The 57,671-nt window shown below is 41.6% G+C and carries 50 protein-coding genes (2 of these 50 only partly in view); 29 read left to right on the forward strand and 21 right to left on the reverse strand.

Annotation, left to right across the window (positions count from 1 at the left end):
* A protein-coding gene (recB, locus tag EES38_RS12030) for an exodeoxyribonuclease V subunit beta (protein WP_124937439.1) crosses the window boundary here: on the forward strand, positions 1 to 2,193 show its 3' portion. 1,437 nt of this gene lie to the left of the window's left edge; the window shows 2,193 of its 3,630 coding nt (coding positions 1,438–3,630); its start codon lies off the left edge, out of view; the stop codon is at positions 2,191 to 2,193.
* Positions 2,193 to 4,265: an exodeoxyribonuclease V subunit alpha gene (recD, locus tag EES38_RS12035; protein WP_124937505.1), complete on the forward strand. Its 2,073-nt coding sequence runs from the start codon at positions 2,193 to 2,195 to the stop codon at positions 4,263 to 4,265. Before recB ends, recD begins: the two co-directional genes overlap by 1 nt.
* 38 nt (positions 4,266 to 4,303) lie before the next feature.
* Here the strand turns inward: recD and EES38_RS12040 are convergent, their stop codons facing one another.
* Complete coding sequence (locus EES38_RS12040) at positions 4,304 to 4,483, reverse strand: hypothetical protein (RefSeq protein ID WP_124937440.1); 180 nt, start codon at positions 4,481 to 4,483, stop codon at positions 4,304 to 4,306.
* 371 nt (positions 4,484 to 4,854) lie between these two features.
* Positions 4,855 to 6,192 (reverse strand): amino-acid N-acetyltransferase, encoded by a 1,338-nt coding sequence (gene argA / locus EES38_RS12045; RefSeq protein ID WP_124937441.1) that lies wholly within the window; start codon positions 6,190 to 6,192, stop codon positions 4,855 to 4,857.
* A 228-nt stretch (positions 6,193 to 6,420) separates the two neighbouring features.
* On the opposite strand from argA, the gene mltA reads away from it, so the two are divergent.
* The 3 genes from mltA (at position 6,421) to csdE (ending at position 8,859) form a co-directional block, all read left to right on the forward strand.
* Positions 6,421 to 7,524: a murein transglycosylase A gene (gene mltA / locus EES38_RS12050; RefSeq protein ID WP_124937442.1), complete on the forward strand. Its 1,104-nt coding sequence runs from the start codon at positions 6,421 to 6,423 to the stop codon at positions 7,522 to 7,524.
* Between the two features lie 80 nt (positions 7,525 to 7,604).
* Positions 7,605 to 8,417 carry a tRNA cyclic N6-threonylcarbamoyladenosine(37) synthase TcdA gene (gene tcdA / locus EES38_RS12055; RefSeq protein ID WP_124937443.1) on the forward strand — a complete coding sequence of 271 codons (813 nt, stop codon included), beginning with the start codon at positions 7,605 to 7,607 and terminating at the stop codon, positions 8,415 to 8,417.
* A gap of 10 nt (positions 8,418 to 8,427) precedes the next feature.
* Positions 8,428 to 8,859: a cysteine desulfurase sulfur acceptor subunit CsdE gene (gene csdE / locus EES38_RS12060; protein ID WP_124937444.1), complete on the forward strand. Its 432-nt coding sequence runs from the start codon at positions 8,428 to 8,430 to the stop codon at positions 8,857 to 8,859.
* 36 nt (positions 8,860 to 8,895) lie between these two features.
* Here csdE and srmB read toward each other — a convergent pair whose 3' ends face one another.
* Positions 8,896 to 10,119, reverse strand: a complete 1,224-nt coding sequence (gene srmB, locus EES38_RS12065) for an ATP-dependent RNA helicase SrmB (protein WP_124937445.1) — start codon at positions 10,117 to 10,119, stop codon at positions 8,896 to 8,898.
* Between the two features lie 82 nt (positions 10,120 to 10,201).
* Positions 10,202 to 10,918 carry a tRNA1(Val) (adenine(37)-N6)-methyltransferase gene (locus tag EES38_RS12070; RefSeq protein WP_124937446.1) on the reverse strand — a complete coding sequence of 239 codons (717 nt, stop codon included), beginning with the start codon at positions 10,916 to 10,918 and terminating at the stop codon, positions 10,202 to 10,204.
* Positions 10,919 to 11,084: 166 nt separating this feature from the next.
* Between EES38_RS12070 and brnQ the strand changes: the two genes are divergently transcribed.
* From brnQ to vpsR, 4 genes are all read left to right on the forward strand, one after another.
* Complete coding sequence (gene brnQ, locus EES38_RS12075; protein ID WP_124937447.1) at positions 11,085 to 12,401, forward strand: branched-chain amino acid transport system II carrier protein; 1,317 nt, start codon at positions 11,085 to 11,087, stop codon at positions 12,399 to 12,401.
* A gap of 132 nt (positions 12,402 to 12,533) precedes the next feature.
* A protein-coding gene (gene prfB, locus EES38_RS12080) for a peptide chain release factor 2 (RefSeq protein ID WP_124937448.1) occupies positions 12,534 to 13,632 on the forward strand; the annotation gives its coding sequence in 2 pieces (ribosomal slippage) (positions 12,534 to 12,608 and positions 12,610 to 13,632; 1,098 coding nt in all).
* A gap of 28 nt (positions 13,633 to 13,660) precedes the next feature.
* Entirely contained in the window at positions 13,661 to 15,181 is a 1,521-nt protein-coding gene (gene lysS / locus EES38_RS12085; RefSeq protein WP_124937449.1) for a lysine--tRNA ligase, read from the forward strand.
* A gap of 257 nt (positions 15,182 to 15,438) precedes the next feature.
* Positions 15,439 to 16,773, forward strand: a complete 1,335-nt coding sequence (vpsR, locus tag EES38_RS12090; protein ID WP_124937450.1) for a cyclic-di-GMP-binding transcriptional regulator VpsR — start codon at positions 15,439 to 15,441, stop codon at positions 16,771 to 16,773.
* A 79-nt stretch (positions 16,774 to 16,852) separates the two neighbouring features.
* On the opposite strand, the gene EES38_RS12095 is transcribed toward vpsR, so the two are convergent.
* Positions 16,853 to 17,890 carry an NADP(H)-dependent aldo-keto reductase gene (locus EES38_RS12095; protein ID WP_124937451.1) on the reverse strand — a complete coding sequence of 346 codons (1,038 nt, stop codon included), beginning with the start codon at positions 17,888 to 17,890 and terminating at the stop codon, positions 16,853 to 16,855.
* 81 nt (positions 17,891 to 17,971) lie between these two features.
* Positions 17,972 to 18,637 carry a DNA mismatch repair endonuclease MutH gene (gene mutH, locus EES38_RS12100; RefSeq protein WP_124937452.1) on the reverse strand — a complete coding sequence of 222 codons (666 nt, stop codon included), beginning with the start codon at positions 18,635 to 18,637 and terminating at the stop codon, positions 17,972 to 17,974.
* Between the two features lie 609 nt (positions 18,638 to 19,246).
* Between mutH and rppH the strand changes: the two genes are divergently transcribed.
* From rppH to EES38_RS12125, 5 genes are read left to right on the forward strand one after another with little or no spacing between them, the layout of a single operon-like run.
* Positions 19,247 to 19,765, forward strand: coding sequence for an RNA pyrophosphohydrolase (gene rppH, locus EES38_RS12105; RefSeq protein WP_124937453.1), 519 nt, complete (start codon positions 19,247 to 19,249; stop codon positions 19,763 to 19,765).
* Positions 19,766 to 19,767: 2 nt separating this feature from the next.
* Complete coding sequence (gene ptsP / locus EES38_RS12110; protein WP_124937454.1) at positions 19,768 to 22,023, forward strand: phosphoenolpyruvate--protein phosphotransferase; 2,256 nt, start codon at positions 19,768 to 19,770, stop codon at positions 22,021 to 22,023.
* 15 nt (positions 22,024 to 22,038) lie between these two features.
* Positions 22,039 to 22,833 carry a sulfite exporter TauE/SafE family protein gene (locus EES38_RS12115; protein ID WP_124937506.1) on the forward strand — a complete coding sequence of 265 codons (795 nt, stop codon included), beginning with the start codon at positions 22,039 to 22,041 and terminating at the stop codon, positions 22,831 to 22,833.
* 33 nt (positions 22,834 to 22,866) lie between these two features.
* Positions 22,867 to 23,676: a prolipoprotein diacylglyceryl transferase gene (lgt, locus tag EES38_RS12120; protein WP_124937455.1), complete on the forward strand. Its 810-nt coding sequence runs from the start codon at positions 22,867 to 22,869 to the stop codon at positions 23,674 to 23,676.
* A 16-nt stretch (positions 23,677 to 23,692) separates the two neighbouring features.
* The gene (locus EES38_RS12125) at positions 23,693 to 24,544 is read left to right on the forward strand and encodes a thymidylate synthase (RefSeq protein WP_124937456.1); all 852 of its coding nucleotides are present in this window, start codon (positions 23,693 to 23,695) and stop codon (positions 24,542 to 24,544) included.
* Positions 24,545 to 24,624: 80 nt separating this feature from the next.
* On the opposite strand, the gene EES38_RS12130 is transcribed toward EES38_RS12125, so the two are convergent.
* Entirely contained in the window at positions 24,625 to 25,773 is a 1,149-nt protein-coding gene (locus EES38_RS12130; RefSeq protein ID WP_124937457.1) for a Na/Pi symporter, read from the reverse strand.
* A gap of 309 nt (positions 25,774 to 26,082) precedes the next feature.
* On the opposite strand from EES38_RS12130, the gene nhaR reads away from it, so the two are divergent.
* Positions 26,083 to 26,979, forward strand: a complete 897-nt coding sequence (gene nhaR, locus EES38_RS12135; RefSeq protein WP_124937458.1) for a transcriptional activator NhaR — start codon at positions 26,083 to 26,085, stop codon at positions 26,977 to 26,979.
* A 186-nt stretch (positions 26,980 to 27,165) separates the two neighbouring features.
* Positions 27,166 to 27,459, forward strand: coding sequence for an ArsR/SmtB family transcription factor (locus EES38_RS12140; protein WP_124937507.1), 294 nt, complete (start codon positions 27,166 to 27,168; stop codon positions 27,457 to 27,459).
* A 79-nt stretch (positions 27,460 to 27,538) separates the two neighbouring features.
* Here EES38_RS12140 and rpsT read toward each other — a convergent pair whose 3' ends face one another.
* Entirely contained in the window at positions 27,539 to 27,799 is a 261-nt protein-coding gene (gene rpsT, locus EES38_RS12145) for a 30S ribosomal protein S20 (protein ID WP_124937459.1), read from the reverse strand.
* A 253-nt stretch (positions 27,800 to 28,052) separates the two neighbouring features.
* On the opposite strand from rpsT, the gene murJ reads away from it, so the two are divergent.
* The 6 genes from murJ to ispH all read left to right on the forward strand — a co-directional run bounded on the left by murJ (position 28,053) and on the right by ispH (position 35,571).
* On the forward strand, positions 28,053 to 29,615 hold the full coding sequence (gene murJ / locus EES38_RS12150) for a murein biosynthesis integral membrane protein MurJ (protein ID WP_124937460.1): 1,563 nt from the start codon (positions 28,053 to 28,055) through the stop codon (positions 29,613 to 29,615).
* Between the two features lie 68 nt (positions 29,616 to 29,683).
* On the forward strand, positions 29,684 to 30,619 hold the full coding sequence (gene ribF / locus EES38_RS12155; RefSeq protein WP_124937461.1) for a bifunctional riboflavin kinase/FAD synthetase: 936 nt from the start codon (positions 29,684 to 29,686) through the stop codon (positions 30,617 to 30,619).
* A 51-nt stretch (positions 30,620 to 30,670) separates the two neighbouring features.
* Positions 30,671 to 33,517, forward strand: a complete 2,847-nt coding sequence (ileS, locus tag EES38_RS12160) for an isoleucine--tRNA ligase (RefSeq protein ID WP_124937462.1) — start codon at positions 30,671 to 30,673, stop codon at positions 33,515 to 33,517.
* A gap of 8 nt (positions 33,518 to 33,525) precedes the next feature.
* A complete protein-coding gene (gene lspA, locus EES38_RS12165) occupies positions 33,526 to 34,026 on the forward strand; it encodes a signal peptidase II (protein WP_124937463.1) in 501 nt (166 codons plus the stop codon).
* Between the two features lie 117 nt (positions 34,027 to 34,143).
* Positions 34,144 to 34,575 (forward strand): FKBP-type peptidyl-prolyl cis-trans isomerase, encoded by a 432-nt coding sequence (fkpB, locus tag EES38_RS12170; protein ID WP_124937464.1) that lies wholly within the window; start codon positions 34,144 to 34,146, stop codon positions 34,573 to 34,575.
* Between the two features lie 33 nt (positions 34,576 to 34,608).
* On the forward strand, positions 34,609 to 35,571 hold the full coding sequence (gene ispH, locus EES38_RS12175; RefSeq protein ID WP_166434253.1) for a 4-hydroxy-3-methylbut-2-enyl diphosphate reductase: 963 nt from the start codon (positions 34,609 to 34,611) through the stop codon (positions 35,569 to 35,571).
* A gap of 65 nt (positions 35,572 to 35,636) precedes the next feature.
* On the opposite strand, the gene EES38_RS12180 is transcribed toward ispH, so the two are convergent.
* On the reverse strand, positions 35,637 to 37,127 hold the full coding sequence (locus EES38_RS12180; protein ID WP_124937466.1) for a carbon starvation CstA family protein: 1,491 nt from the start codon (positions 37,125 to 37,127) through the stop codon (positions 35,637 to 35,639).
* 225 nt (positions 37,128 to 37,352) lie between these two features.
* On the opposite strand from EES38_RS12180, the gene EES38_RS12185 reads away from it, so the two are divergent.
* Positions 37,353 to 37,703 (forward strand): DUF2799 domain-containing protein, encoded by a 351-nt coding sequence (locus EES38_RS12185; protein ID WP_124937467.1) that lies wholly within the window; start codon positions 37,353 to 37,355, stop codon positions 37,701 to 37,703.
* Positions 37,704 to 37,727: 24 nt separating this feature from the next.
* On the opposite strand, the gene murQ is transcribed toward EES38_RS12185, so the two are convergent.
* Entirely contained in the window at positions 37,728 to 38,654 is a 927-nt protein-coding gene (gene murQ, locus EES38_RS12190; protein WP_124937468.1) for an N-acetylmuramic acid 6-phosphate etherase, read from the reverse strand.
* 12 nt (positions 38,655 to 38,666) lie between these two features.
* Positions 38,667 to 39,782 carry an anhydro-N-acetylmuramic acid kinase gene (locus EES38_RS12195; protein ID WP_124937469.1) on the reverse strand — a complete coding sequence of 372 codons (1,116 nt, stop codon included), beginning with the start codon at positions 39,780 to 39,782 and terminating at the stop codon, positions 38,667 to 38,669.
* Between the two features lie 157 nt (positions 39,783 to 39,939).
* Here EES38_RS12195 and nagZ point away from each other — a divergent pair, with 157 nt between their 5' ends.
* Positions 39,940 to 40,932, forward strand: coding sequence for a beta-N-acetylhexosaminidase (nagZ, locus tag EES38_RS12200; RefSeq protein WP_124937470.1), 993 nt, complete (start codon positions 39,940 to 39,942; stop codon positions 40,930 to 40,932).
* Here nagZ and btsR read toward each other — a convergent pair.
* Together btsR and EES38_RS12210 are read right to left on the reverse strand one after the other, a co-directional pair.
* Positions 40,929 to 41,648, reverse strand: a complete 720-nt coding sequence (gene btsR, locus EES38_RS12205) for a two-component system response regulator BtsR (protein WP_124937471.1) — start codon at positions 41,646 to 41,648, stop codon at positions 40,929 to 40,931. The two genes, nagZ and btsR, sit on opposite strands and share 4 nt — an antisense overlap.
* A gap of 11 nt (positions 41,649 to 41,659) precedes the next feature.
* Positions 41,660 to 43,330, reverse strand: coding sequence for a sensor histidine kinase (locus EES38_RS12210; RefSeq protein ID WP_124937472.1), 1,671 nt, complete (start codon positions 43,328 to 43,330; stop codon positions 41,660 to 41,662).
* Between the two features lie 247 nt (positions 43,331 to 43,577).
* Between EES38_RS12210 and EES38_RS12215 the strand changes: the two genes are divergently transcribed.
* Positions 43,578 to 44,648 carry a 3-deoxy-7-phosphoheptulonate synthase gene (locus tag EES38_RS12215; RefSeq protein ID WP_124937473.1) on the forward strand — a complete coding sequence of 357 codons (1,071 nt, stop codon included), beginning with the start codon at positions 43,578 to 43,580 and terminating at the stop codon, positions 44,646 to 44,648.
* Between the two features lie 14 nt (positions 44,649 to 44,662).
* Positions 44,663 to 45,790, forward strand: coding sequence for a bifunctional chorismate mutase/prephenate dehydrogenase (tyrA, locus tag EES38_RS12220; protein ID WP_124937474.1), 1,128 nt, complete (start codon positions 44,663 to 44,665; stop codon positions 45,788 to 45,790).
* Positions 45,791 to 45,827: 37 nt separating this feature from the next.
* On the opposite strand, the gene EES38_RS12225 is transcribed toward tyrA, so the two are convergent.
* Positions 45,828 to 46,202, reverse strand: coding sequence for a PilZ domain-containing protein (locus tag EES38_RS12225; RefSeq protein ID WP_124937475.1), 375 nt, complete (start codon positions 46,200 to 46,202; stop codon positions 45,828 to 45,830).
* 117 nt (positions 46,203 to 46,319) lie between these two features.
* Positions 46,320 to 47,987, reverse strand: a complete 1,668-nt coding sequence (ettA, locus tag EES38_RS12230; protein WP_124937476.1) for an energy-dependent translational throttle protein EttA — start codon at positions 47,985 to 47,987, stop codon at positions 46,320 to 46,322.
* Positions 47,988 to 48,243: 256 nt separating this feature from the next.
* On the opposite strand from ettA, the gene EES38_RS12235 reads away from it, so the two are divergent.
* Both EES38_RS12235 and trpR read left to right on the forward strand, forming a co-directional pair.
* A complete protein-coding gene (locus tag EES38_RS12235; protein WP_124937477.1) occupies positions 48,244 to 50,208 on the forward strand; it encodes a transglycosylase SLT domain-containing protein in 1,965 nt (654 codons plus the stop codon).
* Positions 50,209 to 50,266: 58 nt separating this feature from the next.
* A complete protein-coding gene (gene trpR / locus EES38_RS12240; protein ID WP_124937478.1) occupies positions 50,267 to 50,566 on the forward strand; it encodes a trp operon repressor in 300 nt (99 codons plus the stop codon).
* Here the strand turns inward: trpR and yjjX are convergent.
* From yjjX to bamD, 6 genes are all read right to left on the reverse strand, one after another.
* Positions 50,563 to 51,090, reverse strand: coding sequence for an inosine/xanthosine triphosphatase (gene yjjX, locus EES38_RS12245; RefSeq protein WP_124937479.1), 528 nt, complete (start codon positions 51,088 to 51,090; stop codon positions 50,563 to 50,565). The genes trpR and yjjX overlap by 4 nt on opposite strands.
* Position 51,091: 1 nt before the next feature.
* Complete coding sequence (locus EES38_RS12250) at positions 51,092 to 53,410, reverse strand: putative bifunctional diguanylate cyclase/phosphodiesterase (RefSeq protein ID WP_124937480.1); 2,319 nt, start codon at positions 53,408 to 53,410, stop codon at positions 51,092 to 51,094.
* Complete coding sequence (locus EES38_RS12255) at positions 53,394 to 54,407, reverse strand: polyamine ABC transporter substrate-binding protein (RefSeq protein WP_166434256.1); 1,014 nt, start codon at positions 54,405 to 54,407, stop codon at positions 53,394 to 53,396. The genes EES38_RS12250 and EES38_RS12255 overlap by 17 nt, the downstream gene beginning before the upstream one ends.
* A 240-nt stretch (positions 54,408 to 54,647) precedes the next feature.
* Positions 54,648 to 55,838 carry a prephenate dehydratase gene (gene pheA / locus EES38_RS12260; RefSeq protein WP_124937482.1) on the reverse strand — a complete coding sequence of 397 codons (1,191 nt, stop codon included), beginning with the start codon at positions 55,836 to 55,838 and terminating at the stop codon, positions 54,648 to 54,650.
* Between the two features lie 228 nt (positions 55,839 to 56,066).
* Complete coding sequence (gene hpf, locus EES38_RS12265; RefSeq protein WP_124937483.1) at positions 56,067 to 56,390, reverse strand: ribosome hibernation-promoting factor, HPF/YfiA family; 324 nt, start codon at positions 56,388 to 56,390, stop codon at positions 56,067 to 56,069.
* 323 nt (positions 56,391 to 56,713) lie between these two features.
* Entirely contained in the window at positions 56,714 to 57,439 is a 726-nt protein-coding gene (gene bamD, locus EES38_RS12270) for an outer membrane protein assembly factor BamD (RefSeq protein WP_124937484.1), read from the reverse strand.
* A gap of 147 nt (positions 57,440 to 57,586) precedes the next feature.
* Between bamD and rluD the strand changes: the two genes are divergently transcribed.
* Positions 57,587 to 57,671, forward strand: the beginning of a protein-coding gene (rluD, locus tag EES38_RS12275; protein WP_124937485.1) for a 23S rRNA pseudouridine(1911/1915/1917) synthase RluD. 890 nt of this gene lie beyond the right edge of the window; the window shows 85 of its 975 coding nt (coding positions 1–85); the start codon lies at positions 57,587 to 57,589; its stop codon lies beyond the right edge, outside the window.

Raw genomic sequence — 57,671 nt, forward strand, 5'->3', positions numbered from 1 at the left:
CCATTTATCCCTGTCAGTGCAGGAACAAACGCAGATAAAAACTACTGGAATATAAGTGGTCAAAAGCAGCCAGCTTTAACCTACTGGTGGCCTGAAGATACTGATGATGTATGGAATAAAGCCGATTATTATCAGGTAATGGCAAAAGCAACCGCTGGTCAAGTTCAAAGCATACTTGAAGCATCTCAACATTCAGACGCTTTCTTGGTTAAAGGTGGGAAAAAACAATCCATTGAGCCCGGTAATATTGCCGTGCTAGTCCGTACTGGTAGTGAAGGACGAATGGTACAGGATGCCCTAAATCAACAGGGCATAGCCAGTGTGTATCTATCTAATCGAGAAAGTGTATTTTCGACACGGATTGCCAGAGATATTTTACTTTTGATGGATGCGGTATTGGCTCACGATGATGAGCGTAAACTGAAATCATGCTTAGCATCTCCCATGTTCGCACTTGAAATTAGTTGGCTCGATAACCTGAGTGAAGATGAATGGTTATGGGAAGCGACTGTTGCTGAATTTCGACTCTATGCTCAATTATGGCAGGAGAGAGGAATCCAGCCAATGCTCAGAGCTGTGTTGCTAAAACGGCATATTTCTGAACGTTGGTTAACCGAAACGAATGGCGAGAGAGAGTTAACGGACTACCTACATATCAGTGAGTTGTTGCAACAAAGTAGTGCGGAGATAGAGAGTCAGACTGGGTTATTACGCTGGTTATCCCAATCGATTAGTGATGCTGAGCAAGGCGTAAATAATAATGATGAACAGATTCAACGTCTTGATTCAGAAAGAAACCTAGTGCAGATCGTCACGATTCATAAATCCAAAGGGTTAGAGTACGATATTGTGTTTCTACCTTTCATCATGAGTTATCGTCAGGCGAGTGAAGCCAAGTTCTATGATGAAACGAGTGATAAAACCGTCCTCGATTTATCGCAAGGTGAACAGTCACTGATCAACGCAGATAAAGAACGATTAGCCGAGGATTTACGCTTGCTTTATGTTGCAGTGACTCGAGCTGTTTTTACGTGTTACGTTGGGATAGCTCCACTTAAGCAAGGTCGATCAACCAAGGGGCCTACCGGTGCCCATTTGAGTGCGCTTGGATACCTGTTACAAAATGGGCACGAGGGCTCAGCAAGTGATTTATCCGCTGCTTTACAAAAGCATGCTGCTCTATCTGATTCGATTAAAATTGTGACTCCTCCAGATCTTGCAGACCATCGATATATTGAGCCTGAGTCGGATACGAAAGCGTTAAGGGCCAGTGAACTTGAACGTAAGATCGAGCGAGTCTGGAGGATGACAAGTTACTCTGCATTGGTTAAATCTCGTCAACATCATATCGATGCTGTTTTTGAGCTTCCAGGTTTTGATCTTGATTCGGCTGATGAGGCTGAGTTGGACAGTTTGCTTGAAAGCGAAAAGACCATTTTTACATTTCCCAAAGGGGCTCGCCCCGGAACGTTTTTGCACAGCGTATTTGAAAATATCGACTTTACTCAGCCAGCGCAGTCCGAAGAAAATCTAGCGGTGATCACTGAGTTGATGGACACGGAACAACTTGATCATGAATGGTTACCTGTTATTCAATCGATGATCGATTCAGTAATGTTGACGCCGCTTGATGGTCGAGATTTAAAACTAAGAGACAAATCATTGCAATTCCGGTTACACGAGCTTGAGTTTTTGTTGCCGATAGAGCTGTTACAAAGCGACGTGATAAACAGAACTCTAAAGCGGTATGATAAGTTGTCCGTTGATGCTCCTGAATTAGATTTTTATTCAGTTAAAGGCATGATTAAAGGATTCATAGACCTTGTATTTGAGCATCAAGGGAAGTATTACGTGCTGGACTGGAAATCTAATTTTCTTGGTGATACCCCTGCCGATTATCAGCCGTCGAAACTAGCTCAAGCAATGATCGAGCATCGATACGATTTTCAGTATCAGCTTTATACCGTTGCATTACATCGATTTTTAGCAACCCGAATTCCTAATTATGATTATGAAGAGCATTTTGGCGGTGTCTATTACCTCTTCTTGAGAGGTATAGAAGGTAAGGGCAATAATGGCGTATTTTTTACTCGGCCTGAAAAACAGTTTATTCAAGAGCTTGATGCCATTATAAACGGAGATACTGTGGCGGAACGAATAGCAAATAATGGTCAAATGGAGTTGGATTTATGATGGACAACATTTTAAGTTTGCTCAGTAAATTATGCGCTCATGGTATTATTCGACCTCTTGATTACCAGTTTGCATTGTTCGTTGCAAAACAAAGTGACTCTGACAATGCCTGTTATGAAGCGTGGCTCGCCGGGATTACTAGCTATCAATTAAGTCTTGGACATATTTGTTTTCCGGTATTGAGCGATGATAACCAACTCGTTAACCTGACAATGCCTTTTCCTCTGTCAACTGTTGGTATCGAAAGTGAACTTGTCAGTCTTGAGGAAGTGGATTGGTTGAGCGTAATCAGTCGCTCATCCGTTATTGGTTCCCCGTCGAGTAAAACTCCGCTTATTTTTGACGGAAAACGTCTTTATCTGCATCGTTATTGGTTTTATGAGTCCAACTTAGCAAATCGGCTTGTGGTATCAAATGATGTAATGCTGTCGCAGCGAAATGTGCAGAGATTGAATGAGAGTTTGGGGCGCTTATTTACTCGCTCGTATTCCCATATCTTTCAAGCAATTAAAGCGTTGCCAGAGCAAAGTGAGAATTATCTGCGTCGCATCTTGTGTGAAATGTTAGATGTGGTCGATGAAGCTGCTATCGAGTGGGGTCTAGTGTCTTCAGTTGTTGAGCAAGCCAAGACTGTGCGTGACTTAGCCATGTTAGATAGACTCATTCCTGAGTCCGCTACATTGAATTGGCAGAAAGTGGCTGCTGCGGTTGCGATAAGTCAGCCATTTTCGGTTATTTCCGGGGGCCCCGGGACTGGTAAAACGACGACTGTCGCTAAACTGCTTGCTGCACTGGTTGAAGCGTCTGTTGAACAAGAGTCACCACCGACGATAAAATTAGTTGCCCCCACAGGAAAAGCAGCGGCTCGTTTGACAGAGTCTATCGGTATGGCAATTGAGAACTTACCGATTGAGCCTAATATCCGTGAGCATATTCCAACTCAGGCTGGTACGATTCATCGCTTACTTGGTGCAATACCCAATCGTGCCAATTTTCGCCATGACAAGAGTAATCCACTGCATCTGGATATCTTAATTGTGGACGAGGCATCCATGGTTGATTTATCACTGATGTATAAACTTTTCGATGCTATTCCTTCGCATGCGAAGGTGATATTACTTGGCGATAAGGACCAGTTAGCTTCGGTTGAAGCAGGGGCCGTTTTGGGCGACATATGTTCTTTTCAGAAATACGGCTATAGTGCTTCACATGCTAAGTTAATCGAGCAGTTAACTGGGTTTCAGGCTAAGTTTCTCCAAGGCAAAGGCGCCTCTCCCGTAATCGCCAACAGTCTATGTATGTTGCAGAAGAGCTATCGTTTTAATTCTCGATCTGGGATAGGGCAGTTAGCTAAATCGGTCAATAAAGGTAATGGACAAGATATCGTCCAAGCACTAGAGAGTGATTATTCAGATGTCCACTTTTCCGAACTATCCGCATCAAGTTACCAATTTATTATCGATAAGCTGATAGAAGAGTATCAACCTTATCTTAGTATCATCAACGATGACGTAAGCACGGATACGGAGAATCAAGCGGCTTTAGCGTTAAGGGCGTTTTCTAAATGCCGTATGCTCTGCGCTGTTAGAGATGGCGACTTTGGTGTGTATGGGGTGAATGAGCGCGTGGAAAAACGGCTGAGAGCCAGAAAAAAAATTCGTATTACTGAAGACAGTTGGTATCCAGGAAGGCCAGTCATGATCATAAAAAACGATCATAACCTAGGCGTCTACAACGGTGACATTGGCTTATGTATGAATGATGAACAGGGGCGCCTCAAAGTGTATTTTGATCTACCGGATGGGACCGTGAAAGGGATATTACCCAGTCGGTTACCCCAACATGAAACAGCTTACGCAATGACCATACATAAGAGTCAGGGCAGTGAGTTCGATACCACTTTACTTATGCTACCTCCAGAATATTCACCCATCGTAACGCGTGAGCTTATCTATACAGGCATTACGCGAGCCAAGTCTAGTCTGTATCTTTTGGCAAATAAGACAGTATTTTTGAGAGGGGTAAAAACGCTAACGAGTCGAGCGAGTGGATTAGCCGATCTGTTATCTTGATTTGGTTACCAAACCATCCATGGTTTGCTCTAATACCATTAAAATAATGCGGATGAAAATGATATGGAGCGAATTTTATAGCGTTCCTGAGATTCTAAAATGAAGGATTTTACTTGTTCTGAAACAGGGAAAACACAGTGAACATCATGTCCTTCTAAGAATGCGTTGTCGCCCATATCCCAAAAACTTTGTAGAGAGTTACAGATAACTGTTTTCATATAATATTATGCTCTTATAACCAATTATTAGTCCTAAAAGCGCTCCCTGCTTACTTTATTAAGCCGAAGAAAAACCCAACACAGTTCACATAATTGAACATCTCCCTATCGAGCTGCGCGAATTTTACACAAATCTAAAAAAAATAAAAGTGTTTATTTTTTAGTCTTTTTATGTGTAAACGATTGCATTTCATAAAGAAAGCTAAACAGTATAGGTTATTAAGTAATTTATGCTCTATTTGCTGGTTATATGCGGTAATTTGCGTAAAAAAAGACGAAAATCATGAAGTGCTAATTTAAATTGGTATTTACTAAGAATGGAAGGGATATCACATTTTAAGTGAGGCAATTAAAATTGCCTCAATGCTGGATTATAAATCGACAACCAGTATTTTGGAGCGTCTTTGGTAGTTATACAGATTTTGCTTTTTCATCGGTAGAGCATTAACGCCCACTTCGACAAAACCTTGTTCTCTAAACCAGTGAACGCTGTGTGTCGTCAATACAAACAATTGCTTTATATTGAGCTTTTTTGCTTGGTTCTTCATATGTTTGAGTAAAAGCAGGCCTCTGTTGCCATCTCTATAATCACCATGAATGGCTACACATGCCATTTCCGCCATTCTTTCATCTGGGTATGGGTACAAAGCGGCACAGCCAATGATCAGGCCATCTTTATCGATGATGGTGAACTTATGGATTTCCTGCTCGAGCTGTTCTCTAGAACGTCTCACAAGAATACCGTCTTCTTCCAGAGGCCGAATCAATTCCAAAATGCCACCAATATCGTCAATATCGGCCTGGCGTATTTGTTCAGCGCTCGCCATGACAATCTGTGTTCCGATACCATCAAATGAAAACAGTTCTTGGATCAGTGCGCCATCTTCTTTATAACTAACTAAGTGACTTCTCGGTACACCGGCCCTGCAGGCTTTGCTAGAGGCACGTAAGAAACGGATCTTTCCTGTACTGTTATCATTATCTCCAGGATTCTCGATCTCATACTTATGCAATAACGTATCAACATCAGTGGGAAATAACTCTGCGATGGAGTTGCCTTTGTCATCAATGATACCTTGCTGAGAACAGAACCCGATCAGTTTATCGGCTTTCAGGCGTATCGCGACTTGTGTTGCTATTTCTTCTGAGAGCAGGTTAAAGCATTCACCTGTAATTGAGGCAGCAATAGGACCTAGTAACACGATGGAACCTTGTTCCAGCGAGCGATTGATGCCATCAATGTCGATACGCCGAATTCTGCCACTGTGGCAGTAATCAATACCATCCTCTACTCCTAAGGGCTGAGAAATGACAAAGTTACCACTTACTACGTTTAGCTGAGTACCAGCCATCGGCGTATTATTGAGGCTCATAGATAAGCGAGCTGTCACGGCGAGTTGAAGTTGACCTGCTGCTTGCATAACTAAGCTAATAGCATCGCCAGTTGTCACTCGGATACCTTTGTAATAAGGCGTTTCACAGTGATTGGCATCCAAAATCTCATTGATTTGAGGTCTTGCTCCATAGACGATAACGACTTTTATTCCTAAGCTATGAAGAAGTGCAATATCACTAATAATGTTGGGAAAGTTTTCGTCCGCGATTGCTTCGCCGCCCAGCATGACGACCATGGTTTTACCACGATGTGCATTCACATAGGGAGCAGACTGGCGAAATCCTTTTACTAGAGCAGTGCTACGTATTTTCACAATGGTATCGCTGTTGTTTATTTATGTTTTAATAATGACTTTTTATTCATAAATACTCAAGGTGTTTTTCTGGGTAATATGACAAAAAAAGAAACGTTGTTAGAGTAAATATGTTCATCATAATTCTGTTAGAATTTTATGATAATGTCAGAATATGTTGCTTTTAGATTGTAGTTTAAATTTGAATTTGCGATCCTCTGGCAACTTTTAAAGTACTTTGGATTTTCTGTGAAAAAACAACTCTTATGTTTAGGGATAATCAGTCTACTCGCTGGTTGTGTTAACCCGACGGATCGTGGTCAGCAATATAAAGATGGTCAGTTACCTCAAGTCTTAAATCAGTCTTATCAGGTAAAAACGAATTCGCCGCGTGACTTTTCAGAATTTGAGGAGCAAAGTCGTTTAGTTGTCGACAAGTCGAGCTCTATGGCCAGTATTTACGGTTCTCTATATAGCCAGTTAAATGAGTGGGCTTTACAGAGTGGTGACCCACAACAACTTGCAAAGTTTGGTGTCCAGGCTGCTCAGTTAGGTGGTGGAGACAAAAAGGGTAATGTTCTTTTTACCGGATACTTCTCACCCGTTATTGAGCTAAGACACACACCAGACTCAGTGTTCAAGTATCCAGTGTATGGTAAACCCAATTGCACAAAAGAATGCCCAACCCGGGCACAGATTTATGCTGGAGCATTGAATGGTAAAGGACTTGAGCTTGGCTATGCGAAGAGTTTAATCGATCCTTTTATTATGGAAGTTCAGGGCAGTGGATTTGTGCACTTTGGTGACGATGATACGTTGGAGTATTTCGCTTACGCAGGAAAAAACTTTAAAGCTTATGTCAGTATTGGCAAAGTTCTAATTGATAATGGCGAAGTGGCTAGAGAAAATATGTCATTGAAGGCCATAAAGCAGTGGGTCGACACTCATCCGGAAACTGAGGTCAGAGCGCTACTCGAACAAAACCCTTCGTACGTCTTTTTTGCACCGAAAAATGCAGCACCTGTAACGGGGTCTGCTGGAATTCCTTTGTTGCCTATGGCGTCTGTAGCCGGTGATAGCAAGTGGCTTCCTATGGGAACTCCAATACTCGCTGAAGTACCTCTTTTGAATGCTGATGGGACCTGGAGCGGAACTCATCAATTGAGATTATTAATTGTTCTAGACACTGGTGGAGCGGTTAAAGACAACCACCTTGATCTATACCACGGTATGGGACCAAGAGCCGGAGAGCAGGCCGGTCATTACAAACATTTTGGTCGGGTTTGGAAATTAGGTCTGGTGAATTCACCGACACAGTCTCCTTGGGTTAGTCCACCTGAAAAGCTAGAATAAGTGGCTAGACTTTTTATTAGAGAGTGCGTATAAATCGCACTCTTATCTTTTGTAGCAATATTCTCTATTGGATTTTTGTCATGCGTACTCCAGAAACTCCCGCATCCGATTCATACAACCAACGTTTTGGTGGCACTCGTCGACTATATGGTGTTGAGCCTGTCGAGATATTAAGGGCGTCACATGTTTGTATCATTGGTATTGGTGGTGTTGGATCTTGGGCTGTTGAGGCACTAGCAAGAACGGGTGTAGGTGAGTTGACGCTCATCGATATGGATGACGTCTGTGTTACCAATATCAATCGCCAAATTCATGCAATGAGTGGCACCGTTGGACAAAGTAAAATCGAAGTGATGGCTGAGCGGGTAAAACTCATCAACCCTGACTGTAAAGTTAATCTAATTGATGATTTTATTTCTGCGGATAATCAGCATGAGTATCTGACCAAAGAGTATGACTACGTATTAGATGCAATAGACAGTATAAAAGCAAAAGCATCCCTTTTGGCTTATTGCAGAAGTAATAAGATTAAGGTTATTACTGTAGGCGGAGCTGGTGGGCAGATCGATCCAACGCAGATTCAGGTCGCTGATTTAACCAAGACAATTCAGGATCCTTTGGCGAAAAAAGTCAAAGATCGCTTACGACGTTTCCACAATTTCCCCAAGAATCCTGCTCGTAAATTTGGTATTGATTGTGTTTTTTCGACTGAGCAACTGAAATACCCTCAAGCGGATGGCTCTGTATGTGCAGTAAAATCAACTGCCGAGGGGCCAAAGAGAATGGACTGTGCGAGTGGTTTTGGTGCGGCAACGATGGTAACAGCCAGCTTTGGCTTTGTCGCTGCTGCTCGTATCGTCGATAAAATTATCGCTAAATACAGTGCAAAGTAGTGGCAGAGAGATGAGTATATTTCCAGAAATCCCCTTTGGTAAGACAATTGATTCAGAGAATGTCATGCAGATAATGGCAGATAAAACCACTTGGGAAGACCGTTATCGACAACTGATCTTATGGGGTAAGCAGATACCTGCTCTTCCAGACGAGTTTCGTCGTGATGATGTCACCGTGAAAGGGTGTGAGAGCGTCGTTTGGCTAGTATCCGAACAGCATAATGATATTTGGCAATTTTATGCCGACTCAGACGCGCGCATTGTGAAAGGATTGATTGCTGTTGTACTAGCTGCGGTTAATGGTAAGACGACAGAGCAGGTTGTGGCGTTTGATATCAATTCCTACTTTGAGCAACTTCATTTACTTCAGCATCTTAGTCCTTCTCGAGGAAATGGTCTGAAAGCGATTGTCGATACTATTTATGAAGAGATTAAAAAATAAAGCTCCGTTAAGGAGCTTTATTTTTATAATGATCAATTATTTAGATTTTTTCTTAACCTTTGTTTTTTTCACTTTATCTTTGACCACTTTCTTTTTCTTTTTAAACACAGGCTTTTTGTGTTTAGGTCTGAGGCCGTCAATAAAGCGTTCTTTCACTTCTTCCTTAGTATAGCGTTGGACTCGATCCATCATGGGTTGGTCATGAGCTTCAACTAACGAAATAGCGATACCTTTTTTACCTGCTCGAGCTGTTCGACCAATACGGTGCACAAATACATCTGCAGTACGTGGTAAATCATAGTTTATAACGTGGCTGATATCTGGAATATCGAGTCCACGAGCAGCGACATCTGTTGCGAGCAATACGTTAACGGTTCCATCTCTAAAGCGACTGATGGCATTATTACGTCGCTCTTGTGGCATCTCACCCTGAATCCAGGCGCATTCGATTTGACTCGATTCTAGCTCTGAACGTAATGTTGCTAATATTTCTCTGGTTTTAACGAAAATAATCGCTTTTTCAGACTGTTCTGTCAGGATGTGCTTAAGCAGCGCATTTTTATGCGCCAGATCGTCTGCACGGTGATACCACTGGGTGATTTTTTTACGCTCACGACGTGGCGGTTCAGCCTCAACCTCTGCCGGATTATTCAATAGATCCGCAGTAAAGCCTTCTACACCTTTACCTTCAAGAGTTGCAGAAAAAAGTAGCGTCTGTTTGCGCCAGCGACATTCAGCTGAAAGGCGGTCTACCGTTGGGCCAAAACCCATATCGAGCATACGGTCAGCTTCATCAAGAACTAACCATTCAATGGCTCGGCAATCGAACTTTTCTGCTTCGATGTATTCCATCAATCGACCCGGTGTCGCGACAACAATATCCTGAGTTTGTGCCAGAATATCAGCATGCTCTTGATATTGAACACCGCCAGTAATTGTGACGATATTTAAATGGGTGTATTTCGCAAGAAGCCTAGCTTGATCTGCAACCTGTATCGCGAGTTCACGAGTTGGAGTTAACACTAGAATGCGTGCTGGACCAGGCTTCTTACGGGGAAAGTCTTGCAAGTATTGTAATGCAGGGAGAACAAACGCCGCTGTTTTTCCTGTCCCTGTGGGCGCAGATGCAAGTACATCTTTCCCGTCTAACGCTGCTGGAATAGCCTGTTCTTGAATATGAGTTGGCCTCTCATATCCGGCTTCTTCAACCGCTTGTAAAAGATTTGGATCGAGATCTAAGTCTGCAAAATGTCGTATCACAAGCAGTTCTCCGCAGTAATAAGGTCATAAATTAAGGGGCGGTATTATAGTGGGATCTTTTGTGATGATCACACTTTATTTACTACATCTTGAGATAAAACTCGCGAGTTAGCGCTATAAAGCCAGAAGAATAGTCGCCATCCACGCGTATTGTTAGAAATTCCTCTGTAGTTTGACACGAAGACTTTATGAGTTTCAACATTCTGCGCGTTGGCTGTTTCTTATCGGTCGGGCTAACATGACACACTTTCTGTAAAAACCAGCCTTGTGCTAAGGCTTGTTGAATAAATTGCTCACACTCTGCTACCGGCAGAATGAAACTGGCAATAGCGTCATCAGTAGAAAGCATCCAAGCCGACTTTAAAAGGTCGGCATAGGAGAGTGTATCCGTATGTCTTGCCATTGCACGGCTTAGATTTTCTGTTCTCTCTCCGGTCATAAAATAGGGCGGATTACAGATTATGGAAGAGAAGCATTTTGCTTCCGAAAAATCTTTGATATCAGCATGATATATAGTGATTCGCTCTGACCAGGTTGAGTGTTCAACATTTATTTTAGCGGCTTCAATTGCATCTTCATTTATATCGACAGCTGTTATTTTTAACTTGGGAAAACGCTGAGCCATCATCAAAGTAAGTAGTCCGGTTCCGGTACCAATGTCGAGTAGTTCGCCTCTCTCATTCGCATCGGCCCATGCACCAAGAAGAACCCCATCTGTACTTACTGGCATACCCGCAGAGCCACCAATGATCGAGAACTGTTTGAAGTTAAAATTTTTAGTTAAATACTTTTTAGTCATATGTTGGTTTTTTGTACTGGTAAAGCTTTCTTTACGTTTTATAAATAACTATTTTAACCCTAACTATTGAATATTTTATCCTGTCCATTCACTATTCGCCCCCTTAATAATGGGTGTCATTGACACTAAAGAATAAACACAACATTAAAGTATAAAAGGGTGTTCTGTGAAACAGACATTAAAAACATTCGATATTGTTGCTCTGGGCTTTATGCTATTCGCATTTTTCCTTGGGGCGGGTAATGTTATCTTTCCGCCTTTAGCGGGACAACTAGCTGGCGAACATTTATACCCAGCAATGGGTGGATTTTTGCTGACGGCTGTAGGCTTACCATTGGCTGGTATTATCGCTGTTGCGCTTGTTGGCGGAAGTTGGGCTAATTTGACCAAAGACTTGCCAGTAAGAATTTCCACATTAATGGCAGCGCTAATTTTTATTATTATTGGGCCTGCGTTTGCAGCACCTAGGACAGGACTGGTTGCTTACGAGATGGCGGTCAATCCGTTGCTTGGCAATACCAGTGCGACGCATTTAGCGCTCTTTTCTATTCTCTTTTTTGCGGTTGCTGGATTCTTTTCTTGGTATCAGGGAAAACTGATTGATCTGATTGGAAAAGTACTGACGCCTGCTCTTTTTGTCGGTCTGGTAATCGTTGCCGTTGGCGTATTCACTAATCCCCTCGGCGCGATGCAAACGCCCGTCGGTGAGTATATGACTCAGCCTCTGACAAAAGGGTTCCTGGAAGGTTACAACACCATGGACACGTTCGCTTCTCTGATGTTTGGTATGCTAATGGTGGATGCTCTAAAAAATAAAGGCATCACTGAAATGAAAGCGACCACGAAATATCTGATTTGCGCTGCCTTTATTGCTGCTGCTGGTCTTGCCTTTGTATACACATCGCTCTTCTATTTAGGTGCAACAAGTTCTGAGATCGCAGCCGGTGTCGATAATGGCGGGACTATTCTAAGTCTTTATATCCAAGAGCTATTTGGTGCTCAGGGACAACTGGTACTATCGATTATCGTACTTTTAGCGTGTTTGACGACGGCTATTGGTTTGATTTCAGCCTGTTCAGATTACTTTAGTTCACACACACCTTTAAGTTACAAAGGTTGGGTAATCATCAATAGTGCTCTGTGTGCTTTGATTGCTAATGTCGGGTTATCACAGTTAATTTCACTGTCGATTCCGGTACTTTTTGCCTTGTATCCCGTCGCGATTGCCTTGGTCGCTTTAACATTTATCAGAAAGTCTTTTTCTAATCGTCAGGCAACATACCGAGTTGTCCTTCTGACGGCATTGGTTTTCGCACTTATTGATGCGGCCAAAGTTGCTGGAATCGATGTTTCTGCATTTGCTGTACTGCCTTTATTTAATATTGGTATGGCATGGTTACTACCGACGGTAATTGCTTTAGTTGCTATGTACTTCGTACCCGGTACAAAAACGGTTGAGCAAACAGAGACACTGAACAGCTAACCATTTCTCTTCTCTCGTCTGCTCGGACGGGAGAAGAGCATTTCCCTACCAACTTCAAACTTTCCCTGTATCTTCGCTGCGTTTTTCAGTACAATTCCGCGGTTAAATTCTATGCTAAAAATTAGAGTCCACATGTTTGAAATCAATCCAATTAAAAACCGTCTTCAGGATGTGTCAGAGCGCACAGAAGTCCTGAGGGGGTATCTTTGACTATGACGCAAAGAAAGAGCGTCTAGAAGAAGTCAACGCCGAGTTAGAACAGCCTGACGTATGGAATGAACCTGAGCGTGCGCAAGCCTTGGGTAAAGAGCGTTCATCTCTTGAACTTGTTGTTGAGACAATCGATCAGCTTCATCAAGGTGTTGATGATGTTGAAGGGTTGCTTGAACTGGCGGTTGAAGCCGAAGATCAGGAAACATTCGATGAAATCGAGCCAGAGTTAGCGGAACTGGAAAGTAAGCTAGAGAAGCTTGAGTTTCGTCGCATGTTCTCAGGTGATCACGATTCCTCTGACTGCTACCTTGATCTCCAGGCTGGTTCTGGTGGTACTGAAGCTCAAGACTGGACATCGATGCTACTCCGTATGTATTTACGTTGGGCAGAAGATAAAGGGTTTAAAGCCGAGGTTATTGAGGTTTCTGAAGGTGAGGTTGCTGGATTAAAATCAGCAACGGTACGTTTGTCCGGTGAATACGCTTATGGGTGGTTGCGTACTGAAACGGGAGTTCACCGTTTAGTTCGTAAATCTCCATTTGATTCGGGCGGTCGACGTCATACTTCATTTGCTTCTGCGTTTGTTTATCCTGAAGTTGATGACAATATTGCGATTGATATTAACCCCGCTGATCTTAGAATCGACGTTTACCGCGCTTCTGGTGCGGGTGGTCAGCACGTAAACACCACTGAGTCAGCGGTACGTATTACCCACCTTCCGACCAACACGGTAGTGCAGTGTCAGAACGATCGTTCTCAGCATAAGAACAAAGATCAAGCGATGAAGCAGCTGCGTGCAAAACTGTTCGAGCTTGAACTGCATAAACAAAATGCTGAAAAGCAAGCTAACGAAGATGCTAAGTCTGATATCGGTTGGGGCAGTCAGATCCGTTCTTATGTCCTTGACGATTCTCGTATTAAAGATTTACGCACTGGGATTGAAAACCGCAATACTCAAGCCGTCCTTGATGGCGATCTAGATAAATTTATAGAAGCTAGCTTAAAATCAGGCCTCTAGCTTTCACCGAAAACAGGGTACATCCAAAATGACTGATGCTATTCAAAACGAACAAACTCAAGAAGAAAATAAGCTCATAGCTGAGCGCCGCAGTAAATTGGAGCATATCCGCAAAGACAGCAAGGCGAATGGTCACCCAAATGATTTTCGCCGTGATAGCTTAGCGGGAGATTTGCAGGCTCAATTCGGTGAAAAGACAAAAGAAGAATTAGAAGAGTTGAATCACGTTGTGGCGGTTGCTGGTCGAGTTATGGCTAAGCGCGGTCCTTTCCTCGTTCTTCAAGAAACTTCTGGCCGTATTCAAGCTTATGCAGCTAAAGACGTGCAGAAAGAACTGAAAGCAAAATATCAAGGTTTAGATATTGGCGATATCGTTGGTGTAAAAGGTGCTTTACATAAATCAGGTAAAGGCGACCTTTACGTTAACATGGAAGAATATGAGTTGTTGACGAAAGCACTTCGTCCATTGCCTGAAAAATTCCATGGTTTAACCGATCAGGAAATGCGTTACCGTCAGCGTTACGTTGATTTGATCGTGAATGAAGAATCACGTAATACATTTATCATTCGCTCTAAACTTGTTAGTGCCATTCGTCAGTTCATGACATCAAAAGGTTACCTAGAAGTGGAAACGCCAATGATGCATGTTATTCCTGGTGGCGCAACGGCTCGCCCATTCGTGACGCACCACAACGCGTTAGATATCGATATGTATTTGCGAGTGGCTCCTGAACTGTACCTAAAACGTTTGGTTGTGGGTGGTTTTGACCGTGTGTTCGAAATTAACCGTAACTTCCGTAATGAAGGTTTATCTGTTCGTCACAACCCTGAATTTACCATGATGGAATTTTATCAGGCGTATTCTGACTATAAAGATCTGATGGACCTTACTGAAGAACTGTTAAGCACAGTAGCACTGCAAGTTCTTGGCTCGACTTCAATGCCTTACGGCGAAGAAACCGTTGAGTTTGGTGGCAAATATGCACGTATGAGTATGCTGGAAGCGATCAAACACTATAATCCGGATCATGCTGATATTCAGGCTCTGGATTATGAAGGTGTCAAAGATCGCGACCATATGATGGCGATTGCAAAATCATTGAAAATGGAAACGGAAAGCTTCTGGACATGTGGTCAGCTTTTAGAAGAGATCTTCGGTGAAACGGCTGAACCAAACTTGATGCAGCCAACTTTCATTACAGGTTATCCAGCAGATATTTCGCCTCTGGCAAGACGTAATGATGAAAATCCATTTATTACTGATCGCTTTGAGTTCTTCATTGGTGGACGTGAAGTAGCAAATGGATTCTCCGAGTTAAACGACGCAGAAGATCAGGATTCTCGCTTTAAAGCTCAGGTTGAAGCTAAAGATGCTGGTGATGATGAAGCGATGTTCTACGATGCTGACTATATCACGGCTCTAGAACATGGTTTACCACCAACGGCTGGTCAGGGTATTGGTATTGACCGTCTAGCGATGTTATTTACAAATAGCCATACTATCCGTGATGTTATTTTATTCCCAGCAATGAGACCTGTTGCTAAATAACGGAAATTTAATAAAAAATTCAGATTAATATCAAAAGGCCCGAGAACTATTTCCTCGGGCCTTTTTCTTTCCTTCTTTGCAGCCTAACTTCAGAAATATCAAATTCCTGTTTTACACGTGTTGATTTACAGGTTAGTCTTAATATTGAGACAGTATATTTATCCAACAAGTTGTAAGGTAGCGTCTCAGAAATAAATCAATTCTAATAAGAATAATTCAAATAAATTTACTAACAAATTATAGATAAGGAAAAGTTCATGGGTAATCAGTTCCGAATGGACTCTGTTCCAGGTTCCTTAGTTGTCGTTGGCGGAACATACGAACCTTGGTTATCGGTACTAGAGCAAGTGGGATGGCGCTGTTCACAAGTTGCAGACTTGAGAAAGGCTGATGCGCTATTTTCAGAGCTTGGTCCTTCTATCGGTATCGTGGATCTTAGCAAAGACGAATTCAGTCTGAATGGTATTGCCAACTTGGTGAGCAGTCATCGTCAAGTTCGTTGGATAGCATTTATTCGTGAGTCGCAGTTAAGTACAGATACTATTTGCCAGTTCATTGTGAACTTTTGTATCGACTTCTTTACTGCGCCAATTCCAGATGCGCAGTTATTAAGCACCATTGGTCACCAACTTGGCATGTTGAAACTTGAGAAGAAAGTTTGGCCGAATTGGGGTATGAATGGCGATCTTGGCTTAATTGGTGAATCAGTACCAATGAAGCGTCTACGTGATCAAATTAAACGTATTGGTCCAACAGACGTAAGTATTCTCATCAACGGTGAGAATGGCAGTGGTAAAGAGCTCGTCGCAAAGGCTGTTCATCAGACTTCATCTCGTTCGCAAAAACCTTTTTTCTCGGTAAACTGTCGTGCAATGTCAGAGAAACGTTTCGAATCTGAGTTATTCGGTATGGGCGAAGAGGCGACGGATGCACCGTCCATTTTAGAACAAGCTGATGGTGGTACTGTCTTACTTAATGATATTCTCTCCATTACCAGAGATCAGCAGATCAACTTACTGCGATTTTTCCAAGAAGGAACGGTTGAAACCAGTAACGGTTTCAAACAGGTTGATGTAAGAATTCTTGCTGCGAACTCTACCGACATCGAGAAAGCACTGATTGACGGTGACTTCAATGAAGAGCTTTACCATTACATTAATGTACTGAGAATTAACGTTCCGAGTTTAAAAGAACGTATGGGTGATATTCCACTGATTGCGAATCATTACTTACAATTGTTCTCGAAAGAATATAACGCACAGGCTCGCGGTTTTACCGAAGAAGCTCTTAAATCTTTATCTCGCTATCAATGGCCGGGTAACATTCGTGAGCTAATGAACCAGATAAAACGTGTTGTACTGATGTCTGATTCGGTTATGTTGGCTGAAGATTCTCTGGACTTACCGAAACGTAGTGAAGGACGAATGAGCCTTAAAACGATACGTGAGCGTTCAGAAAAAGAAGCATTGATGTTGGTTCTTGAATCAAATGGTGGGCAAGTTTCTCAAGCAGCAAAAGAGCTGGGCATTTCTCGGGCAACCATGTACCGTCTTCTGAATAAACATAACTTGTTGACTGAAGAAGTCTACTAAAGATCTTTAGTGTTGACGGATAGAAATAAAAATAGCTTCGTGATGAAGCTATTTTTTTATCTTTACTGGCCAGTATTGTTTATGGGCATGGATTGGAGTATATGGTTGAGATATGATTAATTTTCTCATTGATTTCATCGGTTAAGACAATCTCTGTGCTTTTGATATTGCTTTCCAGCTGAGAAAGAGTCGTTGCACCAATAATCGTTGAGGCATTAAAAGGTTGTTGGTTTACAAAAGCCAGCGCCATTTGCGCCGGGTCCAAACCATATTCTTGGGCTAGATTAACGTATGCTTCAGTTGCCTTAATACCTTGTGGTGTAAAATAGCGTTTGAAGCGTTCAAAAAGAGTACAGCGAGCGCCTTCAGGTCGAGCGTCATTCAGGTATTTCCCACTTAGGATACCAAAGGCCATCGGTGAGTAAGCCAAAAGTTTTACACCTTCATAGTGGCTAATTTCAGACAGTCCGACTTCAAAACTTCTATTGAGTAAATTGTAGGGGTTTTGAATTGTCACAATGCGTGGTAAATCGTGCTTTTCAGCTAGCCTAAGATAGGTCATTAATCCCCAAGGGGTTTCGTTTGAGATACCTATATAACGAACTTTACCTGCTTTAACGATATCATTTAATGCCTCTAACGTTTCGATTAACGGCACTGTATCTGTTTTATCAATCGTTTCGTAATTGAGTTTACCGAAGCAGTTTGTCTCTCTTTGAGGCCAGTGGACTTGGTAAAGGTCTAGATAATCCGTTTTTAATCGGGACAAGCTATCATCGATGGCTTGATGAATATTGCGATGATCGAGAGCCATATTTTCTCGAATGTTATGCATGTTATTTCTTGGGCCTGCGACTTTAGATGCAAGGATGATTTTTTCGCGTTTGCCTGACTTTTCGAGCCAATTACCAATAAACTCTTCGGTTTTACCCTGAGTCTCTGCTTTTGGTGGAACGGGATACATTTCTGCAGTATCGATAAAGTTGATCCCATGATCTAGGGCATAGTCTAGCTGTTGGTTGGCATCGTTCTGGCTATTCTGTTCACCAAAAGTCATCGTTCCAAGGCATAGTTCACTGACTTCTAAATTGGAGTGGGGCAGTTTAACGTATTGCATTGCAAATCCTTTTATCGTTATTTTCAGATTCAGTGTCAGCTGTTTCCAGAGTGCTGTCCAGTCCTTAGTTCTAAGAATTCCTTACATGTAGTAGTTTTCCAGAATATAAGAGGTAAATTGAGTTCTAAGATAAAAACCTCGTGGCAGTGTTTTCATCGGTTTCCCTGTAGAGCTATAGGCTTCCGTTTTTACTCGACTGTTGGCTGCTTTGGGTCGCAGCTGTAAATACTGTCCGTGTTTGGCTGTAATTTGTTCGACACGTCCAAGAACAATAAATTCCATAAGCTCTTCCCAGTCATTTCTAAGCCATTGTTCTTCTTGTGACGAGGGGCTCCAAATCAAAGGAGAGCCAACCCGGCGCTCTTTGAGTGGAATTTCTCGTTCTCCTTCGACGGGTATCCATAACACTCGGGATAATTTATTTTTGACATGACTGGTATCCCAAGTTAATCCATGCACACCAGTTAATGGAGCGACAGAAACAAAGGTTGTTTCCAGAGGTTTCCCTGAGTAGCCAATAGGAATTGTTTTAAGTTCGATACCCAATTTATCAAAGTCTTGCTGTGGCCGGCTACCGCTTGGAGCGCCAAGATGCCATTCTATGAGTTGCCCAACCCACCCTTTATCGCGTAACAAGTTTTCGGGAACAGTGAGTTCGGCTTCTAGGGCTAGCTCTTCTAGTGTCAATCCGGCTATGGCACGAGCGCGCAACAGTAATTCTTCTTCACTTTGAGGTTCTGCTTTCATTATAGGCTTCGAGTGAAATAAATCGGATTTTAACAAATTGGGAAAAATATATCTCATTTGCAAAGATCTTTAGCTCGATCACTCTCTATTCACGGGTTATCCACAGAAAAGGCGATTGTTTAATGAAAAAACAATTATCTGTATGGGTATACAGTGTAAAGTTGAATGTTTATCCAATTGAAAAACGCGATTATTCCGGAAAAATATTAATAAGTGTGGATAAAGAAGGTATTGGTGGATCTTTAATCACTTTGTCTTTTGTGAGGATCTTTTGTTGATCTTTTGTGCTATTTTTACTTGTGTAGTTAATATAATTATATGATTTGTATTTAAAAATAGTATATTGATTAAATGATTAACTGTATTGAGTTGTGTTCGTTTACAATGGATATATGACTCATCTAATGCTTCTCAACAGGTTTATTCACAGAAAAGGTGTATAAAGTCGATTCTTGTCACAAAAAAATGTTGATAACTTTTAAAAAAGGATTAAAACCATAATTTTCGGTTCTAGCGCATAAAAATTGTCACAATAGCAAATCGAAATTTGCTCCTTGTGGGGATATGTGGAAAAATCATAATAACTTAAATTTTTTTAGAGGTTTGCCAGTGATCGATGGCGATGGTTACCGGCTTAATGTTGGTATAGTAATTTGCAATAACCATGGTCAGGTATTCTGGGCGAAACGATATGGACAGCACTCATGGCAGTTCCCCCAAGGAGGAATTGATGACGGTGAAACACCAGAACAAGCCATGTATAGAGAGTTGTACGAAGAGGTTGGGTTAACAAAGAAAGACGTCAAGATCGTAGCAACGAGCCGGCATTGGTTAAAATACAAATTACCGAAGCGGCTAGTTCGCTGGGACTCCCAACCTGTCTGTATTGGACAAAAACAGAAATGGTTTCTTCTACGCTTAGATTGTCAGGAATCTAAAATAAATATGCAGCGTGGAACGACCCCTGAATTTGATGGTTGGCGCTGGGTAAGTTACTGGTACCCGGTCAGGCAAGTAGTGTCATTCAAACGAGATGTTTATCGTCGAGCGATGAAGGAGTTTTCATCTTGTGCAATGCCTTTTAAGGAGCGCAAGACGAAAAGTAAACGGAGAATGAAAAGAGGGTAGGCATGCTGTCTCAGCTTCGGAGTATTGTCGAACAAGTTTCGAAAATTGATAACATTCAGCAAGCGTTGCGAGTGCTGGTTAAAGAAACCTGTCAGGCAATGTCGACTGAGTGCTGTACTATCTATCTCGCAAATGAAGAAAAACAACGATTAGAGTTAATGGCTACCCAAGGTCTTAAGTTCAAAGGAAATAAGATCCATATCGGGTATAACGAAGGTTTGGTTGGGTTAGTCAAGCGTTCAGCCGAACCTCTTAACTTAGCTGAGGCATCGACACACCCTAATTTTAAATACTTTAAACAGTTAGGTGAGGAAATTTATCACAGTTTCCTTGGCACTCCGATCATTTATCGAAAGCAGATTCTTGGTGTGTTGGTCGTGCAGCAACGCGATCCAAGACAGTTCGATGAAACCGAAGAATCATTTCTGGTCACACTGGCAGCTCAGCTTGCGGTTATTATGGCGTCAGCACAGACACAGGGTGTCTGGAGTGTGTCGAAGAAGCCTAAAAAACAAATTCTATACACCGGAGTCCCTGCTTCTTCTGGTGTCGCCATTGGTGAGTACTGGTGGGATAACAGTCAGCCACTGCTAGACGATGTGCTCCCTGCATCCAGCGTTAACCCAACCAAAGAGCAGGAATGGCTTGGCAAAGCCATTGATAGTGCTCTCGCTGATTTTCGGAAGATGCGGAAAAAGTTAGACAGCGATATCAATAAAGACACGCTGGCTATCTTTGATTTATTTACTCACTTACTCAATGATCCTTTGCTGAGGAATGACCTCAAAGAGCGTATTTTGGCTGGCGATCGAGCCGATTGGGCCGTTCGGCAAGTAGTAGAAAGTTATTCTGAACGCTTTGCCAGTATGTCGGATCCTTATCTTCGTGAACGCTCTCAAGATGTAAAGGAGCTGGGTCAGCGCTTATTGTTCTTTTTATATAACAGTGAAAATGAGCAATACGAGCTTGAAACCCCAATTATCCTGATTGTACGCGAACTGACCGCATCAATACTTGCGAGTATACCTAAAGACAAGCTTCTTGCTGTAGTTTCTCTCGAGGGCGCGGCAAACTCGCACGCGGCCATTTTGTCGAGAGCAATGGGGATTCCCGCCGTTATGGGCGTCACCTTAAATCTTGATGAGATTAGTGGTAAAAGAGGTATTGTCGACGGGTATAGCGGTGCAATTTATGTTGAACCCGATAGGGCTCTGGTCCAAGAGTATCAGTCGCTTGCAAGAGAAGAGCGTGAACTCTCTGATATGGCCAATAAAGGTTTACCAGAGCCTGCAATAACCGAAGATGATCATCGAATTCAAGTGATGCTGAATGCGGGGTTGAGTGCGGATACAAGTCTTGCTGTCGACCAGGGCGTCGATGGTGTGGGGTTATATCGAACAGAAATTTCGTTTCTTTTACAGCAAAGTTTCCCGTCTGAAGAAGATCAGTTGCAACGTTATCGGAAGGTATTACAAAGTTATCCGGGTAAGGAAGTCGTTATGCGTACTTTGGATATCGGCGGAGATAAACCGTTACCTTATTTACCGATTGAAGAAGATAACCCTTTCCTTGGTTGGCGAGGTATCCGGTTTACTTTAGATCATCCGGACATTTTTCTGATTCAGCTTCGGGCTATGATGAGAGCGAGTAGCTTATCGAAAAATTTATCGATTTTGCTTCCGATGATTTCCAGTGTTTCTGAGCTCGACGACGCCATTGCATTGATTCAACAAGCTTATCAAGAGGTAAGTGAGCTTGATGAAGAGATACCATTACCTAAGATTGGAATCATGGTAGAAGTGCCTTCAATGCTGTATTTGCTGCCTCTTATCGCGGAGCGGATCGACTTTGTTTCGGTTGGGACAAATGACTTAACACAATATTTATTGGCGGTTGATCGGAACAATGCTCGTGTTTCTGATGTCTATGAGTCATTACATCCTGCGGTACTTCAAGCAATGAAGCACATTATTGATGTGTGCGAGGAGAAGTCTCTGGATGTTTGTGTTTGTGGCGAGTTGGCTGGCGACCCCATTGGTGCACTTTTACTCGTTGGGATGGGATACCGAAAACTGAGTATGAACACCTCTAACGTGGCCAAAGTTAAGTATCTTCTGCGGCATTCTAGCGTCAAAGAACTAAAAAAACTGGTCGATCAGACGTTAACGCAATCCTATGGTCGCGATATTTATAGTATGATGGCGAACTATTTTGAGGAACACGATTTTGCTGGCTTCATTAGAGCGGGTAAAAAATAGCAGATGTAATCAATGATAACGATAGAGTTAATTGTCCAATTACTGTGTTTGGGCTGTATCGTCGGTGTACTTGCCGGCTTATTAGGTATTGGTGGCGGGCTTGTAGTGGTGCCCGCTTTGTTGTATCTGCTTCCCCAAGTTGGTATCGCACCAGAAAATGCTATGCAGTTTGCGTTAGGAACATCGTTGGCGACGATCATTCTTACCTCAGGTTCTTCTGCCTTCAACCATTTCAAATTAGGTAATGTTGAAACGTTTGCGGTGAAATACTTAATGCCGGGAGTCGTTATCGGTGGACTTTGTGGATCTTCGTTAGCTGATTGGATTCCCGGATCTTACTTACCTAAAGTCTTCGGCATTATTGTTTTTCTTCTTTCTATTCAGATGTTTCTTTCGATTAAAACGAAAGCAAGCCATCCTATGCCCGGTGCTACCGTCACTACGATTAGCGGTATCTTTATTGGTACGATAGCCAGTCTCGCGGGTATCGGGGGCGGAGCGCTATCAGTACCGTTTCTCAACCGGCATGGTGTAGAAATGAGAAAGGCTGTTGGTTCATCGTCTGTTTGTGGATGTTTTATTGCTATCTCTGGCATGATCGGCTTTATATGGCATGGTTCGGATTTAGACAATTTACCTGAATATAGTCTTGGGTATATTTATTTACCTGCGCTCTTATTTGTTTCATGTACTTCAATATTAACGACACGTATTGGGGCGAAGCTTGCGACTACGTTACCCACCCCCATTTTAAAGAGAGTCTTTTCTGTATTCCTGATGTTTGTTTCCATAAATATGTTACTCCGTTAGGCCTGACTCAGAATAACAAAAGGTTTTATTTCTATGACCCAAGGATATCTCCACTTTCCTAATATAGACCCAGTGCTGTTCGCGATCGGTCCCATTTCCATTCGATGGTATGGGTTGATGTATTTATTAGGATTTTTGTTCGCAACCTGGCTTGCGAATAGACGAGCGGATAAACCAAACAGTGGCTGGACAAGACAACAAGTCTCTGATTTGTTATTTGCTGGTTTTGTCGGAGTCGTCATCGGTGGCCGTCTCGGCTACGTGCTCTTCTATGGCTTTGAGTATTTGATGCAAGACCCGCTATATTTATTCAAAATATGGACTGGTGGAATGTCTTTCCATGGCGGATTACTTGGCGTGATCACTGCGATGTTTTGGTATGCGAGAAAAAATGGCCGAACATTTTTTGGTGTTGCCGACTTCGTTGCTCCTCTCGTACCATTTGGATTAGGTTTGGGAAGGCTTGGAAACTTCATGAACGGTGAATTATGGGGAAGGGTAACTGACGTTCCTTGGGCAATGATTTTCCCAGAAGCAGGACCATTACCGAGACACCCATCGCAGCTCTATGAATTGGCATTAGAAGGTATTGTTCTTTTCTTCATCTTGAACGCCTTTATCCGAAAACCGAGACCTGCGGGTTCGGTTTCAGGACTTTTCTTGATTGGTTACGGAATCGCTAGAATTATCGTAGAGTGTTTCCGCGAGCCTGATATTCAGCTTGGTTTCTTTGCTGGCGGGATTACGATGGGACAAATATTATCGATCCCAATGCTATTAGCTGGTGTGGCTCTGCTAATATGGGCGTATAAATGTAACCAGAGTGCAACACAAAAGATTTAAGTGAGGAAGTAGAGTAGTGAAACAGTATTTAGAACTTTGCCAGCGTATTGTCGATGAAGGACAATGGATTGAGAATGAAAGGACTGGTAAACGCTGTTTAACCGTCATTAATGCTGATCTAACTTATAATGTTGCAGAGAATCAGTTCCCTCTCGTTACAACGAGGAAAAGTTTTTGGAAGTCAGCTGTAGCTGAATTACTTGGCTACATTCGAGGTTATGACAGTGCTGAAGACTTTCGTAACTTAGGGACTAAAACCTGGGATGCGAATTCAAACGACAATCAGGCATGGCTCAATAATCCCTATCGTAAAGGGACTGACGATATGGGCAGAGTTTATGGAGTACAAGGACGTCAATGGGCCAAACCTGATGGTGGCCATATTGATCAACTTAGAAAAATTGTTGATGATCTTACCCGTGGAGTTGATGATCGTGGAGAAATCCTGAATTTCTACAATCCGGGTGAATTTCATATGGGATGTTTACGTCCATGTATGTACAGTCATCACTTTTCATTGCTTGGTGATACGTTGTATCTAAATAGTACTCAGCGTTCTTGTGATGTGCCGTTAGGACTTAATTTCAACATGGTACAAGTCTATGTATTCCTTGCGTTGATGGCTCAGATTACGGGTAAGAAACCGGGTCTGGCTTATCACAAGATTGTGAATGCGCATATCTATGAAGATCAGCTTGCTTTGATGAAAGATGTCCAGTTAAAAAGAGAGCCTAAACCAGCACCTCAGTTTTCTATCAATCCGGACATAAAGTCTCTGGAAGATTTGGAAACATGGGTAACACTGGATGACTTTGAGGTAACTGGATACGAGTTTCATGATCCGATCCGCTACCCATTCTCCGTGTAGTGACTAACTCTCAAAATAAAAAAAGCCCTCAGTTTAAAATATGAGGGCTTTTTTATGTCTTATTGTCAATCAGAGCTTGATTAAACCGTTAATGCTAAAATCACACCTGGTAAAATCAGGAACACGCTTAGCAGGTAGATAAATACTACGGCTTTATTTTTCACTGCCATCTCTGAAATCAGTTCCGCACCTTTGAGTGGTAAGTTTCTTAGGAAAGGAACACCATATATTAGTACTGTTGCCAATATATTAAACGATAGGTGTACCAGAGCGATTTGTAGTGCGAACACCGCAAACTCACCGGAAACGGCTGTGGCAGCAAGTAGAGCTGTAATACAAGTACCTATATTGGCACCCAAAGTGAACGGGTATACTTCTTTTACTTTTAATACGCCAGAGCCAACTAGTGGAACCATAAGGCTGGTTGTCGTTGACGATGATTGAACTAATACAGTAACAATTGTTCCTGAAGCAATACCATGTAAAGGCCCACGACCAATTGCACTTTTAAGGATATGTTTAGCTCGACCTACCATCAGGCTCTTCATGAGCTTACCCATAACGGTGATTGCAACGAATATGATAGCAATCCCCATAATGATTAAAGCAACGCCACCCAGAGTATCACCAAATGTCGCAAAAGGTTCTTTTATCGCGCTTATGACAGGCTTGGTTATCGGCTTGATAAAGTTAATACCTTTAATACTCATATCGCCAGTCGCCAAAAATGGAGAAACTAACCAATGAGATACTTTTTCTAAAATACCAAAGATCATTTCTAGTGGTAAGAAGATTAAAACAGCGAGTACGTTGAAGAAATCATGAATCGTTGCGCTGGCAAAAGCGCGTTTAAACTCTTCTTTATTGCGGATGTGTCCCAAGCTAACCAAAGTGTTTGTGACAGTAGTGCCAATGTTGGCTCCCATGATCATTGGAATCGCTGTTTCGACAGGCAGACCGCCAGCAACAAGCCCGACAATAATTGATGTCACGGTGCTGGAAGATTGGATCAATGCTGTTGCAACAAGACCAATCATTAAGCCTGCGATAGGGTGGGACGCAAATTCAAATAAAACTTTGGCTTGGTCTCCCGTCGCCAATTTAAATCCGCTTCCTACCATTGCTACAGCAAGCAACAAAAGATAAAGCATGAATGCCAAGTTGGCCCAGCGCAGAGTTCTTTTTGTCGCAGAAACTGGTGCCGTGGTCGCAGTCGCTTGGTTCATCATTGAGTTCTCTCCAGGGTCTGTTATGACCTTTAGTTTAATTACGACGCGATAGTAGATGGTTAATGTTTCAGTAATATTACAGAGTGTAATAATTGCCTATGTAAATGCATTGGTGAACTGTAATTTTGTTAAGTAACTGATTTTATTTGGTTTTTATGTGGTGTTCTGGTGTTGTTTTTGGGAGAGTAGTGGCAGTTGTCACATATTGATCATCTTATTGTCATGTTATACTTCGGAAATTCCGATAGAATTTAGCTAAATACATATATATTACGAATTTTAATGGCTTATTGCTGTAGGAGAAGTGAGATGTCACACCTAAATTATAATCATCTGTATTACTTTTGGATGGTTTGCAAAAATGAATCTGTGACCAAAGCTGCTGATGCTCTTTTTCTGACCCCGCAAACGGTTACTGGACAAATTAAATCTTTGGAAGAGCGCTTAGGCGGTAAACTAACAAAACGTAGCGGGCGAAGTATTGAGCCTACGGAGCTGGGACAGTTAGTCTACAAATATGCGGATCGGATGTTTGGTTTAAGTTATGAAATGCTTGATATAGTTAACTACAGTCAACGCTCTAATCTGTTATTTGATGTGGGTGTGGCTGACGCATTATCTAAAACTTTGGTAAGTCAGATACTGTCTCACGCCATTCCTGAGTCAAGCAAAATACATCTGCGCTGTTTTGAGTCTACTCATGAAATGCTACTTGAGCAGTTGTCTTTGCATAAGTTAGATATGATTTTATCCGATTGTCCTATTGATTCTACACGTAGTCCTGGTCTTTTTAGTAAGAAGTTAGGTGAGAGTGTAATGAGCTTTTTCACTTATGGGGGGCACACATATGACTCAGACATTACGACGTTTCTTTCTTCAAAAAAACTATTGATACCAGGAAGCCGAACAGCCATGGGGAGAAATATCATTCATTGGTTTGATCAGCAAGGTATCCAACCTGATATCTTAGGTGAGTTCGATGATGTTGCCCTAATGTTGGCTTTTGCTCAATCCCATAAGGACGCTATTTTTATTGCACCGACATCCTTCTTTACGGAACATAAATCGTCAGATGAGCTCAATGTCGTTGGTCAGATACCTTCTATAAAAGAGGAGTACTACGTTATTTTTGCTGAGCGAATGATTCAGCATCCATCGGTGAAAAATTTATGTAACGCTGACTTAAGAAAATTGTTTCACTGTTAAATTTAAGAACATCGTTTTTTACATAGTGAAAAACCGAGACTTTAACCGAAAGAATCAAAACTGAGACGGTAAATATTCAATTTTATATTGAGTATCTGCTTCTTTTTTTTGAGAATGTGTGAACTTTAAAAATGCACATATGTATAGCATATAAAGTTATGCTCATATGTTTGGGGAATTCAGATGATTGACCTGCAAAAGATGGAGACTAACTCAGGGAAAGCGGTCGTTTTATTAAAAGCGATGGCGAATGAAAGACGCTTACAGATTCTTTGTTTGCTGTTAGGAACTGAGTTATCAGTAGGGGCTCTGAGCGATAAACTATCATTAAGTCAATCAGCTTTGTCACAGCATTTAGCGTGGCTGAGAAGAGATGAACTGGTAACGACTCGCAAAGAAGCTCAGACAGTTTATTACTCACTCAAGAGTGACGAAGTGAAACGAATGATTGAGTTGCTACACGATATCTACTGTTCTTAAATTTTTGAGAAAATCCAGATATAAAAAAACCGGCAATAGCCGGTTTTTTTTATCACTTCTGTGATTCATCAAAGCAAAATTAAAGAGCTTTGATTGCAGCAGAGAAACGAGACTTATGACGTGCTGCTTTATTCTTGTGAATAAGGCCTTTAGTCGCCATACGGTCAAGGATAGGTGTTACTACTGCGAATGCTGCAGTTGCAGCTTCTTTGTCGCCAGCTTCGATAGCTGCAACAGTTTTCTTCATATAAGTGCGCATCATAGAACGACGGCTAGCATTGTGCTGACGACGTTTCTCAGCTTGGATAGCGCGCTTCTTAGCAGATTTACTATTTGCCAAGGGTCTTACTCCCAAAAAACATTAGTTCAGTGACATTTTAAGGGCAGGGAATATCCACTATTTGCGCTTAAATGTCAAATGATTTGTGCAAAAACCCGTCGGCGCAAAACATTCTTTGGCGTCGAAAGGCCTTCACGGTTAAGATGGCGGGATTCTAACAGTATTTTTTTTTGAATGCTAATACTTATCTAGCGTTAATCGAACATTTGTAGGTTAAATTTGGACGCTAGCATTTTTATGAGTTGAGGTTTAGGTGAGTAAGCGTCTAATTAAGTCAGGCATGATCGTTAGTGCTATGACGTTGGTGTCACGTGTTTTGGGGTTAGTTCGAGATGTCGTGGTCGCAAATTTAATGGGAGCCGGCGCGAGTGCCGACGTTTTTTTCTTTGCCAATAAAATTCCCAATTTTTTAAGAAGGCTTTTTGCCGAAGGCGCTTTTTCTCAAGCTTTTGTTCCTGTTTTAACGGAAAGTCATGCTCAGGGTGATATGGATAAAACCCGAGAGTTAGTTGCAAAGGCGTCAGGGACTCTCGGCGCTATCGTAACGTTGGTGACGATACTTGGTATTATTGGTTCTGGTGTAGTGACTGCTATTTTTGGTGCAGGATGGTTTATGGACTGGTTAAATGATGGGCCTGCAGCCCCAAAATTTGAACTTGCCAGTTTACTACTCAAAATAACGTTTCCTTATTTATGGTTTATCACCTTTGTTGCGTTGTCTGGAGCAATATTAAATACATTAGGTAAATTTGCCGTCTCTTCTTTTACTCCTGTATTTCTTAACGTCGCAATAATTGCTTGTGCTGTATTCCTGTCTCCGAAATTAGCTCAACCTGAGATTGGTCTGGCTATTGGTGTCTTTTTGGGAGGCTTGATCCAGTTTGTTTTCCAAATTCCGTTTCTAAAGCAAGCGGGTCTCTTGGTAAAACCTAAATGGGGGTGGAGGGATCCGGGTGTCGTAAAAATTAGAACGTTAATGATCCCCGCATTATTTGGTGTGTCGGTTAGTCAGATAAATCTACTTTTGGATACGTTTATTGCCAGTTTCCTGCAGACAGGATCTATAAGCTGGCTTTACTATTCAGATCGCTTGCTTGAGTTCCCTTTAGGCTTATTTGGTATCGCCATTGCTACCGTTATCCTTCCAGCATTATCTCGTAAACACGTTGATGCTCAGACGGAAGGCTTTTCTCACACAATGGATTGGGGCGTGAGAATGGTCTGTTTACTTGGTCTTCCTGCCATGTTTGGTCTGATGATTCTGGCAAAGCCAATGATCATGGTTCTCTTTATGCGTGGAGAGTTTTCACCTTCTGATGTTGAGCAATCTTCACTTTCACTATTAGCGTACGCGTCTGGTTTACTTAGCTTTATGTTGATCAAAGTCTTAGCTCCAGGTTACTACTCAAGGCAAGATACCAAAACACCAGTAAAATTTGGTATTGTAGCGATGGTCACTAATATGGTGTTTAACGCTATATTTGCTTGGTTTTACGGATATATTGGTTTAGCAATGGCGACCTCATTATCCGCTCTCATTAATATGTCCATGCTGTATCAAGGTCTGCATAAAGCAGGGGTCTACAAAATGAGTGGTAAAACAATCTTCTTTATTGCCCGATTATTGATTGCAGCTATAGGAATGGTCGCGGTGATTTGGTACCTTCTTCATGATATGCAAACTTGGTTGGATTGGGATTTGTTACACAGAGCCTATGCGCTGGCCACTATGATCGGCGCAGGTGTTGTGACTTATCTTGTCATTCTGGTTCTTTTAGGAATTCGACCAAAAGACTTAAAAGCGGCGACAGACTAAAGCGGTTTAGTATATAATCCGTCGGTTTTTAGCTAGAGATAAACGGTAGTAGGTAAATAGCAGACTTCATGGAATTGATCCGAGGCATACATAATATCAGCAGTAGTCATCACGGATGTGTGATGACAATTGGTAACTTTGATGGTGTTCACTTAGGTCATCAGGCGGTACTGAAGCAGGTTTCTTTAAAAGCCAAAGAGCTTGGACTACCTTCTGTCGTTATGACGTTTGAACCTCAGCCGATGGAATTATTTGCGCAAGATAAAGCGCCGGCTCGTTTAACTCGTTTGAGAGATAAATACGTTCAGTTGAATAAACTGGATATTGATCGGTTATTGTGTGTCAACTTTAATCGACAGTTTGCCAATTTAGATGCAGAGACTTTTATCAGCGACTTGTTGGTAAGGCGTTTGGGTGTTAAGTTTCTCGTCATTGGCGATGATTTTTGTTTTGGTAAAGGCAGAAAAGGCGGCTTTGCAATGCTTCAAGAAGCAGGTGAAAAGTATGGCTTTGATGTTGTGAATACCAAAAGTTTTTGCGTTGAATCGTCACGAGTAAGCAGTACTGCTATCCGTGAAGCTTTAGCTCATAATCAATTAAGCGCGGCCAGCGAAATGCTCGGTCGTGACTATAGTATCAGTGGTCGAGTCTCTCACGGACGTAAGTTGGGAAGAACTATCGGTTTCCCAACGGCTAATATTCCTTTGAAACGGTGTGTATCTCCCGTTTCAGGCGTATTTGTTGTTCAGGCTTTGGGTTTGGGGGATACACCTGTTGGTGGCGTCGCCAATATAGGTCAACGCCCGACAGTGAATGGTGTCAGGCAACAGTTAGAGGTTCACTTGTTTGATTTTTCAGGGAACCTATACGGACGCCAGCTTGAAGTCGTTCTCTTACACAAGTTAAGAGATGAGGTAAAATTCGAATCATTTGATGCACTAAAGAAACAAATCGAATTGGATGCTGAAGCAGCAAGGGTGTGGTTGCTTCAGTTTAATCGCTAATTTGATTAGCATAATGTCTAACTTCGCCCAACATAACGGAATTAAGAATCGATGAGTGAGTATAAAGATACCCTGAACTTACCTGAAACAGGGTTTCCAATGCGCGGCGATCTGGCTAAACGTGAGCCAGGTATGCTTGACCGCTGGTATGCCGAAGATCTTTACGGTGAGATCCGTAAAGCGAAAAAAGGTAAAAAATCATTTATTTTGCACGATGGCCCTCCATACGCCAACGGCGATATTCATATTGGTCACGCACTAAACAAGATTCTTAAAGACATTATTATTAAATCCAAAACGCTTTCAGGCTTTGATGCACCTTATGTTCCTGGTTGGGATTGCCATGGCTTGCCAATCGAATTGATGGTCGAAAAGAAAGTCGGTAAACCAGGTCAAAAAGTGACTGCGGCTGAATTCAGAGAAAAATGCCGAGAATATGCAGCAAGTCAGGTTGAAGGTCAGAAAGAGAGCTTCAAACGTCTTGGTATCCTTGGCGAATGGGATAAGCCTTATCGCACGATGGACTTTGCTACAGAAGCAAACATTATTCGCGCATTGGGTAAAATTGCATCCAATGGACACTTACTGAAAGGCTTCAAGCCAGTTCACTGGTGTACGGATTGTGGTTCGGCTCTTGCTGAAGCTGAAGTGGAATACAAAGATAAGAAATCACCATCAATCGACGTTAAGTTTAAAGCGAATGATGCTGATGCTGTGTTATCTAAATTCCGTTTTGATGGTTCTCAAGGCGAGGGTGAACTCTCTGTTGTTATTTGGACAACAACCCCTTGGACATTACCAGCAAACCGCGCAGTATGTCTGCATGAAGACTTAGAATACGTTGTTGTTCAAGTCCGAGGTGAACATCCAGAGCGTTTAATTGTTGCGACTGAGCTTGCTAAGTCTGTTATGGAACGTGCTGGCATTGCTGACTACGAGTTCTTGGGCTATGCAAAAGGTTCTGAGCTTGAACTTTTACAGTTCTGTCATCCTTTCTACGATTTTACTGTTCCTGCGATCTTAGGTGATCACGTAACCACTGACTCTGGTACTGGTGTAGTTCACACCGCTCCTGGACATGGTCAAGAAGACTTTGTGGTTGGTCAAAAATACAACCTCGAAGTGGCTAACCCTGTTGGTTCAAATGGTGTTTATCTTCCTGATACTGAGCTATTTGCAGGGCAGCATGTATTTAAAGCAAACGCATCCGTTGTCGAAGTCCTAAAAGAAAAGAACGCATTGCTCCATTTCGTTGAATACGAGCACAGTTACCCACATTGCTGGCGTCATAAAACACCGATTATTTTCCGTGCAACACCACAATGGTTTGTATCTATGGAGCAAGCGGGACTTCGTTCTAAAGCTCTTGAAGCGATTAAAGGTGTTCAATGGATGCCTGAGTGGGGTCAAAGCCGTATCGAGGGTATGGTCGAGGGACGTCCTGAGTGGTGTATTTCTCGTCAGAGAACTTGGGGTGTGCCAATCGCTCTGTTTGTTCATAAAGAGACAGCAGAACTACACCCAAATACAGTTGAGCTTATTGAGCAGGTTGCAAAACTTGTTGAAGAAAAAGGTATTCAAGCATGGTGGGATGTAGAAACAGAAGCTTTGCTAGGTATTGAAGATGCTCAGAAATACGAAAAAGTACTAGATACGCTTGATGTGTGGTTTGACTCTGGTGTGACTCACTATGCGGTTGTCGATAATCGTGAAGAGTTTCATGGTAATGAACCTGATATGTATTTGGAAGGTTCCGATCAGCACCGAGGCTGGTTCCAGTCGTCATTAATTTCATCCATTGCGATGAAAGGTAAGGCACCTTATAAGCAGGTTCTGACTCACGGTTTCGTTGTTGATGGACAAGGACGTAAAATGTCTAAGTCAATTGGTAACGTTGTTGCACCGAAAGATGTAACGAAGAAGCTTGGTGCAGATATCTTACGTCTGTGGGTTGCATCAACTGACTATACTGGTGAAGTTGCCGTATCAGATGAAATTTTGAAACGTAGTGCTGATTCTTATCGCCGTATTCGTAATACATCACGCTTCTTACTTGCGAACTTAAATGGCTTTAATCCAGCGACCGATATTGTTCCTGCGGATGAAATGGTTGCGTTGGATCGTTGGGCTGTTGGACAGGCTTTAGCTGCACAGCAAGAAATTATTAAAGCTTATGATGAATACAACACTCATGCTGTTGTTCAGCGTTTAATGCATTTCTGTTCAATTGAGATGGGTTCGTTCTATCTTGATGTGATAAAAGATCGCCAATATACGGCTAAACACGGCGGACACGCTCAACGCAGCTGTCAGACTGCACTGTATTTCATTGTTGAAGCATTAGTGCGTTGGATGGCTCCTATTATGTCATTCACTGCCGATGAGATATGGAATGCGATGCCAGAGTTGGACGCTTCAGGTGAAAAACGTGGTAAGTTTGTCTTTGCAAGTGAATGGTATGAAGGCTTGTTTGCTGTTGATACTGATGCGGTCTTCAATAATGCATTTTGGAAAGAGATTCAGCATGTTCGTGGCTCTGTGAATAAGCTACTTGAAGCCGCTCGAAACGATAAAACCATCGGTGGCTCCTTGCAGGCTGAAGTAACGTTGTATGCTGATGACGCTTTAGCGGCTAAGCTTAATAGCCTTGAAGATGAACTTCGCTTTGTTCTATTAACGTCTAAAGCGCAAGTTAAGTCTTTGAATGAGAAAACAGAAACTGCTCAGGAAACCGAGATGGCTGGTTTGTTTGTTGATGTTAAAGCGACAGAGAATCAGAAATGTGAGCGTTGCTGGCACCATACTCCTGACGTAGGCACAATCGCCGGACATGAAACTATTTGTGGTCGTTGTGTGTCTAACGTTGAAGGTGAAGGTGAAGTTCGTAAATTCGCTTAAGAGGTTTCATGTCTAAGCTTTCGATTAAGCAATCTGGGCTGCGCTGGTTATGGCTAGCGCTGCTTATTTTTATTGCAGATATTGGTATTAAGTTAGTTGTTATGAATACGATGGGGTATGGATGGGAGAATCGCCTTGAAGTATTGCCGTTTTTTAATCTGACTTATGTCCACAATCCTGGTGCCGCATTCAGCTTTCTGAGTAATCAATCTGGTTGGCAACGTTGGTTATTTACGGGGATCGCCTTCTTAGTAGTATTACTTTTGGCTTACTGGATGCGCAAATTGCCCGCAGAAGAAAAATGGCATAATTGTTCGTACGCTCTGATTATCGGTGGTGCTGTTGGTAACGTATTCGACAGAATTGTTCATGGTTTCGTGATTGATTATCTGGATTTTTATATTGGCAATACTCACTACCCGGCCTTCAATTTAGCGGACAGTGCAATTTGTATTGGGGCCGTTATGCTCGTATTTGATGGCTTTCGAAAAAAAGAAGTACAGGCTTGATTCGTTATATTGAGTAATACCCATAAGCGCTGTCTGTTGATTCAGATGGCGCTTTTGTTATAAAAAGAATCAGCGTCGTTTGAAGATAACGCGCACTCAACGTGAAAGAGAAATAAAATGAGTCAGATAAACAGTAGCTCCACAGTGACATTGCATTTTACCATTAAGCTCAAAGATGGTTCTGTTGCCGATTCAACTTATAATCAGTCAAAGCCAGCCACGTTTGTGATGGGAGATGGCAGCTTAAGTCCCAATTTTGAGCAACATCTTGTTGGGTTGAATGCTGGTGAGAAGCGTTCTGTTGAACTGACCGCTGAAGATGCGTTTGGTCTCCCTAATCCTGATAATATCCATCATTTGGATAAGTCGAAATTTGCTGGTGCGGATAGCGTTGAAGTCGGTACTATTATGGCTTTTTCTGGTCCGGATGGTATGGAGATCCCTGGAATCATTACTGCTATTGAGGGCGAATCAGTCACTGTTGACTTTAACCATCCTCTCGCCGGGCAAGATGTTATTTTTGACGTTGAAATAGTATCTGTAGATTAGTGATAGTAATTTTTTAATGAAAGAACACATTTGATGAGCAATACAATGAAGATTTTATTAGCAAATCCAAGAGGTTTTTGTGCTGGTGTCGATCGAGCCATTAGTATTGTAGACCGCGCTTTAGAAATGTATCAGCCTCCAATTTATGTTCGCCATGAAGTGGTTCATAACCGTTTTGTTGTGGAAGGGCTAAAGCAGAGGGGCGCTATTTTCGTTGAAGAGCTCAGCGAAGTTCCAGATGATAACATTGTGATATTTTCGGCACATGGTGTATCTCAAGCTGTACGTAACGAGGCTAAAGAGCGCGCGTTAACGGTATTTGACGCGACATGCCCGCTAGTGACAAAAGTTCATATGGAAGTTGCCCGTGCCAGTCGCAGACATATGGAAGTGGTCTTAATTGGTCACGCAGGACACCCTGAAGTGGAAGGCACAATGGGGCAGTATGCAAGTGACCAGGGTGGAATGTATTTGGTTGAGACACCAAATGACGTGGATGCACTAAAGTCAAAAGTAAAAGATCCGTCTAATCTTCACTATGTGAGTCAAACGACGTTGTCTGTAGATGAAACTGCGGATGTTATCGATCGATTACGTGAAGTTTTTCCTGAGATTCAGGGGCCTAGAAAAGATGATATCTGCTATGCAACACAAAACCGACAAGATGCGGTAAGAATCTTAGCTGAACAGGTCGATTTAATGATCGTGGTCGGCTCTAAAAACTCCTCTAATTCTACTAGATTAAAGGAGTTAGCTGAAAAGTTAGGTACGCCTGGTTATCTTACCGATTGCCCTGAAGATATTGACCAAAACTGGTTTGCTGATGCCAAATTAGTTGGTGTTACCGCGGGAGCCTCTGCTCCTGAAGAATTGGTGAATCAAATCATCGATCAAATCAAAGCATTCGGTGCAACAGAAGTCGAAGAAGTCTTGGGACGTGAAGAAAATATGTTCTTTGAAGTTCCTAAAGAATTACAGATAAAGCAGGTTAGTTAATTTGTTTTTAGTGCATTTAAAAGCCTCCCAAGTTTGGGAGGCTTTTTATTTTAAGTAAGTTTAATTTAGGCTGTTTTGGTTTTGTCGGCTGCTTTTGGCTCGTCAACTTCCGTTAAATCGACACCTTTGTTTCCTTTTGCTGCTTTAAGAACATAAGCAAATACAGCGATGGCACCAACAAATCCAAGAATGGTCGATACCTGCATTGGCAGACCAAATCCTAATGTACTGTTATTCAGAATAAAGCTGATACAGACTGTTGTCATGAATAGAGCAGGGATTGTGCTAACCCAATGCAATTTATTGTGGCGTACCAGATAAGCTGAAGCTGTCCAAAGCATCACAACAGCCGTTGTCTGATTTGCGAAGCCGAAGTAACGCCAGATAATACCGAAGTCAACTTGAGTTAGTGCACCGCCCACGACAAATAGTGGAAGCGCCATCATTAAACGGCTACGTAGAGTTTTTTGCTCCATATTGAAGTATTCAGCTAAGATCAAACGGCTTGAACGGAACGCTGTATCACCAGATGTTATTGGTAAAATGACAACGCCAAGGAAAGCGAGGATACCACCGAAAACGCCTAGCAGACCGAAAGATGAACTGTAGACAACGTTTCCTGGACCGCCATTCTTAACGGCCTCAGACAGTCCGTCTAATGTACCAAAGAAGGAAAGAGCGATCATACACCAGATAAGAGCGATAACACCTTCACCAATCATGGCACCGTAGAAAACAAAACGACCGTTCTTTTCATTTTCCATACAGCGAGCCATTAAAGGACTTTGAGTTGCATGAAATCCTGATATCGCACCACATGCGATAGTTATGAATAACGCAGGCCATAGAGGCATATCATTAGGGTTAAGATTGGAGAACATATCGGTCACTTTAAAATCAGACATGACGGAATGTTGATCGGATACGCCGATAGCGATGAGTAATCCTACAGACATGAATATCAACAGTGCGCCGAAAAGGGGATAGAAACGACCAATGATTTTATCCACGGGTACGATAGTCGCGAGAATGTAGTAGGCAAAAATGGCGACAACCATTACAGTGCCACTAATATGAAAACCGGTTTGATTATTAATCAGGTTAGTGATCATTCCTGCTGGTGCTGAAACGAAGACCACACCTACTAACAATAACAAGACGATGGCAAAGATGTTCATAAAATGTTTGGCGCCATTGCCAAGGTATTTACCAGTAATAGTAGGAACAGATGCACCGCCGTTACGAATCGACAGCATGCCCGAAAAGTAATCATGAACAGCCCCGGCAAATATGCAGCCAATAACAATCCATAACATGGCAGCTGGGCCATACAGCGCGCCCATGATAGGACCGAAAATTGGACCAACGCCTGCGATATTAAGAAGTTGAACTAAGTAAACTTTGGGTGTCGACATCGGTACATAGTCAACGCCATCTTGTTGTGTGTAGGCTGGTGTTTGGCGGTTTTCCTTAATACCAAAGATACGCTCGATGAAGGCGCCATAAATAAAATAGCCCCCTATCAGTGCTGCAACGCATGTTAAAAACCAAATCATAGTAGGATCCTTTTGTTTCGTTACGTTATATTTCTAATAAGTCACTATGAAGAGTATCGCTTGCTATGCACAATTGCAGTCGTTGAATGAGTCAGTGGTCGAATAGTCGTTTTAGTGGCGATGTGACGACTTAAGCGGTTTTCAGAACTCAGTAGATTAGTACTGGCATTGATGGTGCTATTGGTGGCATAGTTGTAACTATCAGAATATAAAGAGTAATGTCTTATGAAAAAATGGTTGGTGGTGTTGGGATTCTTATTTTTAGCCGGGTGTTCATCAACAGACCAAGATTTGGCTAAGGAAGGGGATTGGTATCAAATTGGTTACAACGATGGTATTGCTGGATTGAATCAGCGTTCTAACCGTTCTCTGGCTGAGCTTGGACTCGTTAACCAATCTGAATACGATGAAGGCTATATGGACGGTGTCGATAAGTATTGCAATCCTAACTTCGCTTATCAAATTGGCCTCAATGGACAGTACTATGAGGGCGTTTGTGACGGCCTAAAAAGCGGTAATCGCTTCCGTATGGAATGGAAACGAGGCTGGGAACAATATAACCGCGGGCGAATGTAAATTAAGATAAAAGAGAGGAGAGCATTAGCTCTCCTTTGAATCCAGAACGGCTTTTCGCAAAAAACCATCAGAGTTAAACAGTTGCTTTTCGGCTTCTTGACTTGTTAAACCCGCCAGTTCCATCAATATAGCGACTTTCGCATTATTATTGCTTTGTTCCAATAGAGACTCCGCTCTGGTTTTGGAGCAATCGGTCGCTTGCATAACAATTCTTATTGCTCTGGCGACAAGCTTTTTATTCGTTGCCTTAACATCAACCATGAGGTTCTCATAGCTTTTACCGAGTCGAATCATACTCGCAGTGGTGAGCATATTAAGTACGAGTTTCTGCGCTGTTCCCGACTTCAAACGAGTTGACCCTGTTAGCGCTTCAGGGCCCACAATTGGAGAAATTGCGATTGATGCGGATAAAGCGATTGGAGAGTTAGGATTGCAGCTGACAGAGACGGTTGTTGCTCCGATTCGATTGGCATAATCAATGGCACCAATAACGTAAGGGGTTCGGCCACTCGCTGCTATGCCAACAACGACATCGTCTGCTGTTAGATTAATTGCGAGAAGATCTTGCTCGCCGAGTTCCGATGAGTCTTCAGCCCCCTCCTGGGCGGTAAACATCGCTTCTTTTCCACCTGCGATTAACCCGATAACCATTTTATCTGAGACGCCAAACGTAGGTGGGCATTCGGATGCGTCAAGTACGCCTAAGCGTCCACTGGTTCCAGCACCGCAATAAATCAGACGACCATTGTTGTTAAAGCTCTGCGTAATTGCATCAACGGCCTGTGCGATATTAGGCAACACTTTTTCCACCGCAAAAGGTACGGTTTTATCTTGCTGGTTTAGGCGTTCGACAATTTCAAATGAGGATAGAAGGTCGATATCCATTGTCTCTGGATTTCGTCCTTCTGAGACTAATTGTGATAAAGCGTTTAATAATGAATCATTAGCCATAATGGTCCTCGATCATTCAGGTAAGTAAATACAGCCTAAGGTCGTTGCTGATTTTGCTCCGGTGACTGCCGGTAAATTCGCTGGTAAATGATGAACTCTACAATAAGCCAACCAGGCAAATGCCATCGCTTCCATAAAGTCCTCATCAATACCATATTCATTGGTTGTTTGGACAGACCAAGAGTCTAAGCTTTGTTTCAACTGACTCATTATGACCGGGTTGTGAACCCCGCCACCACAAACCAGCAGTGTCGCTTTTTTATCAGATTGGAACGGCGAGAGAGCGTTTATGATCGAAGTAACGGTCAGTTCAACTAAGGTCCTTTGCACGTCTTCAATGCGTATTGCACTGTCAATCTTTTGTAGCTTTGATTGTAACCAGGTGAGATTAAAATACTCTCGACCAGTACTTTTGGGGGCAGGTTTAGAAAAGTAGTCATCGGTTAACATCTCAGATAGTAACGTGGTCGATACTTTACCTTCTCTTGCGAGCATCCCATCTTTATCGAATGGCATCCCTGTATGTAACTCACACCACTCATCAAGAATTCCATTGCCAGGCCCCGTATCAAACCCTGTCGTTGTCCCATCAGTATCAATTACAGATACATTCGCAATCCCACCAATATTCAAGATTACTAAAGTTGATTCTTGAGCAGAAAACAAAAATTGATGAAAGGCGGGCACAAGAGGTGCTCCCTGACCACCAAGAGCCATATCTTTACGTCTAAAATCACTGACCGTCTGAATTCCAGTTTTTGCTGCAATGATATTGGCATCTCCGATTTGCATGGTAAACGGGAAACGGCCATCTGGGCTATGGTATATGGTTTGCCCATGACATCCTATGGCCGTAATATCGTGCGTAGAATATTCTGAACGAGCAATCAGTTGATTGACAGCATCTGCGTATAAATGGCCGAGTTGATGGTCTAATTCACCGAGTTGCTGGAGGGCAGTTTTGTGGTTGGATGCGAGTAACTTCAATTGCTTAGCTATTGATTCAGGCATACTCATAAAGTGACTGCCTTTGAATTCGATACGATTTTGGTCAATGTTGACTAAAGCGATATCTATTCCGTCCAGACTGGTTCCGGACATCACGCCAACATAAAGTTCACCCGACATTGTTATTATCCCTGTGGTAAGAGAAAACCATTGTAATCAATATATAATCTGAATAATCTCACTATATTATAGAGACTGCAAGACAGTCCAAACTTAACAAAATACTATGGCTAACAGATGAACGGTACTCACCATCAACTGAGCTTGAGGAGTTATCATGGGACCACTTTGGCTTGATGTCGCAAGTTACGAAATTTCTGCAGAGGAAAAAGAAATTTTGCAGCACCCAACTGTGGGTGGCGTCATCTTATTTGCGCGCAACTACCACGGCAATGCGCAGTTGTGCGCGTTAACAACGGAAATTAGAAAAGCAGCCAAAAGACCAATCTTAATTGGTGTTGATCAGGAGGGTGGGCGTGTTCAACGATTTCGTCAGGGTTTTACACCTATCCCAGCTGCAAAACACTACGCCATGTTTGGCGAAAGTGAAGAAATAGCGTCACAGTCAGGCTGGACGATGGCTGCCGAATTGATCGCTCATGATATTGACTTGAGTTTTGCCCCAGTCTTAGATATTGGCTTCGAATGTCGAGCAATCGGCGATCGATCTTTTGGTGAGGATATAAGTCAGGCGATTCGATATAGCAAGGCTTATCTTGAAGGAATGAAAAAAGCAGGTATGGCGACAACTGGGAAGCACTTTCCTGGTCATGGCGGCGTTCTGGAGGATTCTCACAAAGAGCTTCCTACTGATGCAAGGGATACTATTTTTGAGCAGGATATGAAAATATTTAAATCGCATATCGAGAATCAATTACTCGATGCAATGATGCCAGCTCATGTTGTGTATTCTCACTATGATTCACAGCCCGCGAGTGGTTCTGAATACTGGCTAAAAACAGTATTACGCAAGACTTTGGGCTTTAAGGGGATCGTATTTTCTGACGATTTAAGTATGGAAGGTGCTGCTGTAATGGGAAATGTGGTCGAGCGTTCCCATCAGGCGTTGGCTGCCGGATGCGATATGATCTTGGTTTGTAACCGTCCTGAAGCTGCGATTGAAGTCTTGGATAATTTGCCTATCTTAGATGTCCCTAGCGCAACTCATTTATTGAAAAAGAAACGTTTCACATTTGATGAATTGCAGAGTTCTCGGGAATGGAAAGAAGCGAATAGCGCTATTCTTTCTCTTATCGAAAAGAGCTCTTAACCAGATATACCAATCGTTTCTTTTATTGTCTTTAAATAACGCCGGCTCACGGGCACGCTGTTGTTACCGTGAGTCACTATTTCTGCCAATCCGTTGTCGAGTAATTTTATTTCTTTTATTGCTTTGGCGCTGACCAAGTATTGTCGGTGGCAGCGAATGAGAGAGGTTTTATCTTCTAATTGCTTTAATGTCAGTTGACTGGTGGCTGTCTGACTTGTCGTTTTTATATGCACGCCTGAAATGTCACTGAATGCAAATTCAATATCGACGGTCGGAATGACTAATATTCTGTTAAGACCTACACATGGTATTTGTTCGAGCGACTTTGGTACAATCGCGGCTGTATTTTGTTGTAGGTTGGTTCTTTTGAGCAGTTTTTTGATCGTCTTTGAGAAACGTTCTTCCTGAATTGGTTTTAGCAGATAGTCGAATGCATTATCCTCAAACGCCTGAATCGCATATTGGTCATAGGCCGTCACGAAAATGACAAATGGCATAGAGTCCGGGTCAAGCATCGACAGTAATTCCATTCCAGAAATCTGGGGCATATGGATATCGAGAAAAACGACATCGGGTTTTAATTGATTAATCTTTTTGAGCCCTTCAATTGCATTACTTGCCTCACCAATCACATTTAGCTCTTGGTAATCTTCTATAAGAGAAATTAATTCTTCTCTGGCTAACAACTCATCATCTATTACTAATGTGCTAAGCATGGGACTCTCTACTATTGGCTGAAGGGAAGTAAAAACGTCATTCTTGTATATTGACCAGGCTGAAAATCAACAAGTAATTTAGATCGCTCGCCAAAATAGTGAATGAGTCGCTGACTGACTATTTGCATTCCCAGACCTGAATTCTCTTTTTCTGGTTTCGAGTAGGTTCCGGCATTATCTTCAACAATAATTTTGTGTCCTAGCGATGTGACTTTACTGTAGATCTTTATTTGACCATCACTGAGTAAGTTAGCGGTACCGTGTTTAATCGCGTTTTCAACCAATGGCTGAAGGGTAAAGCTGGGTAAAGTAATATCGGATAATTCGTCTGGTATATCAATTGATACAGTCAGACGGTCACTAAAGCGGGCTTGCTCAATAGTTAGATAAGAATTTACATGCTCCAATTCCTCTTTCAGTGTCACCGTTTCAACATTCTGCTTGAGGTTGCTACGAAAAAATTGCGATAAGTGTTGAACTAAGCTTCTTGCCTCGCGGGGATCTTTACGAATCACAGCACTGATCGTATTTAATGCGTTGAAAAGGAAGTGGGGATTAATTTGAGCTTGCAGCAGTTTGATCTCAGCCTTTGATAATAGAATTTTCTTCTCTTGATACTCGCCGTATAAAATTTGGCTCGATAACAGTTCGGCAATGCCTTCAGCCATCGCAATATTGATCGAAGAAAAGAGTTTTCTTTTCCTTTCGTAGAGTTTAATGGTACCGATTACTCGGTCTCCCGCTCTCAACGGTATAATGAGTACTGAGCCAAGTTTACATTCAGAAGAGATTGAGCATTGATAGGATTTTTCTTTGCCATCAAGGTAGATAATTCTATTTTCATCCAAGGATTGAATGGTACTTTTTGATGAAATAGGGCAATTAGGTAAGTGGTGGTCATCACCAATCCCGATAAACGCGAGAATTTTTTCCCTATCAGTAATGGCAACGGCGCCAACGTTAGTTTCTTCGTAGATGATTCGAGCAACCTTATCTGCATTCTCGTTAGTGAATGCTTCGGACAATATTCCAACAGTACGTTCGGCAATTCTTAATGCTCTGCGGGAAAATGTAGCTGAATATTGGTCAAAGATGGTTTTTCTATCCTGCAGAATACTCATGAAGAGGGCGGCACCAACAGAATTTGCAATGATCATTGGAGCTGCGATGGTTGATACCAAGCTGAATGCTTTGTCATAAGGTTCAGCAATTAAGAGGATCAATAGCATTTGGGTGATTTCGGCAATAAGAGTTATGGCAAAAACAACCCATGAGTTGAATAGTAGTGCTTTCTGTCCTCGCAGTACGAAGTAAAGGTGGAAAAGCCCACCAATGAGACCTTCGGCTGTAGTCGATACTGCACAAGCGACATCGGTAAATCCTCCCAGACTATATCGATGCAATCCTCCTGTTAACCCCACAGCAACTCCAACAATGGGTCCCCCAAACAGTCCGCCCATCACTGCCCCGATGGCTCTGGTATTGGCGATGGCATCATCAACTTGTAAGCCGAAATACGTTCCTAAAATACAAAACAGCGAAAAGAGTGAGTAGGTTGCTAGCTTGACATCCAATCGAGGTGAAATATTGAGTATGGGCAAAAATATAGGTGTTTTACTCAGCATGTAAGCCAATACTAAATAGACACACATTTGCTGGAGAAGAGATAAGACGATATCCATATTACTGACTCTTGAGTTACTGCAGGTACTTTACGGTATATGCAATCGATAAGACAAGAAACAAATCAGTAACTTGTTATCTTCATCTGAATAAAACGTATTGTATTTGTAGTGTAAATATTATTTTACATTTAATGTTTTTATTTCTTTACGGTTGATTTAATTTATTTCGATGTTATCTTGTGCTCAACAGTAATTTTGATACCTTTTAATATTGGGTGTAAATAATTTTATACATAGGTGCGTTATGACAAAGAATGAACTGAGCGACATTAATATCATTGATCAACAGGTACTAATAACACCCAATGAATTAAAAGAGAAAATTCCGTTGAGTGACAAAGCACATGACTTTGTCAAAGAAGCTCGTAAAACGATCGCTGATATTATTCACAAAAGAGATCACCGTTTGTTAGTGGTTTGTGGTCCTTGTTCAATCCACGATCTTGATGCAGCGCGCGAGTACGCAAAAAAATTCAAGCAGCTTTCAGAAGAACTTAAAGACCAAATTTACCTTGTTATGCGGGTTTACTTCGAGAAGCCACGTACTACGGTTGGCTGGAAAGGTCTAATCAATGATCCTCACATGGATGGAACATTTGATATTGAGCATGGACTTCATTTAGGTAGACAACTTTTGGTTGAGTTAGCTGAGATGGAAATACCTTTAGCAACGGAAGCCTTGGACCCAATTAGTCCACAATACCTCTCTGATACGTTTAGTTGGGCGGCTATCGGTGCGCGTACGACTGAATCACAAACACACCGTGAAATGGCGAGTGGCTTGTCTATGCCAATTGGCTTTAAGAACGGTACGGATGGAAGTCTATCGACCGCAATCAATGCAATGCAAGCCGCTTCGTCTAGCCATCGTTTCATGGGAATTAATACCGAAGGTCAAGTTGCGCTGCTTACAACACAAGGTAATCGAAACGGGCACGTGATTTTACGTGGCGGTAAACAGACCAACTATGACTCAGTTTCTGTTGCTGAATGCGAAGAAGAAATGCACAATGCCAAGCTTGAGCCTTCTTTAATGATTGATTGTAGCCACGCTAACTCTCGTAAAGATTACCGTCGTCAACCACTGGTTGCCGAAGATGCCATTCATCAAATTCGCCAAGGTAATAAATCCATTATTGGCTTGATGATTGAGAGTCATATCAATGCTGGTAACCAGTCTGCTGATCAACCATTATCTGAGATGAAATATGGTGTATCGATAACTGACGCTTGTATTGACTGGGAAACGACGGATACGTTGTTACGTCATGCTCATAAAGAACTCATTCCATTTTTAGAAGATCGTATTAAATAATAAAGGGATTATTAATGGCTGTTGAACTCAACGAACTCAGAAATCAAATAGATGATGTTGATAAGCAAATGGTTGAATTGCTTGCTAGACGTCTCGCTTTAGTTGAGAAGGTTGGAGAAGTGAAAAGTAAACATGGTTTACCTATTTATGCTCCAGACCGAGAAGCAGCCATGTTGGCTTCTCGCCGTGAAGAAGCTGAAAGAAGAGGTGTTCCACCGCAGTTAATCGAAGATATTTTGCGCCGTACGATGCGTGAATCTTATAGTAGCGAGAAAGATGCAGGATTTAAGTGTCTAAAACCTGAACTTCGATCCGTTGTTATTGTGGGAGGAAAAGGACAATTGGGTAGCCTTTTCGCCAGAATGTTTAGGCTCTCAGGGTATAACGTGAAGATTCTGGGCAGTCAGGACTGGGCACATGCCAATGAAATGTTATCGGACGCGGGACTTGTCGTTGTTACAGTACCAATTCATTTGACCTTGGAGGTAATATCTAAGCTCAAAGGATTACCGAGTGACTGCATTTTATGCGACTTAACATCGATAAAAGCCAAACCACTAGCTGAAATGATGAAAGTGCACTCGGGACCGGTCGTAGGGCTTCATCCGATGTTTGGGCCTGATGTGCCTAGCTTAGCAAAACAGGTTATCGTGCATTGCAACGGAAGAGGTAAAGAGCATTACCAATGGTTAATTGATCAATGTTCAATTTGGGGCGCAAGTCTTTGTGAATTAAAAGCAGAAGAACATGATCATGCGATGTCTCTGATTCAAGCGTTGCGACACTTTACGTCATTTGTTTACGGTTATCATCTTTCTAAGGAAAACCCTAATCTCGACAAGCTATTAAAGGTAAGTTCACCTATTTATCGCTTAGAGCTGATGATGGTAGGGCGATTATTCGGTCAAGATCCTAACTTGTATGGAGATATTATTTTATCTTCTGAAGAGAATGTCGAAATGATTAGGCGTTTCCACAGTCGGTTATCTGAAGCGGTAGAATTACTCAATCATAATGATAAACAAAAATTTGTCGATAGCTTTAAAGACGTAAGTGATTGGTTTGGTGATTATTCAAAGCGTTTTATGTTGGAAAGCCAAAACTTACTCAAACATGCCAATGATTCTATTCATCGTGGTTAAGTAATAAATTAAGAATAAAAAGCCCTGAGAGGGCTTTTTATTCGTCGTCTCCGATCTCTATTAAATGCTCTAATTCTCGGTGGAGCAGTGAGTCATCTCCAATATTCAATTCAACTAACCGTCTTAAATGAGCAATACTGTCTATATCAATATGATCAATTGATACTCGCATAGTGCTGTCAGTCATTTGAATGATATTTGCCGTTAGCTGAATAACAATATCGCTCTCTGGTAGTGGAAACTCAATATCAACAGGTTTGCTGGAATCCAGTATAGGTTCATCAATAATGGAGAGTAGAGCACCGTGCAATGACAAATCTTGAACTGTTGTAGCGACTCTTTTTTGCCCTTGAGTAACTAATGCCGGAGCACGATATAGCACTCTTTGAAACTGTCTTCTCTCTTTGGTCATACAAGCTTCTCTATTTTTCTGAATTTGTTACGCGTAATATACCTATTGTAGTGTGGAGAATAAAAAAGCCGCAAATATTGCGGCTTTTTAATGTCATTTTTACGCTAACTGTTCGAGTTACTTCGCAATTCTCTTATATTTAATGCGATGAGGTTCTGCTGCCTGAGAACCCAGAGTTTGCTTCAGCCATTCCGAATATTCAGTGTAGTTACCTTCGTAGAAGTTCACTTTACCTTCATCACGATAATCTAGAATATGGGTAGCAATACGGTCTAGGAACCAGCGGTCGTGTGAAATCACCATTGCACAGCCAGGAAATTCAAGTAGTGCTTCTTCAAGCGCTCGTAGCGTTTCAACATCCAGATCGTTGGTTGGTTCATCGAGAAGTAATACGTTACCGCCTGATTTAAGCAGTTTTGCTAAGTGAACACGGTTTCTCTCACCACCAGATAGTTCACCAATAACTTTTTGTTGATCCACACCTTTAAAGTTAAAGCGAGAGCAATAGGCTCGTGCTGGAATCTCGAAGTTATTGATTTTTATAATGTCAGAGCCTTCTGATATCTCCTGGAATACCGTGTTTTTGTTATTCATACTGTCACGGAACTGCTCGACAGACGAAATCTTAACCGTATCACCAACTTCAATTGTCCCTGCGTCCGGCTGCTCTGTACCACTTAGCATTTTGAACAACGTTGATTTACCTGCGCCATTTGGCCCGATAATCCCAACGATAGCTCCTTTAGGTATGCTAAAAGATAAGTTGTCGATAAGTACACGATCACCAAACGATTTAGTTAGGTTACTGACATCGATAACTTTGTCACCCAGACGCTCACCTGGTGGGATAAACAGTTCATTTGTCTCGTTACGTTTTTGGTGATCTGAGCTATTCAGTTCTTCAAATCTTGCCATACGCGCTTTTGATTTTGCTTGGCGACCTTTTGGATTCTGACGAACCCATTCAAGTTCTTTCTCAATTGTTTTTTGGCGAGCTTTCTCTTGGGATGCTTCTTGTTTCAAACGAGCATCTTTCTGCTCTAGCCATGAAGTATAGTTTCCTTGCCAAGGTATACCTTCACCACGGTCAAGTTCCAAAATCCAACCTGCGGCATTATCTAGGAAGTAACGGTCGTGCGTAATCGCAACAACAGTTCCGTTGTAATCACATAAGAAATGCTCTAGCCACGCGACTGATTCTGCATCTAGGTGGTTTGTCGGTTCGTCCAACAATAACATATCTGGTTTTTCGAGTAGCAGACGACAGATAGCAACACGACGACGTTCACCACCAGAAAGTTTGCCGATAATCGCATCCCATTCAGGTAGACGCAGAGCATCAGCTGCACGTTCAAGAATATTTTCTATGTTGTGCCCATCTTTAGTTTGGATTAAAGATTCTAGTTCGCCTTGTTCTTTCGCCAACTGGTCAAAGTCAGCATCCGGTTCGGCATAGGCTGCGTATACTTCGTCCAAGCGTTTTAGTGCGTTAGTTACGTCCGAAACAGCTTCTTCAACCACTTCACGCACCGTTTTTGTTTCATCAAGCACAGGTTCCTGTGGGAGATAACCAACGTTCAGTCCTGGTTGCGGGCGAGCTTCACCATCATGATCTTTGTCGATACCCGCCATGATTCGAAGCAGCGTAGATTTACCGGCACCATTTAGACCTAGTACACCGATCTTTGCTCCAGGGAAAAAGCTAAGTGAAATATCTTTAAGAATCTGTCTCTTAGGTGGCACGATTTTGCTCACCCTCGACATGGTATAAACGTATTCAGCCATCGCCGATTGTTCCTAATATTTGCCTATGGATCAAATCGGATATTCTATACTAATTAAATCGGAATTGAACCAACAGAGAAATAAGTTTAGTGTGTTAAATATGAAATTAGTCTCACTAAAAGGAATTATGAGCAGAAGTTCAATGTCGCTTGAATTTTTTGTTAATTTAATCAACCAGCTCTATGAACAAGTTAATTTATCTCTATTATAGAGCGTTTAAATATCGGCAAAGTCTTTACGTAAAGGATTAATAATAATGGCATTTTGGAGTAGTCGAGTTATTCCGCTGGCTGGAGCCGCGTTGTCTGTGGGTTTATATAGCTTTTCTGTCTTAGGTGCACCATTAACTCTTAAAGAGCAGAGAGATCTGTATGATCAGGCTCAGACTTGGTTAGATAGAAATCAGGTCGAAAAGTATTATCAAGTGAAGGATAAACTTTCCTCTTATCCATTGTCCCCCTATCTCGATTACCGGGCTATGCTCGTCAATTTGGATCAAAAGCCACCCATCGTTGTGCGTAGTTTTATTGATAGCCATGAAGAATTTCCATTCTCGGGCAGAATCAGTGCTCCTTATCTTCGTGCGTTAGCGAACGACAAAAAATGGTCCGTTATTCTGTCATTTCAAAAAGATGAACCGAAAGGCGAAGAATTTCAGTGTTACTACTATACCGCTATGTATCATGCTGGAAAAAAGAGTGATGCATTAAAAGGTGCTCAGAAGTTATGGCTACAAGGTCACAGCGTATCAAGTACTTGCGATAATCTTTTTGGGTATTGGGAAAAACACAACAAAATATCTGATGACTTGATTATTGAGCGAATGTTGTTGTCATTCGACAGCGACGAATACGCTCTAATGAAGTATCTATCGGGAAAAGTTTCTACCGAGCCTAATAGAGAGTTTGCCCGAGCAATCATGGCAGCATATCAATCTCCTAAATCGGTTATTAAGGATTTTACTCAAGGTAAGTCTGATCAGCCGCATCGCCGTTTGATTGAGTTATCTCTTAATAAGCTGGCAAGAAGGGACGTATCTTCTGCTTATGCCTTACTGAATGATTTTTCTCATTCTCTGGATACCTCAGATAAACAAGTTCAGGATTTTCTATTAGAGTTACAAAAAGACGTTGCAAGTCGGTTGTTATACAAAGCCGACAATGAGTCATTAAAACCATTAGCAAAATGGAGAGACTCCGTTATTGAAAGAAGCCATGATGATGCGCTAATTGAGAGGCGGGTTCGGCTGGCGATCAAGTTTGGTGATTGGCAAGAGATTAATTACTGGATAAATCAGTTTGGCCCAGAAGAGCTCAATTCATCTCGTTGGCAATTTTGGAAGGCTCAGTCAGAAATACAAATGGGTGATGGTACCGCTGGAAAAGAAAGATTGAAGTCTATTGTTAATGAACGCAGTTTTTATAGTGCTGCGGCTGCGACAGTACTCGATCAGTTACCTGACTTTCCAGCTCAGCCGGCGGCTGCAAAGTTAGCCAGTATTGATCGTTTCAAAACAAGTCTGAACAGAATTAGAGAGTTGGTGTTACGCGATAAATCGGCTGCTGCGAAAAGTGAGTGGTATTGGTTATTATCTCGCGCCAATCTGGCTGAAAAGCAATCTCTTGCCTATTACGCTAAGGATGCTCACTGGTATCATTTTTCGATCATTGCCTCCATCAAAGGCAGTTTATGGGATAACTTAGTGCTGAGATTCCCGATAGCGTATAAAAATGATTTTGATCGTTTTGGGCAAAAATACAATATTGACCCTGTGACGTTAATGTCTTTAGCGCGACAAGAAAGTGCAATGGATCGAACGGCTCAATCTCCTGTTGGTGCAAGAGGTTTAATGCAACTTATGCCTGATACGGCGAAGTATGCCGCAAGAAAGTATCAATTAGAGTACCGTCAGCGCTCCGATCTGTATGACCCGGAGAAAAATATAGAACTTGGTACTCGATATTTAGACGAGTTATTGGAAAAGTATGACGGTAACCGGATACTGGCATTTGCTGCTTACAATGCTGGTCCAAGAAGAGTTGATTACTGGCTGAAACAAACCTCAGGTCAGCTAGATGTTTATCGATTTATTGAAAGTATTCCATTTAAAGAAACCCGTGGATACGTACAAAACATCCTAATGTTCGAAATCTATTACCGTAAGCTTCTCAATACGAAGAAGGCTTTTCTTCGTCCTGTGGAAGTTGCGACAAAATATTAATTCCATTTGAGTTTTAATTCTCTAAAATAGGGGAGTGTATCAATTAACGAGTACAAATATGTCACCAAAACCAGAATTTGAAGATTGGCAATCTTTTCTCGATTTAGTAAAAAAATCTGTCGATTCAGGTAACTACGAGATGTTGTTAACTATGATGATGACATCTGATGAAAGAGACACCCTTGTTTCCAGAGTTAACATTGTATGTGAGTTATTAAAAGGGGATCTCTCTCAGAGACAGATAAGTCAAATGCTTGGGGTTGGAGTGGCGACAATTACCAGAGGTTCGAACGAACTTAAAGGTATTAATAATGAAGAGAAGTCTGTGCTGACTTCTCTTTTACTCGAAAAACGCTAGCAGTCTGTTTTGGTAAAGAGTGAATTGTGAAACGGTGCTAAAGCCAAAATCAGAGCTTGAGTATAAACACTACTTCTTGTCAGCACGCCATCAGTAAATATACTGATGGCGCCACCTTTCTGCTTTATATTGTTCGTATTACATAATGCGTCCATGACATCACCTAGTTCATGGCCACTTTTAAGCTGTTTAATTACCGTCAATGGTAAGGGTAAACTCGCAGATCTCGATTCACCCCGCAATTCTTGTGATTCTATAACCATCCAGGCAAACGTAGCATTATTATCAAAGCCGGCCTCTAACCCCACATAAAACAGAGCCCCAGGCGTTGATTTTCTCGCATTTCTCACCCGGTTTCTTGCCCCGCATAATGTTTCTTTATCTGTCATTGGTTGAGCTGACACGTCGCTAGACACACTAATACCAATGAATTCGAAGTTCTGTGAAGGAAATGCAAGACTGAATGCACTCTCAACCGCCTGAATCTTGGCTGGATTTAACGAGGCGACAATTACTTTTTTCATATCAAACCTCTTTCTCTAAAATGTTTGCGTATAGGGCATCGTGAGATAAATTAGCCAGACTAAGCGGTTTACCAAAGAAGTAACCTTGTAAATAATCGCATTGGTATTCTGTTAACCAATCATTCATATCCTCAGTTTCAATACCTTCTGCCGTTACCTTCATATTTTGTGAGTGGCAAAGCTCTATCAAAGGTTTTACAACATTTTGCTTATTGCTCGCAATAAGTGTATCGAGGAAGACGCGATCCAGTTTAATCTTTTGAACTGGATACTGTACAAGCTGCGTTATAGAGGTATATCCGGAACCAAAGTCATCAATTGTTAAGCCAAACCCATGGTTAGATAGCTCATGTAATAATGGGAAGCTTTGTGTTTCCGCTGCAAACGTTTCGGTTATTTCAAATTCGATTAGGTTTGTTGGAATGGTGTATTGTTCCGCGTATTTTTTGATGTAGTCGGCGAGCTGCATAGAGTTCAGCTCTGCAGAAGACAAGTTGATCGCGATTTTATACGGTCGTTCTAGAGAGCTTTGTACTGAATGAAACTCCTTAAACGCCTGACGAATAACCCAACGGTCTATTTTAGCAAACAGTCCAGTTTGTTCAGCTATCGGAATAAATTCATCTGGTGACACTTCACCCAAAGACTTCGATTCCCATCTTAATAATGTTTCAAAACCACAAACTTTTTTATCCTTGCAGGCGAAGTAGGGCTGGTACACCAAGCTAAATTCATCATTAAAATTACCAGCACGCAAAGCGCGCTCAATGTTTGCTCTTCGCTGAACAACTTTATCCAGTTCTTTAGAGTAGTGTGCGATCTGGTTTTTACCTGCGTTTTTGGCTTGATACATCGCAGTGTCTGCATTAGAAAGCAGTTTTTCTATTTGTTGCCCATCCTCTGGGTAGGTAGCTATTCCAATACTTGCCGTAATTGGAAAGTTACCAATAGGAGATGTTGCTCGGTTCTGAATAGGCTTCAATAGGCTTAGCGCGAATTCATCTGCACAGTCTGGTAAATCAAATGATGAATACAGCAGAATGGCAAACTCATCTCCAGATAACCTTGATGCTAATCCATAGACCTGATGCGACTTTGAGAATGTAATACAAAGGTTTTTGACGTGATCGGCAAAATTGATGAGTAAAGTGTCACCAATTTGATGTCCATATTTGTCATTTACATATTTGAAGTTGTCTAAATCAATGTATAAAACCCAGATATGGTTTTGTTCCTGACTTAGTACCATTTCAGCATGGCGCTGGAACTGGTGTCGATTTGCTAGCTTCGTCAGGTGGTCATTTTCAGCAAGTGTTTTGGTTTTACGGTAAGTATCTTCAAGCTCTGCATACATTGCGTAGAAGCGGGAAGAGAGTCGCCCAATCTCGTCATTGGAACCAAGAACCTCGATATTACGTCGCTTGTTGCTTTCTACTTCTCGTAACTGAAGGTCGAGTTTAGTAATTGGGTTGATGACGTGTTTATTCAGAAGTAACAGTAGCAGTAATACGGTAAGAAAAGCTGAAACTGAAAAAGCCAGTAAAAGGTCTTTTTGAATATTGTGTAGCTTATTCTTCAGAATATAAGGTGCTGGGTCGAGCGTCGCGTAGACCGCATCTTGGAGTTCAACACTCTGTGTCAGTCCGTGTTTCTCAATGGGGGAATTTGAAAAAAAGATTGAGCTATTGTTATCAAACTCAATCTGCTTTCTTAGTTCATTGAAATCGTTGAGAACAGTATAAACAACAACAAAGAAAATTTCGTTTTGGTTATAACTTAATGGGGATTCTAATGTTTTGGTATCCAAGACATCATACCGTAAGAGAATGCCCTGTCCCGCAGAGTTTTCTGAGTATCCAACGTATGATGTTTTATGCGTATTGTTATAAATCTGTTTTATATGACTAAGCACGGATGGATCCATTTTTGCAAATGGATCGTCGCTACGCTCAGCATAGTATAGGACGTCTTTGTTTCCATTTAAAATAGATAAGGCCACGAAGTTTTTATCACTGGATTGCAGTGTATGAATGGTTTCGTGCAGATTATCGACTAACTCCATTTCTCTGAACGGATTGATTTCGTGGAAAAAGTAATGTCGGATGATATCGCTTTTAGATAGTGTGTAAGCATAGCTACTCAATAAAGAGTTAGCTTGACGATAATAACCGGCAAGCTTCTCCATATTTAGCTGTAAATAACTGTCTGTTCGCTTAATTAAAGCGTCCTTCTGAGTGACATAAATGATGTATGTCGAGGCTGCTGCGCTGAATAAAATGACTGGCGCTATAAGCAATAAAATTCTATGGGTTAGCTTCATGTTGCGTTATCAAACTATTAATTATTTTTGCTCTGATGTTCAGGTTTTGCGGAGATAGTTCTTGATCGACAATCGCATATTTCATCCGAGTTGGTTCGGGAAAAATAGCTCGGTCATTTTTATAGCTATCAGGCAAAAAATCCAGGGCTTTTATATTCGGTGTGGCTCCGCCGATGTCCAACGCATTTTGAGCTGCGACTTTTGGTTGAGTTAAGTAATTTAAGAATTTTTTTGCTTCTTCTTTATGCTCTGAATTACTGTTGATAGCCATGCAGTCAAACCATAAATAAGGAGCTCCTTCAGGGGTTACAAATGACCAGTCATTATTTTTGAAAAAACGATTTAATGACGCCTGATCACCGCTGTAAGCCAATGCCATATAAAGATTTTCGCTGTTTTTATGGCTACGTACATAACTTAAAGCATATTCGTAGGTCAAAATATCTTTATTGAGTTTTGACATCATCTCATAGCCAGTTTTGAGGGAGTCAATGTTATCGGTAGCCGGAGAAACGCCAAGAGAATACATGGCAGGAAGAAGCGTTTCGATGCTGTCTTGAATGATGCCTATGTGTCCACGGACATTGTCTGGCGGATTCATAAAGTCTGACCAAGAATTAGGCGGGTTATCTTTAAAAATAGATTTACGATAAAGAATACCCACACTTCCCCAAAAATAAGGAATAGCGTGCGAACCACACACATCGTTCCATTTGGGGTCTATATTGTTCCTTCCCTTTAGATCTGAGAGATCTTCAAAGGCATCTTGGCGAGCAAAAATTTGGGCTGAAACATTATCTAGGACAATGATATCAAACGGAAGTTGAACGCTTTTTAGCATCAAGAGGCTGCGTTCGTCATCGTTATCAAAATGGAAACGATTGATAGGAATATCTGTCTCGCTTTCCCAATTAGATAAGACTTTATTGGAGAGTGTATCTTCCCAAAGATAAATATTTAATCCTTTAGCAACAGAGACAATGGGAAGACATGCCATCACTGTTAATGCTAATTTTTTTATAGTTTTCATAAGCCTAATGCATTATGTTATTAACCTAGCTTATGTTATTTACTCTACGACCTACCTTGGTCCCGTTAATATCATAAACATTATTGGTTTTGCCAACTGAAACGTTAATATGTGCCCTGACTCGTCATATTTTATTTAGTTATACAGAGCACATTCTGCTTATTGTATGAGTATTAGGCTAAACTTGCAGCAAAAAACCAATACTAGCTACTCATTGAATTGAATTTGAGTCGGTTTTACATTTTCGATCGGAAAACATCCTAATACCTTCAAATGTTTTGTACATTTTATTAGCTCATCTAGAGCTTGTTGCATTTGAGTAGAATTTAGGTGTGCTTCTAAATCAACGTAAAACATTTCTTCCCATGGATTACCTATAATTGGGCGAGATACCAGTTTCGTTAGATTAATACCATGATGTTGAAGTATTTGTAGCGCTGAAACCAAAGAACCCACTTTTTGTGGTGTAGACATAATGAGTGTCGTTTTGGCTGGGATTTGTTGAGAAACTTCAACAGGTTTACGAGCAACTAGAATAAATCGAGTAAAATTTTCAGCCTGATTTGCGATATTACCCTGAATAGGTTGTAGCCCATACAGCTTTCCACTTGATGCATTACCAATGGCTACACTGTTTTTCTGATTCAAGGCTTTAACTCTCTTCATCGCATCCGCTGTACTGAGGCATGATTCTAAAGTCACGTCACCCTTCATTCTGCTGATGAATTCACTACACTGCTGTAATGGCTGAGGGTGAGAATAGAGTGTTTTTATTTCTTCTAATCTTACGTCAGAGGTCGCTAACAAGCAGTGTTCTATCGGTAACGTTATTTCCCCGACAATGCTGAGAGTTGTGTGTTGCAACAAATCGTAGACTTCGTTAATTGAGCCTGAACTGGTGTTCTCTATCGGTAGCATCCCGAAATCAGCGTGTCCGGACTCAACCGTTGTTGTAATGTCTTTGAAGCCATCACAATTCAGCTCGATAACATCTATATTCTTACGATTGAAATATTCTAGAGTTGCCAAGTGTGAATAAGAACCTTTTGAACCTAAATACGCAACTCTAACATGTGGGTTCAAGTGGCTTTCTGGGTTCGCTAGATTTTGTAGATACGTCTGTTGCAAAAGAACGGAATCTTCAATCACTGTATGGAAGATTTTTGTAATGTACTGAGCATCTAGGTCGTACTTTTCTTTGCCATTAGTGATAAGTTTTACCAATAGTTCTTGTTCTCTAGAGGCGTCTCTAACTGGTTTTGAAGTGGTAACTTTGCTTTTAGCTACATCGACGCTGAGCTTGCGTCTCTCGGATAATAATTGGAGAAGCTGATCATCCAATTCGTTAAGGCGTAAACGTATTTCATCCAGAGTGTATTTGGGAGATTCTGCCGTCATAGGTATTTCCTTTACAAAAAAGCCTCCAGCAAGGAGGCTTCTTATTCGTATTTTAAATCTTACTACGCCTCAAATGCTAATCGAGTAGCTTAGAACTAAATGAGAATGAAAATACGAACATAATGATTTCTTTGATAACTGATTTGCAGACACAATAAGCAAGGCGTGGTGGAGCGTCAAGAAAAATAGCGCCTAAACGGCGCTATATCATCAAAAATGGCGAATATATTAGTTTTCTTCTTCAAGAGTAACTGTATCTGTTCTTCTTGCCTCTGGTTTGTGACGAAGTTTGTTTAATTGTCTTTCCAGTTTTTGCTCAACTTCATTAATGGCAGTATACAAGTCTTCATGTAGAGCAGAAGCCACCAATTGTCCTTTCGGTATCGTTAACACGGCTTCAAACTTTTTCTGTTTGTTCGGTTCTTCGCTAAAACTACATTGACAACCAATCAAATCAACTTGCCATTTTTCTAGTTTCTGGAATTTCCCCTCAATGTGAGCACGGATTGCAGAGGTAATGTCGATGTTTTTACCAGTGATATTCATTTTCATAATGCTTTCCTCTGTTTAATATCCCTTGGGCTTAACTTCAGAATACTGTTTTAATGCTAAAAAAGTGTGATGAGAATCACACTTTTGTCTGGTTATAGATTTGTTGATAGCAAACGTGATCTTTAGCAAGGAGTCATTAAAAGAGCGGCAGAAAAACATTGAGTTATTAATAATTCTAGGTAATGTGGGGATTATGATAGCTAAAAAATAATGGCGTTTTTAGCGGATAAGTTCGACCTGAGTTTATGGTTGAACGAATTTTAATCAGATGGTTTATAAAATAAAAAAGCTCCTCAAAGGAGCTTTTTTTACGTCACTATTTTTTACGCAGGATTTAGCTGCATAAGAGCTTGAGTTCGTTGCACAGCGTCATCCAACCCTAGCTCTTGATAGGCTTTTAGCTGAATCTCAAGTGCTTCTCTTGCTGCTTCTGTATCAGGAAATGTTTTTTGTAATTCCTGACAGCGATTGATTGCTGCTATCCAAGCTTCACGACGCAGGTAAAAGTCTGCTGCCGCTAAGTAGTATTTTGCTAAACGATTCTTTAATGCCACCATTCTCATTTGAGCATCATTTGCGTAGACACTATTTGGATAACGTTGAAGTAGCTTTTTAAAATCACTGAAAGCAGATTTTACTGGCTCAGGATCTCTATCCGAACGATCAATTCCCAGAACTTCGTGCATGAAACTGCTGTCTTGCGCCATGTTGTTTAAGCCGCGCATATACAAAACCCAATCCGCTCGTGAGTGCGTTGGATTTAAACGTAGAAAACGATCAATCGTTGCTATGCTTAGTGAGTACTCATCATTCTTGTAGTACGCATATATCAGATCGAGTTGTACCTGATGGGAATACGCTCCGAATGGATAACGAGAATCTAGAGCCTCCAGTTTTTCTATAGCACGTGTCCATTTACCGCTTTGTAATGACAGTTTTGCTTCAGAATAGAGCTGTGACGGTGGCAGATCTGGAACAACATTTTTGCTGCTCGAACAACCCGCGAGTAAAGAGATTACTAATAAACCAGATAAAGCGTGGTATTTCATGTCAGAAGTTGATTCCTTGATAAATCGATCTAAAGTCTAAGCTGTCTAAAAACGTTAGGTTACTTTCTTTTAGGTAACGGATACAATAACGGCTTATTTTATCCATACTAGAGACTGTTAGTCTCTTAGTTTTTCAAAAAGTTCGATATGGCTCAGCAGATAGAATTAAAAAATACAGTGAAAGAGAATCAACTTGGTCAACGATTAGATCAAGCAATTGCAGAATTATTTT

The sequence above is a fragment of the Vibrio viridaestus genome (assembly GCF_003856525.1).
In the GTDB taxonomy this organism is placed as follows: Bacteria; Pseudomonadota; Gammaproteobacteria; order Enterobacterales; family Vibrionaceae; genus Vibrio; species Vibrio viridaestus.

What these genes read in the sequence shown, in the direction of transcription:
- hpf (WP_124937483.1), bottom strand. Translation starts at nt 56,390, where the DNA reads ATGAAAATGAATATCACTGGTAAAAACATCGACATTACCTCTGCAATC.
- EES38_RS12225 (WP_124937475.1), bottom strand. Translation starts at nt 46,202, where the DNA reads ATGACCAAAGAGAGAAGACAGTTTCAAAGAGTGCTATATCGTGCTCCG.
- pheA (WP_124937482.1), bottom strand. Translation starts at nt 55,838, where the DNA reads ATGACGGCAGAATCTCCCAAATACACTCTGGATGAAATACGTTTACGC.
- ptsP (WP_124937454.1), top strand. Translation starts at nt 19,768, where the DNA reads ATGCTGTCTCAGCTTCGGAGTATTGTCGAACAAGTTTCGAAAATTGAT.
- EES38_RS12235 (WP_124937477.1), top strand. Translation starts at nt 48,244, where the DNA reads ATGGCATTTTGGAGTAGTCGAGTTATTCCGCTGGCTGGAGCCGCGTTG.
- recD (WP_124937505.1), top strand. Translation starts at nt 2,193, where the DNA reads ATGGACAACATTTTAAGTTTGCTCAGTAAATTATGCGCTCATGGTATT.
- EES38_RS12195 (WP_124937469.1), bottom strand. Translation starts at nt 39,782, where the DNA reads ATGTCGGGTGAACTTTATGTTGGCGTGATGTCCGGAACCAGTCTGGAC.
- mutH (WP_124937452.1), bottom strand. Translation starts at nt 18,637, where the DNA reads ATGAAAGCAGAACCTCAAAGTGAAGAAGAATTACTGTTGCGCGCTCGT.
- trpR (WP_124937478.1), top strand. Translation starts at nt 50,267, where the DNA reads ATGTCACCAAAACCAGAATTTGAAGATTGGCAATCTTTTCTCGATTTA.
- ettA (WP_124937476.1), bottom strand. Translation starts at nt 47,987, where the DNA reads ATGGCTGAATACGTTTATACCATGTCGAGGGTGAGCAAAATCGTGCCA.
- ileS (WP_124937462.1), top strand. Translation starts at nt 30,671, where the DNA reads ATGAGTGAGTATAAAGATACCCTGAACTTACCTGAAACAGGGTTTCCA.
- EES38_RS12130 (WP_124937457.1), bottom strand. Translation starts at nt 25,773, where the DNA reads ATGATGAACCAAGCGACTGCGACCACGGCACCAGTTTCTGCGACAAAA.
- EES38_RS12095 (WP_124937451.1), bottom strand. Translation starts at nt 17,890, where the DNA reads ATGCAATACGTTAAACTGCCCCACTCCAATTTAGAAGTCAGTGAACTA.
- EES38_RS12185 (WP_124937467.1), top strand. Translation starts at nt 37,353, where the DNA reads ATGAAAAAATGGTTGGTGGTGTTGGGATTCTTATTTTTAGCCGGGTGT.
- tcdA (WP_124937443.1), top strand. Translation starts at nt 7,605, where the DNA reads ATGCGTACTCCAGAAACTCCCGCATCCGATTCATACAACCAACGTTTT.
- csdE (WP_124937444.1), top strand. Translation starts at nt 8,428, where the DNA reads ATGAGTATATTTCCAGAAATCCCCTTTGGTAAGACAATTGATTCAGAG.
- btsR (WP_124937471.1), bottom strand. Translation starts at nt 41,648, where the DNA reads ATGCTTAGCACATTAGTAATAGATGATGAGTTGTTAGCCAGAGAAGAA.
- lysS (WP_124937449.1), top strand. Translation starts at nt 13,661, where the DNA reads ATGACTGATGCTATTCAAAACGAACAAACTCAAGAAGAAAATAAGCTC.
- EES38_RS12180 (WP_124937466.1), bottom strand. Translation starts at nt 37,127, where the DNA reads ATGATTTGGTTTTTAACATGCGTTGCAGCACTGATAGGGGGCTATTTT.
- nagZ (WP_124937470.1), top strand. Translation starts at nt 39,940, where the DNA reads ATGGGACCACTTTGGCTTGATGTCGCAAGTTACGAAATTTCTGCAGAG.
- bamD (WP_124937484.1), bottom strand. Translation starts at nt 57,439, where the DNA reads ATGAAATACCACGCTTTATCTGGTTTATTAGTAATCTCTTTACTCGCG.
- EES38_RS12040 (WP_124937440.1), bottom strand. Translation starts at nt 4,483, where the DNA reads ATGAAAACAGTTATCTGTAACTCTCTACAAAGTTTTTGGGATATGGGC.
- ribF (WP_124937461.1), top strand. Translation starts at nt 29,684, where the DNA reads ATGGAATTGATCCGAGGCATACATAATATCAGCAGTAGTCATCACGGA.
- yjjX (WP_124937479.1), bottom strand. Translation starts at nt 51,090, where the DNA reads ATGAAAAAAGTAATTGTCGCCTCGTTAAATCCAGCCAAGATTCAGGCG.
- murQ (WP_124937468.1), bottom strand. Translation starts at nt 38,654, where the DNA reads ATGGCTAATGATTCATTATTAAACGCTTTATCACAATTAGTCTCAGAA.
- ispH (WP_166434253.1), top strand. Translation starts at nt 34,609, where the DNA reads ATGAGCAATACAATGAAGATTTTATTAGCAAATCCAAGAGGTTTTTGT.
- lspA (WP_124937463.1), top strand. Translation starts at nt 33,526, where the DNA reads ATGTCTAAGCTTTCGATTAAGCAATCTGGGCTGCGCTGGTTATGGCTA.
- EES38_RS12215 (WP_124937473.1), top strand. Translation starts at nt 43,578, where the DNA reads ATGACAAAGAATGAACTGAGCGACATTAATATCATTGATCAACAGGTA.
- EES38_RS12210 (WP_124937472.1), bottom strand. Translation starts at nt 43,330, where the DNA reads ATGGATATCGTCTTATCTCTTCTCCAGCAAATGTGTGTCTATTTAGTA.
- vpsR (WP_124937450.1), top strand. Translation starts at nt 15,439, where the DNA reads ATGGGTAATCAGTTCCGAATGGACTCTGTTCCAGGTTCCTTAGTTGTC.
- tyrA (WP_124937474.1), top strand. Translation starts at nt 44,663, where the DNA reads ATGGCTGTTGAACTCAACGAACTCAGAAATCAAATAGATGATGTTGAT.
- fkpB (WP_124937464.1), top strand. Translation starts at nt 34,144, where the DNA reads ATGAGTCAGATAAACAGTAGCTCCACAGTGACATTGCATTTTACCATT.
- EES38_RS12255 (WP_166434256.1), bottom strand. Translation starts at nt 54,407, where the DNA reads ATGGCATGTCTTCCCATTGTCTCTGTTGCTAAAGGATTAAATATTTAT.
- EES38_RS12250 (WP_124937480.1), bottom strand. Translation starts at nt 53,410, where the DNA reads ATGAAGCTAACCCATAGAATTTTATTGCTTATAGCGCCAGTCATTTTA.
- EES38_RS12070 (WP_124937446.1), bottom strand. Translation starts at nt 10,918, where the DNA reads ATGACTAAAAAGTATTTAACTAAAAATTTTAACTTCAAACAGTTCTCG.
- lgt (WP_124937455.1), top strand. Translation starts at nt 22,867, where the DNA reads ATGACCCAAGGATATCTCCACTTTCCTAATATAGACCCAGTGCTGTTC.
- nhaR (WP_124937458.1), top strand. Translation starts at nt 26,083, where the DNA reads ATGTCACACCTAAATTATAATCATCTGTATTACTTTTGGATGGTTTGC.